Origin of the sequence: Streptomyces sp. WAC05374, from assembly GCF_004353505.1 — a bacterium.
In the GTDB taxonomy this organism is placed as follows: Bacteria; Actinomycetota; Actinomycetes; order Streptomycetales; family Streptomycetaceae; genus Streptomyces.
This window is the reverse complement of sequence record NZ_SMNQ01000014.1, coordinates 112,401-168,864: the sequence shown is the minus strand read 5'-3', so window position 1 is coordinate 168,864 and position 56,464 is coordinate 112,401. Positions and strand designations below refer to the sequence as shown.

Below are 56,464 nucleotides of genomic sequence, written 5' to 3'. Positions count from 1 at the left end.
CTCCGCCGCAGCCGAGCCGCGCGGGCGCCGTGCGGTGCGCGCGGCGGGGCTGCTGGCGTCCGTCGGTGTCCTGCTGCTCATCTGTGCCGCGAGCATCGTGGTCGGGGCCAAGCCGGTCCCGCTCGACGACGTGTGGCACGGTCTGTTCCACTACTCCGGGACGGGCAACGACGTGCTCATCCGGGACCTGCGGGTGCCCCGGACGGTACTGGGAGTGATCGTCGGCGCCGCACTGGGCCTCTCCGGTGCCGTGATGCAGGCGCTCACCCGCAACCCGCTCGCCGAACCCGGCCTGCTGGGCGTGAACGCGGGCGCCTCGGCCGCGGTCGTGACCGCCATCAGCTTCCTGGGCGTCACCTCGCTGACCGGCTACGTGTGGTTCGCCTTCCTGGGCGCCGCCGTGGTCTCGGTCGTCGTGTACGTGCTCGGCGGCAGCCGCAGCGCCACCCCGGTACGGCTCGCGCTCGCGGGGACGGCGGCGACCGCCGCGCTGTACGGGTACGTCAACGCCGTGCAGCTTCTGGACTCGGCCGCCCTGGACCGGCTGCGCTTCTGGACCGTCGGCTCGCTGGCCAACGCCGACATGACGACGGTGCGCAGCGTGGCGCCGTTCGTCGCCGTGGGCGTCGTCCTCGCGCTGCTGATCGCCCGGCCGCTCAACGCCATGGAGATGGGCGACGACACCGCCCGCGCGCTGGGCGCGCATCTGAACCGGACGCGCGCCGCCGGCATGGTAGCCGTGACCCTGCTGTGCGGCGCCGCGACCGCCGCGTGCGGCCCGATCGTGTTCGTCGGCCTGATGGTGCCGTACCTCGTGCGCGCCCTGACCGGCCCCGACATGCGGTGGATCCTGCCGTACGCGGCGGTGCTCGCGCCCGTGCTGCTGCTGGGCTCCGACGTGCTGGGGCGGGTGGTGGCCCGGCCCTCCGAGCTCCAGGTCGGCATCGTGACCGCGCTCGTCGGCGGCCCCGTCTTCATCCACCTCGTACGCCGCAAGAGGATGGCCCAGTTGTGACCACGCGTACCGCCAAGGCCCTGCGCACGCCCGGGGGCCTGTCCCTCCGCTACGAGCCCCGCGCGGCCGTCACGCTCCTGCTGCTGGCGGTGGTGACCGCGGCGGCCGGCGTCGTCCTGATCGGCAGCGGCGACTTCCCGATCGCGCCCGGGGACGTGGTCGCCACCCTGCTCGGCGACGGCACCATGGCGCAGGAGTTCGTCGTCCGGGACCTGCGGCTGCCGCGCGTCCTCGTGGCGGTCCTGGTCGGCGCGTCCCTGGGGCTGGGCGGCGCGGTGTTCCAGTCCGTCTCGCGCAACCCGCTCGGCAGCCCCGACATCATCGGCTTCGGCCAGGGTGCCACCGTGGGCGCGCTCACCGTGATCGTGCTCTTCGGCGGCGGCGCCACCGCCGTCGCGGGCGGCGCCGTCGTGGGCGGTGTGGTGACCGGTGTCCTGATCTACCTGCTCGCCTGGAAGCGGGGCGTGCACGGCTTCCGGCTGGTACTCGTCGGCATCGGCGCGGCCGCGATCCTGACCGCCGTCATCCACTACCTGATCACCAAGGCCAGCCTGATCGACGCCACCCGGGCCGTGCTGTGGATGACCGGCACCCTCGACGGGCGCGACTGGGCGCAGTTCTGGCCGCTGCTCGCCGTCTGCGCCGTGCTCGTGCCGCTGGTGCTGGGGCACGGGCGGCCGCTGCGGATGCTGGAGATGGGCGACGACGCCGCGTACGCGCTCGGGGTGAAGGTGGAGCGGACGCGCCTGGTGCTGATGGGCTCGGCCGTGCTGCTGGTGTCCGTCGCCACGGCAGCCGCCGGTCCGATCACCTTCGTCGCGCTCAGCGCGCCGCAGCTCGCCCGGCGGCTCACCCGCTCGCCCGGCCCCAACCTCGCCGCGTCCGCCCTCATGGGCGCCGCCCTGCTGCTGGTCGCCGACTGGACCGCCACCAACGCCTTCGGCGAGTCGGAACTGCCGGTGGGCGTCGTGACCGGTGTCGTCGGCGGCGTGTACCTGCTGTGGCTGCTGGTCACCGAGCGCCGGGCAGGCCGGATATGACCCCCGTGAACCACGAGAACACCAGAAGGGCCCCCATGCAGCAGCGCCTGAGCGCGGAGGCGGTCACCCTCGCCTACGAGCAGCGGATCATCGCCCGCGACCTCTCGGTCGAGATCCCCGACAACTCGTTCACCGTGATCGTCGGCCCCAACGCGTGCGGCAAGTCGACCCTGCTGCGGGCCCTGTCGCGGATGCTGAAGCCCACCGAGGGCCGCGTGCTGCTGGACGGGCAGGCGATCCACTCCCTGCCCGCCAAGAAGGTCGCCCGCACCCTGGGCCTGCTGCCCCAGTCGTCCATCGCGCCGGACGGCATCACCGTCGCGGACCTCGTCGCCCGCGGCCGCTACCCGCACCAGGGGCTGCTGCGCCAGTGGTCCACGCAGGACGAGCGCATCGTCCGGGAGTCGATGGACGCCACCGGTGTGGGCGAGCTGGGCGACCGGTACGTCGACGAGCTGTCCGGCGGGCAGCGCCAGCGCGTGTGGATCGCGATGGCGCTGGCCCAGCAGACGCCGCTGCTGCTGCTCGACGAGCCGACGACGTACCTAGACATCCAGCACCAGATCGACGTGCTGGACCTGTGCGCCGAACTGCACGAGACCCAGGGCCGCACCCTGGTCGCCGTGCTGCACGACCTGAACCACGCGGCCCGGTACGCCACGCACCTGATCGCGGTACGCGGCGGGGAGATCGTCGCGGAGGGCCCGCCGTCCGAGGTGGTCACCGCCGAGCTGGTGGAGCGCGTCTTCGGGCTGCGCTGCCAGGTCATCGACGACCCCGAGACCGGCACGCCGCTGGTCGTCCCGGCGGCGCGGCAGGCCCGTGCCCGGGCCTCGCGGACGGCGACGGCCGCGGCGGCGCGGTAGGGACCCGGCCGCCCGGGTACGCCGTTACAGCAGCGACCGCAGCCGCAGGAGGTCACGGAAGCCGGCCTCCAGCCTGACCCGGCCCGACGCCCACGCCCTGGCGAAGTTCAGCTCGCCGTCCACCATCGCCACCAGGTCGTCGCCGGCCATCGCCAGCCGGATCTCCGCCCTCTCCCGGGGCGGGCCGTCCAGGTGGCCGAGCACCTCGATCCGGCCGCCCACCAGGCGGCCGGTGAACGTGCTGTCCAGGTCGGTGATGTGGCAGCTCAGCGTGCGGTCGAGCGCCGCGGCGCTGCGCACCTCGCCATTGGCGTGCCGGAGGTTCGCGGAGAGTCTGTCGAGTGCGCTGCGGCACTCCTCGATCGTGGCCATCGTGACCGACCGTACCCCAGCCCTTCGCGGTAGCGTCTGGGCATGAGCGACGTGATGCCCGAGCCGCCGCAGGCCGTCGAGGACGCGCCCGCCGAGACGTACGACCCGGCCGCGCCCGCGCCCCTGGGCGTCGAGCGCGTGCCCACCGGGCACCCCCGGGTGGACGCCGGGCTGGAGCGGCTCGGTGACGCCGACCACCTCCCGGCCGACGGGCACCTGGAGGTGTACGAGGATGTACACCGGGGGCTGCGGGAGGCGCTGGCCGCGCTCGACGCGCGCCCCCAGCCATCGCCGTCGTACGAACACAGGAGCTGAACCGAACGTGGCAGGAGTCGCACGCCGCCGTCTCGACGCCGAGCTGGTACGCCGCAAGCTCGCCCGCTCGCGCGAGCACGCGAGCACGCTGATCGCGGCGGGGCGGGTGACCGTCGGCGGCAACACGGCCACCAAGCCCGCCACCCAGGTCGAGACGGCCGCGGCCATCGTGGTCGCGCAGGACGACGCCGACCCCGACTACGTCTCGCGCGGCGGTCACAAGCTGGCGGGCGCCCTCGAGGCGTTCGTACCGCGCGGGCTGCGGGTCGAGGGCCGGCGGGCGCTGGACGCGGGCGCGTCCACGGGTGGGTTCACCGACGTCCTGCTGCGCGCAGGGGCCGCGCACGTCGTCGCCGTCGACGTCGGGTACGGGCAGCTCGCCTGGTCGCTCCAGAGCGATGAACGCGTGACCGTCAAGGACCGTACGAATGTACGTGAGCTGACGCTGGACGCGATCGATGGAGAGCCGGTGGATCTGGTGGTGGGCGACCTGTCGTTCATCCCGCTGGGGCTGGTGCTGCCGGCCCTGGTGGGCGTCTGCGCGCCCGACGCCGACCTGGTGCTGATGGTGAAGCCGCAGTTCGAGGTGGGCAAGGAACGGCTCGGCAGCGGCGGCGTCGTCCGCAGCCCGGAGCTGCGCGCCGAGGCGGTGCGCAGCGTGGGGCGGCGGGCCGGCGAGCTGGGACTCGGGGTGCTGGGCGTCACCGCCAGCCCGCTGCCCGGCCCGTCCGGCAACGTCGAGTACTTTCTGTGGCTGCGGGCGGGCGCGCCCGCGCTCGATCCGGCGGATGTGGAACGCGCCGTGGCGGAGGGACCTCGTTGAGTTCATCGACAGCGTTTTCGACGACTGCTGCACCCCGCACCGTCTTCCTGCTCGCGCACACCGGCCGGCCGGCGGCGGTGCGCAGCGCCGAGCTGGTCGTGCTCGGGCTCCTGCGCAGCGGCATCGGCGTGCGCGTCCTGGCCGCCGAGGCCGCCGACCTGCCGCTGCCGCCGACCGTCGAGACGGTGCCCGAGGCGTCGCCCGACGTGCTGGACGGCTGCGAGCTGCTGATCGTGCTGGGCGGTGACGGGACCCTGCTGCGCGGCGCGGAGTTCGCCCGCGCCTCCGGGGTGCCCATGCTAGGCGTCAACCTGGGGCGGGTCGGCTTCCTCGCCGAGGCCGAGCGGGACGACCTCGACAAGGTCGTGGACCGGGTCGTCACCCGGGCGTACGAGGTCGAGGAGCGCATGACGCTCGACGTCGCCGTGTACGAGAACGGTGACGTGCTGCACACCGACTGGGCGCTGAACGAGGCCGCCGTGCAGAAGGTGTCGGCGGAGCGCATGCTGGAGGTCGTCCTGGCGATCGACGGCCGGCCCGTGACCGGCTTCGGCTGCGACGGGGTGATCTGCGCGACGCCCACCGGGTCGACGGCGTACGCGTTCTCGGCCGGCGGGCCGGTGATCTGGCCGGAGGTGGAGGCGCTGCTGATGGTGCCGATCGGGGCGCACGCGCTGTTCGCCAAGCCGCTGGTGACGACGCCCGACTCGGTGCTGGCGGTGGAGGTCGAGCCCCACACCCCGGACGGGGTGCTGTGGTGCGACGGGCGCCGCACCATCGAACTGCCCGCGGGCGCACGGGTGGAGGTGCGGCGCGGGGCGGTCCCCGTCCGGCTGGCGCGGCTCCACCACGCGTCGTTCACGGACCGGCTCGTCGCCAAGTTCGCCCTCCCCGTCTCGGGCTGGCGCGGGGCACCGCACTGACACGCCGGGCCCCACTCCGGCGGGTGACAGACGTGTGCCGCGACCGCGCCGCGACCTGCGGCTTCGGCGACGCGGGGCGGGGGCCGTCGCACAGCGGCCCTCCGACCTCGTAAGGTCTTCCCCGTGTTGGAGGAGATGCGGATACGGTCGCTCGGGGTCATCGACGACGCGGTGGTCGAGCTGTCACCCGGTTTCACCGCGGTGACCGGCGAGACCGGCGCGGGCAAGACCATGGTCGTCACCAGTCTCGGGCTGCTGCTCGGCGGGCGCGCCGACGCGGCCCTGGTGCGGATCGGTTCACCGTCCGCCGTCGTCGAGGGCCGGATCACCGTGCCGCCCGGTGGCGCGGCCGCCGTCCGGGCCGAGGAGGCGGGCGCCGAACTCGACGAGGGCGCGCTGCTGATCAGCCGCACCATCTCGGCCGAGGGCCGCTCCCGCGCGCATCTGGGCGGGCGTTCCGTGCCGGTCGGCGTGCTCGCCGAGCTGGCCGACGAACTCGTCGCCGTGCACGGCCAGACCGACCAGCAGGGCCTGCTCAAGCCCGCCCGGCAGCGCGGCGCCCTCGACCGGTACGCGGGCGACGCCGTCGCCGTGCCGCTCGCCAAGTACACCGAGGCCTACCGGCGGCTGCGGGCCGTCACCGGCCGGCTCGAGGAGCTGACCACGCGCGCCCGCGAGCGGGCGCAGGAGGCCGACCTGCTGCGCTTCGGCCTGGCCGAGATCGAGGCGGTCGAGCCGCGGGCCGGCGAGGACGTGGAGCTCGCCGCCGAGGCGGAGCGCCTCGGGCACGCCGAGGCGCTGGCGTCGGCCGCCGCGCTGGCCCACGGGGCGCTGGCGGGCGACCCCGAGGACCCCGAGGTCCTGGACGCGACGACCCTGGTCGCGGGCGCCCAGCGGGCGCTGGAGGCCGTGCGGTCCCACGACCCGGCGCTGGCCGCGCTCGCCGACCGGATGGGTGAGATCTCGATCCTCCTCGCCGATGTGGCCGGAGAGCTCGCCGGGTACGCCGACAACCTGGACGCCGACCCGCGGCGGCTGGCGGCCGTCGAGGAGCGGCGCGCCGCGCTGACGGCCCTCACCCGCAAGTACGGGTCCGACGTCGCCGCCGTCCTGTCCTGGGCGGAGGAGGGCGCCGCCCGGCTCACCGAACTGGACGGCGACGACGAGCGGATCGGCGAGCTGACGGCCGAACGGGACGCCCTGCGGGCGGAGCTGTCCGATCTGGCCCAGGCCCTGACCGACGCCCGGACGGAGGCGGCGGCGCGCTTCGCGGACGCCGTCACCGCCGAACTCGCCTCGCTCGCCATGCCCCACGCGCGCGTGTCGTTCGACATCCGGCAGACCGAGGACCCGGAAGGGGTGGAGGTCGGCGGGCGGACAGTGGCCTACGGGCCGGCCGGTGCCGACGAGGTCGAGCTGCTGCTCGCCCCGCACCCCGGCGCGCCGCCGCGGCCGATCGCCAAGGGCGCCTCGGGCGGTGAGCTGTCCCGGGTGATGCTCGCCGTCGAGGTGGTCTTCGCCGGTACGGACCCGGTGCCGACGTACCTCTTCGACGAGGTCGACGCGGGCGTCGGCGGCAAGGCGGCGGTGGAGATCGGCCGGCGGCTGGCCAAGCTCGCCCGGTCCGCCCAGGTCGTGGTCGTCACGCACCTGCCGCAGGTGGCGGCGTTCGCCGACCGCCAGCTCCTGGTCGAGAAGACCAACGACGGGTCGGTCACACGGTCCGGCGTCACGGTCCTGGAGGGTGAGGACCGCGTACGGGAGCTGTCGCGCATGCTGGCCGGCCAGGAGGACTCCGAGACGGCCAGGGCGCACGCCGAGGAACTGCTGGCGACAGCCAGGGCGGACGCCTGACGTCCCGCGCACCCCGCGCCCGGTGCCGGCCGCCGGGCGCGGCGTCCGTAGGGTGAGTCCATGATCGGTTTCAGCGAGGTGGCCGGACTCGGCGTCGCCGCCGTGGCCGCCCGGGGCGTGTACCGGGCGCTGCGGTCGCGGGACGACGCCGGGTGGCGGCGCACCAACTACGCGGGGCGGACCGTCGACCTGTACGCCGGGCCCGCCGTCGCCGTCGGTGCCGCGCTCGGCGCGCTCCCCGCGGGCGGCACCGGCCGGGCGCGCGGCGCCGCCGTACTGGCCGGGCTCACGGCGGCGGCCTGCGGGGCGTACGACGACCGGAACGGCGACCACCGGCGGGGCTTCCGGGCGCACCTGGGCGCCCTGCGGCACGGCGAGGTCACCAGCGGGACCGTCAAGCTCCTCGGGGTGGGCGCCGCCGGGCTCGCTGCCGGGGCGCTGCTCAAGGAACGGCCCGCCGACAAGGTCCTGGCCGGCGTCGTCGTCGCCGGTACCGCGCACCTCGTCAACCTGGTGGACGTCCGGCCGGGCCGGGCCGCCCTCACGGTGCTCGCCCTGGGCGCGCCCGGCCTGCTGGGACGCGGGCCGCTGGCCGCCGCGCCGATGGGCGCCGCGGCCGCGGTCGTCGCCGACGACCTCGGTGAGCGCACCATGCTCGGCGACGCGGGCGCCCACGCCCTGGGCGCGGTGCTCGGCACGGCGATCGCCGCCGCCAGTGGGCGGGCCGGGCTGCTGCTCCACGCCGCCGGGCTCGTCGCCGCCGCGGCGTACGGGGACACCGTCAGCCGCCTCGCGAGTTCACCCGTGTGAGTGATCGCGGGGTGCGGTTTGCGCCCCACGACACGGCCGCTTCGCCCGGACGGTGCCGGAACGTGCGTACGGGCTGGCATTCTTGGGCGCGTGACGGAGCTGCGTACGGTGCAAGTGCTGGGCGGCGGCAGCGCGGGCAGCAGCGCTCATGTCAGATCACTGGCCGCCGGGCTCGTGGCGAGGGGCGTACGGGTGACCGTGTGCGCGCCGGCCGAACTGGACCACCACTATGACTTCCTGGGCACCGGCGCCCACTTCATGCCCGTGCCCCGCCGCAGCGACCCGGTCGCCATCGGGGCCCTGCGGGTGGCGTTCGCGGGCGCGGACGTCGTCCACGCGCACGGGCTGCACGCCTCGATGCGTGCCGGTCTGGCCCTCGGCTCCCGGCGCGTACCGCTCGTCATGACCTGGCACACGCGCACGCACGCGGAGGGCGCCCGTGGCCAGTTGATCCGGCTCATGGAGCGAAAGACCGCGCGGGCGGCGGCCGTTGTGCTCGGCACGTCCTCCGAACTCGTCGACCGGGCACGGCGGCGGGGCGCCCGGGACGCGCGGCTCGGCCCCGTCTCGATTCCCGCCCCGCCCGGCGGCGTCCCCGAGGTGCAGGCGGGCAAGGCGCGGGCGGAACTCGGCGCCATGGACCGGCCGTTGGTGGTGGCCGTCGGCGCGCTGGAGCCGCACCGCGGGCACGGCACGCTGCTGGACGCCTCCCGGATGTGGCTGGCCCACGACCCCGTGCCGCTGGTCGCCGTCGCGGGGGAGGGGCCGCAACGGGCCGGGCTCCAGCGGCGGATCGACACGGAGGGGCTGCCGGTGCGGCTCCTCGGGCGGCGCGGCGACGTCACGGCGCTGCTCGCGGCGGCGGACGTGGCGGTGCTCGCGAGCCGGTGGGAGGCCCGCGCCCCCATCGCCCAGGAGGCGCTGCGGCTCGGTGTCCCCCTGGTCGCCACGGCGGTGGGCGGGGTGCCGGAACTGGTCGGCGACGCGGCGGTCCTCGTCCCGTACGGGGACGGGGGCGCGCTGGGCGCCGCGGTGTCCGCCCTGCTCGCCGACCCCGGGCGGCGGGCGGCGCTGGCGGCGGCGGGCCGGGCGCAGGCGGACACGTGGCCGACGGAGGACGAGACGATCGCGCAGGTGCTCAGCGTGTACGACGAGCTCTGCGCGCGCTGACGCCCGGGCGGGCGCCTGCCGGGCCCGGGGCCCGTGTGCGGTGCTCTCACACGGGCCGAAGCACCGCCCTTGTGCCTCCGGCCCCTGTGCGGTGCTCTCGGGCCCGCCCCCGTGCCTCCGGCCCGCTACGCGGTGTGGCGGCGGGCCCGGAGGGCGAGCGAGAGGGCCAGGACCGTCTGCGGGTCGTCCAGGTCGGTGCCCAGCAGGTCGCCGATGCGGGCCAGCCGGTTGTAGAGCGTCTGGCGGTTGAGGTGCAGTTCGCGCGCCGTCTCCGCCTTGCGGCCCGCGTGCGCCAGGTACGTCTCCAGCGTCGGCAGCAGGGGCGGGCGCGACGTCCGGTCGTGCTCGCGCAGCGGGCCGATCGCCCGGTCCACGAACGCCGCCAGGTCGGGGTGGTCCCGCAGCCGCCACAGCAGCAGGTCGATGTCCAGGCGCCGTGCGTCGTACCACGGCCGGTCCGGCAGCCCCTGTGCCGCGGCCGCCGTCTCCGCCGCGTGCCGCAGCCCCGCCGACGCCGCCGCCCAGCCGCCCGCGACGCCCACCACGACGACCGGAGGGTGCCCGCCCGAGGCTCTTCCCCGGCCACCGGCCGGAGGCACCCCCACGAGCCCCGCCCGCGCCACCCCCGCCCGCAGCGCCGCGGCCACCCGGTCGGCGACGGCCGTCCGCTCCGACAGGGTGCGCAGCCCCAGCAGGAGCGGCACCCGGCCCTCGACGGGGCGCACCCCCAGCAGGACGGGGACACCCACGGCGGAGAGCTCCTCCAGCACGGCGCGGGCCAGCAGCGACCAGTTGCCGGACGGGGAGAGCTCCGGGGCGAGGCGCATCACCACCGGCAGCAGGGGACCGTCACCCGGCTTGAACCCCAGCACCCGGGCCTGCGCGGGCGCGTCGTCCGCCGAGACGCGGCCCTCCGCGAGGTCGGTGAGGAAGTCGCCCCGGCCCCGCGCCGCCAGCTCCTCCTCCTGCCGCGCCTGCATCAGCACCACCGCGAGGATGCCGGCCGCCCGCTCCGCCGCCATCCGGTGGACCGGCAGCAGCCCCCCGGACACGGCCAGCAGCACGAGGCGGGCGCGTACGGCCGCCGCCCCCGGGCCGCCGCCCGGCACGTCCACCAGCACCGCCCCGGCCGGCGGGCCGGACTGCCGCGCCTCCCGCTGGCCGCGCAGCCCTTCCCACACCTGGAGCGGATCGGCCGGCTCCGCCCCGCCGCCGGCGGCGTACAGGAGCTGGCCGTCCGCGGTCTCCAGGAACACGGGGTTGCCGGCGAAGTCGGCGAGGATGCCCAGCACCTGGGGCACCCCGCCGCCGCCCAGCAGCGCCTCCGTGCACCGCCGGTGCACGTCCTCCGCCCGCCGCAGCAGCGCGTAGTGCCCGTTGACGATCTCGGTGTGGACCTCCTCCGTGACCGCGACGAAGGGCACCTCCCGGTGGAGCTGGACCAGCGGCAGGCCCGCCGCCCGTGCCGTCTCCACGATCGTCGCGGGCAGCCGGGAGAACCGCGGCCCCAGCTCCACGACCAGGGCCGCGATCCCGCGCTCCGCCAGCCGCCGCACGAACGCCCGCTGCTCGGCCGGCCGCGTGCCGAGCCCCAGCCCGGTCGTCAGCAGCAGTTCGCCGCCCTTCAGCAGCGACGCGATGTTCGGCACCTCGCCGGCGTGCACCCAGCGCACCGTCCGGTGCAGCCGGTCCGCCCCCGTCACCACCTCCGGGAGCCCGCCGCGCAGCCCGGGCAGCTCCAGCGCCCGCTGCACGGTGATCCCGCCCTGGTCGTTCGTCGAGGTCATGGACGTCATACGGCCGGACGGTACCCGCGACCGTGTTCCCAGGACATCACCGGGAGATGACGACCGCCGGCAGCGGGCGACAACTCGTCGCGCCGGCCCACCATTTGCGCGACCGCCTGTCGATTGTGGCGTACGTCACGCCGGAGGAAGGTGTCCCGCCATGGCAGACAATCCCATCCCCGCAGGCCGCGAGGTGCAGCGGCTCAAGGCGAACTCCGTCGGACTGGTCGGCGTCGTCTTCATGGCGGTCGCCACCGCCGCGCCGATCACCGCCATGACCGGCAACCTGCCCATCGCGGTCGGTTTCGGCAACGGCACCGGCGCCCCGGCCGGCTACCTCTTCGCGACGCTCGTCCTCACCGTCTTCTCCGTCGGCTACGTCGCCATGGCGAAACGGATCACCGCGGCCGGCGCCTTCTACGGCTACATCTCCCACGGCCTCGGCCGCATCGCCGGCATGGCGTCCGGCATGCTCGCGGTCCTCGCGTACGTCGTCTTCGAGGCGTCGATCGTCGGCGTCTTCGCCTACTTCACCAGGACCACCGTCGCCGACCAACTGGGCGTGGACCTGCCGTGGATCGTGTACGCGGCCGCGATGCTGGCCGTCACCGCCGTCCTCGCGTACTTCGACATCAACCTCACCGCCAAGGCCCTCGGCGTGATGCTCGTCGCCGAGATCGCCGTGCTGTTCGCCGTCGCGACGGCGGTGCTCCTGAACGGCGGCGGCCCGGACGGCATACCCGTCGAGCCGATCAACCCCGCCAACGCCTTCACGGGCGCCTCCGCCGGCCTCGGCCTGTTCTTCGCCTTCTGGTCGTGGGTCGGCTTCGAGTCGACCGCGATGTACGGCGAGGAGTCCCGCGACCCCAAGCGGGTCATCCCCCGCGCCACCCTCGTCTCCGTCATCGGCGTCGGCCTGTTCTACATCTACGTCTCCTGGATGACCATCGCCGGCAACGGCCTCGACGGCGCCGTGAAGGTGTCCGCGTCCACGAGCCCCCTCGACCTGTTCTTCGACCCGACCCGGTCGTACATCGGCGCCTGGGCCGTCGACGCGTTCCAGTGGCTGCTGCTCACCGGCTCGTTCGCCTGCGGCATGGCCTTCCACCAGTGCGCCTCGCGCTACCTGTACGCCATCGGCCGCGAGGGCTTCCTGCACCCGGCGCTCGGCCGTACGCACGCCCGGCACGGCTCGCCGTACATCGCCTCCTACGTCCAGAGCGCCATCGCCGTCGTCCTCGTGGGCGCCTTCTGGGCCACCGGCCAGGACCCGTACATCCACCTCTACACGCTGCTGGCGATCCTGGGCACGATGGCGATCCTCATCGTCCAGACCCTCTGCTCCTTCGCCGTCATCGGCTACTTCCGCAGGAACCACCCCGAGGACCGGCACTGGTTCCGGACGTTCACCGCGCCGCTGCTCGGCGGCATCGGCATGACCGCGGTCGTCGTCCTGCTGGTCCTCAACATGGAGACGGCCGCGGGCCTCGCCGCCGACTCCCTCTTCTTCACGCTGATCCCGTGGATCGTCGGCACCGTCTTCTTCGGCGGTCTGGCACTCGGCTGCTACCTGAAGGCCCGGCAGCCCGAACGGTACGAGATCATCGGCCGGATCGTCCTCGAGGACGCGGCCGAGCGCGAAGAGCGACACGACGACCAGCCCGCCGCGACCGTCTGAGGAGCCGACCCATGTCCCGTACCCCCCTGATGCGCGCCCTGCGCGACATCGCCGCCCACCGCGCCGCCGCCGAACGGCTCGGTGTGCCCGTCGACGCCGTACGCGGCTCCACCCGCCGCGAACTGCTCCGGCGCGCCGCGGCCCTCGGCCTCGCGGCGGGCGTCGGCACCGCCGTGGCGGCCACGCCCGGCCGGGCCCACGCCGCCACCGCCCCGCGCATCGCGGTCGTCGGCGCCGGAATCGCCGGCCTGACCGCCGCCCTCACCCTCAAGGACGCGGGCCTGAACTGCACGCTGTACGAGGCCCATCCGACCCGCGTCGGCGGCCGCATGTGGACGCAGCGCGACCACTGGGCCCACGGCCAGATCTCCGAGATCGGCGGCGAGCTGATCGACACCAGCCACAAGAAGATGCAGGAGCTGTGCCGCCGCTTCGGCCTGCCGCTGGAGGACTTCCTCGGCGGCGGACCGGCCGGCGCCGAGGAGGTCCTCTGGTTCGACGGCGCGTACTACCCGCGCCACCAGGCCGACGAGGACTTCAAGGCGGTGTACCAGCAGCTCCACCGGGACCTCCAGGAGGCCGGTGAGGTGAAGTGGAACCAGAGCACCCCGCACGGCACCGCCCTGGACAACATGTCGATACACGAATGGATCGAGAGCCGCGTCCCCGGCGGGCACGCCTCACCGCTCGGGCAGTTCATCGACGTGGCGTACAACGTCGAGTACGGCGCCGACACCACCGAGCAGTCGTCCCTCGCGCTCGTCCTGCTGATGGGCTACCAGACCAACCCCGGCCACTTCAACGTCTGGGGCCTGTCCAACGAGCGCTACCACATCACCGGCGGCAACGACCGGCTCCCGCGCGCCATCGCCGCCGCACTGCCGACGGGCACCCTGCGCATGGGCTGGTCCCTGACCGCCGTACGCGCCAATGCCGACGGCACCCAGACCCTCACCTTCACCGAGGGCGCCACCACCCGCACGGTCACCGCCGACCACACGGTGCTGTGCGTCCCCCTGCCGATCCTCAAGGGGCTCGACCTCAGCCGGGCGGGCTTCGACCCGCGCATGCGGGACCTGCTGCGCGACGCGCGCATGGGCCACTGCACCAAGCTCAACATGCAGTGCGCCACCCGCCCCTGGCGCGGCACCGGCCCCTGGCCGGGGGTCTGTGCCGGTGACTGCTTCACCGACACCGACGTCCAGCAGACCTGGGACACCACCAAGATCCAGCCGGGCACCGGCGGCATCCTCATCCAGTACAACGGCGGCACCCTCGCCCAGTCCCTGACCCCGGCCGGCCCGTTCTCCACCGAGTCCGACCCGTACGTCCGCGACCTCGCCGCCCGCCGGCTGCGCGGCATCGACGCGTTCTTCCCCGGCACGTCCACCGCCTGGACCGGCCGCGCCCAGCTCTCCGCCTGGCACCGCAACCCGTACACGCTCGGCGCCTACTCGATGTGGCCCGTCGGCTACCTCCACCGGTACGCCGGCTACGAGGGCACCGCCCAGGGCAACGTCCACATCGGCGGCGAGCACTGCTCCTACGACTTCCAGGGCTTCATGGAAGGCGGCGCCACCGAGGGCGAGCGCGCCGCCCGGGAGGTGATCGCCGCCTGTTAGCGACGGACGCGGCGTATCAGGCGCCGTACGCGCCCGAGGCGGTCAGCCGCAGTGCCGTGTCGATCAGCGGCACGTGGCTGAACGCCTGCGGGAAGTTGCCGACCTGGCGCTGGAGGCGCGGGTCCCACTCCTCCGCCAGCAGGCCCAGGTCGTTGCGCAGTCCCAGCAGCTTCTCGAACAGCCTGCGCGCCTCGTCGACCCGGCCGATCATCGCCAGGTCGTCCGCCATCCAGAACGAGCAGGCCAGGAACGCGCCCTCGTCGCCCGGCAGACCGTCCACACCCTCGTCGGCGCCCTCGGTCGGGTAGCGGAGGATGAAGCCGTCCTCCGTGGACAGCTCCCGCTGGATGGCCTCGATCGTGCCGATGACGCGCTTGTCGTCCGGCGGCAGGAAGCCCACCTGCGGGATCAGCAGCAGCGAGGCGTCCAGTTCCTTGGAGCCGTACGACTGCGTGAAGGTGTTGCGCTCCGGGTCGTAGCCCTTCTCGCACACGTCCCGGTGGATCGTGTCGCGCAGCTCGCGCCACTTGTCCAGCGGGCCGTCCGCGTCGCCCGACTCGATCAGCTTGATCGTCCGGTCGACGGCGACCCACGCCATGACCTTGGAGTGCGTGAAGTGGCGGCGCGGCCCGCGCACCTCCCAGATGCCCTCGTCGGGCTGGTCCCAGTGGTCCTCGAGGTACCGGATCAGCTTGAGCTGGAGGAGCGAGGCGTAGTCGTTGCGCGCCAGGCCGGTCATGTGCGCCAGGTGCAGGGCCTCGGTGACCTCGCCGTACACATCGAGCTGGAGCTGGTTGGCCGCGCCGTTGCCGACCCGGACCGGGGCGGAGTCCTCGTACCCCGGCAGCCAGTCCAGCTCCGCCTCGCCGAGCTCCCGCTCGCCGGCGATGCCGTACATGATCTGGAGGTTCTCGGGGTCGCCGGCGACCGCCCGCAGCAGCCACTCGCGCCAGGCACGGGCCTCCTCGCGGTAGCCGGTGCGCAGCAGCGAGGACAGGGTGATCGCCGCGTCCCGCAGCCAGGTGTAGCGGTAGTCCCAGTTGCGGACGCCGCCGATGTCCTCCGGCAGGGAGGTGGTGGGCGCCGCGACGATGCCGCCCGTCGGGGCGTACGTGAGCGCCTTCAGCGTGATCAGCGAGCGGATCACCGCCTCGCGGTAGGGCCCGCGGTAGGTGCAGTGCTCGACCCACTCGCGCCAGAACTCGGACGTGGCCTCCAGCGCGCCCAGCGGGTCCGCCAGCGGCGGCGGCGCGTGGTGCGAGGGCTGCCAGCTAATGGTGAAGGCGACCCGGTCGCCCTCCTTGACGGTGAAGTCCGAGTACGTGGTGAGGTCCTCGCCGTGCGTCTCCACGTCGGTGTCCAGCCAGATGGAGTCCGGACCGGCGACGGCCACCGTGCGCCCGTCGACCTGGTGGACCCACGGCACCACACGCCCGTAGGAGAACCGCATCCGCAGGGCGGACCGCATCCGCACCCGGCCGCTGACGCCCTCCACGATCCGCACGAGCTGCGGGGCGCCGTCACGCGGCGGCATGAAATCGGTCACCCGCACCGTGCCCCGGCCCGGCGTGTCCCACTCGGACTCCAGGATCAGCGAGTCACCGACGTACCGGCGCCGCTCGGCCACGGGCGGCTCGGCGTCATCGGCGTGCGCCGGCCCGATCCGCCAGAAACCGTGCTCCTCGGTACCGAGAAGTCCTGCGAAGACGGCATGCGAATCGAAGCGGGGCAGGCACAGCCAGTCGGCCGTGCCGTCCCTGCAGACCAGGGCGGCGGTCTGCATGTCTCCGATGAGTGCGTAGTCCTCGATGCGCCCGGCCACGTGCAATCTCCAGTCGAACGGCAACGTTCGCCCCCGTGGGGCGCTTTCGGATGGGGTCAAGGTCAAGGATCGCCGACGAGCACGATGTTCCCGGTGACGGGCGGGGGTGGTGCCGTTATGAGGGCCTGGCTCGGCAGCGGATGTCCGAGCAGGATACGACGCGCCCCGGCCCTCTGTGTGATCGTTCAGGTAGAGCTGTTGAGCAGAACGAGTGACCCTCGTCTCGCCCCGCGAAACCCCTCCAGGGGTCATGTGCCGCCCGTGTCCGGTCGCGTGCGCAGCGTGTCCCGGCCGCGCCGGACCCTCGCGCCGCCGGCCCGCCCGGCCCGGTCCCCGGCGGCCTCGGCGGGCGCCGTGCGGGCGCCCGGGCCACGTGCGGGGCGTCGGCGTGGCGGGTGCGGGCGGGAGCGGGGGGCCTGCGTCGCTGATACCCTGGTAGCCCGTGGACCGGTGGGCGCCGCACCTAGAAATCGGCGGCCCCCGAACCGCAGCGACGGCACCACCGGAACTCCGGACGCCGGTACGCACATCCAGACCGCGACCACGGGAGCCCCCTCTTGGCCATGCCGCCCAAATCCACGACGACCAAGCACATCTTCGTCACCGGGGGTGTCGCGTCCTCCCTCGGCAAGGGCCTGACCGCCTCCAGCCTGGGTGCGCTCCTCAAGGCGCGGGGCCTTCGGGTCACGATGCAGAAGCTCGACCCGTACCTGAACGTCGACCCGGGCACGATGAACCCGTTCCAGCACGGTGAGGTGTTCGTCACCAACGACGGCGCCGAGACCGACCTGGACATCGGCCACTACGAGCGGTTCCTCGACGTCGACCTCGACGGCTCGGCCAACGTCACCACCGGCCAGGTCTACAGCCAGGTCATCGCCAAGGAGCGGCGCGGCGAGTACCTCGGCGACACCGTCCAGGTCATCCCGCACATCACCAACGAGATCAAGTCCCGCATCCGCCGCATGGCGACGGACGACGTGGACGTCGTGATCACGGAGGTCGGCGGCACCGTCGGCGACATCGAGTCGCTGCCGTTCCTGGAGACCGTCCGCCAGGTCCGCCACGAGGTGGGCCGCGACAACGTCTTCGTGGTGCACATCTCGCTGCTGCCCTACATCGGCCCGTCCGGCGAGCTGAAGACCAAGCCGACCCAGCACTCCGTGGCGGCGCTGCGCAACATCGGTATCCAGCCGGACGCCATCGTGCTGCGCGCCGACCGCGACGTACCCACCGCGATCAAGCGCAAGATCTCGCTGATGTGCGACGTGGACGAGGCGGCCGTGGTCGCGGCCATCGACGCCAAGTCGATCTACGACATCCCCAAGGTGCTGCACACCGAGGGCCTGGACGCGTACGTCGTGCGCAAGCTGGACCTGCCGTTCCGCGACGTCGACTGGACGACGTGGGACGACCTGCTGGACCGCGTGCACAACCCCGACCACGAGGTCACCGTCGCGCTCGTCGGCAAGTACATCGACCTGCCCGACGCCTACCTGTCGGTGACCGAGGCCATGCGCGCCGGCGGCTTCGCCAACAAGGCCCGCGTCAAGGTCAAGTGGGTCACCTCCGACGACTGCAAGACGCAGGCCGGAGCGGCCAAGCAGCTCGGCGACGTCGACGCCATCGTCATCCCCGGCGGCTTCGGCGAGCGCGGCGTGAACGGCAAGGTCGGCGCCATCCAGTACGCCCGCGAGAACAGGATCCCGCTGCTGGGCCTGTGCCTGGGCCTCCAGTGCATCGTGGTCGAGGCCGCGCGGAACCTGGCGGGCATCACGGACGCCAACTCCACCGAGTTCGACCCGGCCACCTCGCACCCCGTCATCTCGACGATGGAGGAGCAGCTCGCCTACGTCGAGGGCGCGGGCGACCTGGGCGGAACGATGCGCCTGGGCCTGTACCCGGCCAAGCTCGCCGAGGGCTCCATCGTCCGCGAGGCCTACGGCGACCAGCCGTACGTGGACGAGCGGCACCGCCACCGCTACGAGGTGAACAACGCGTACCGCGCCGAGCTGGAGAAGAAGGCGGGCATCGTCTTCTCCGGGACCTCCCCCGACAACAAGCTCGTCGAGTACGTGGAGTACCCGCGCGAGGTGCACCCCTACCTGGTCGCCACCCAGGCGCACCCCGAGCTGCGCTCGCGCCCGACCCGGCCGCACCCGCTCTTCGCGGGCCTGGTGAAGGCGGCCGTCGAACGGCAGCAGGCCGCGCGCACGACGGGCGAGTGACGCGCTAGCGATACGGTTGACCGGGGTACGGGCCTGATCGGGGCACGTGCCCCGGTTTTCTGTGTACGCACGTGTACGAGGGAGGACGGTCTCCACATGACCATCAAGGACACGCCCGAGGAGTGGCGGGTCACCGCGACCGCCGAGCCGTTCAAGGGCAACAAGACGAGTGTCCGCACCGACGACGTGGTCATGCCGGACGGGACCGTCGTACGCCGGGACTACCAGGTCCACCCCGGCTCGGTCGCGGTCCTGGCCCTCGACGACGAGGACCAGGTCCTGGTGCTGCGCCAGTACCGGCACCCGGTGCGGCACAAGCTCTGGGAGATCCCGGCCGGCCTGCTCGACGTGCCCGGCGAGAACCCGCTGAGCGCGGCGGTGCGCGAGCTGTACGAGGAGGCGCACGTCAAGGCCGAGAAGTGGCACGTCCTCACCGACGTGTACACCACGCCCGGTGGCTGTGACGAAGCCGTGCGGATCTTCCTGGCGCGTGGCCTGTCGGCGGCGGAGGGCGCGCGGTTCGAGGTCGCCGAGGAGGAGGCCGACATGGAGATCGCCCGGGTGCCGCTGGCGGAGCTGGCGCGGGGCGTCCTGGCAGGCGAGCTGCACAACAACTGCCTGGTCGTGGGCGTCCTGTCGGTGCTGGCCGCCCGCGCGGGCGAGGGCCTGGACGCCCTCCGTCCCGCCGAAGCGCCCTGGCCGGCCCGCCCGTTCGAGGCGTAGGCCAACGGGTGCGGGCCTCTGGTGTGACGATCGGCTGATCCGATTGAGGGACCCGTCCGCCGTGCTCCGCCGGGCGGGGCACGGCGGCTGAACTACGCTCGGATCGCCCGTCCGGGGATCCGGCGGGATCAGCACAGGTGCAGGCGGACGGGAGCGTGGCCCGTGACGGATCAGGCGGTGGACTTCGGCGGCTCGGGCGGTGCGGACCGGTCCGGTGCGCGGCCCGGGCGCCGTCGGTTCTACGGGCGGGCGCGCGAGCTCAAGGAGCTGCGGGCCGACATCGCCCGCGCCGGGCTCGACACCCTCGCCGGGCGGCCCTCCCCGCGCGCCCGGGTCCTGCTGATCGCCGGCCGGCCCGGCAGCGGGCGCACCGCGCTCGCCGAGGAACTGGTCGGCGACCTCGCCCGGGGCTACCGCGACGGCGTCCTGCGCGCCCGGCTCACCGAGCCCGGCGGCGCGCCGGTTCCCACCGAGCGGATCGCCCGCGGGCTGCTGGACAAGCTGGGTATCCCCGCCCCCGCCGGGGCGGGCGAGGACGAGCTGACCCAGCTCCTGCGGGACACCTTCGCCGAGCGCCGCGCCCTGCTCCTGCTGGACGACGCCGCCGGCGCCGAGCAGGTCGACGCGCTGCTGCCCGACAACCCCGACTGCCTGGTCGTCGCGGTCGCCCAGGGGCCGCTGACCGGCATCCCCGACGTCAGGCCCTGCACGGTCGGGGGGCTGGACGCCAAGTCCGCCATCGAACTGCTCGACGCCTTCACCGGCTCCGTGCGCATCACCGTCGACCCGCAGGCCGCCGAGACGCTCACCGAGCTGTGCGGGGGCCAGCCCGCCGCCCTCGTGCTGGCCGGCGGCTGGCTCGCCGCCCGCCCCATGTCCTCCGTCGCCGACCTCACCAAGCGGCTGCGCGCCCTGTCCGACGAGCCCGAGCGGCCCGTCGCCTCCCGCCCGCTGGCCCGCGCCTTCCGCCTGGCGTACGAGGCGCTGCCGGCGTCCGCCGCCCGGCTGCTGCGCCTGCTCTCCCTCGCCCCCATCGGGCTCGCCGACGCCCACACCGCCTCCGCGCTGGCCGGCTGCTCGGTGTCGGCCGCCCGGTCCACGCTGGAGGGCTTCGCCGCCTTCGGGCTCGTCCACGAGGCGGACGCCGAACAGTACGAGGTGCCCGGCTGCCTCCTGCCGCTGCTGCGGGAGCGGCTCACCGCCGAGGACCGGCCCGCCGAGATCCAGCTCGCCCGCGCCCGGATGCTGGAGCGGACGGTACGGCTGCTCCAGTCCTGCCGGGCGGTCACCGAGCCGGAGGGCTCGCCCGCGCGGCGCAAGCTCGCCGGGCTGCCGAGGGCGCTGCGCTTCCCGACCCGGGAGGCGGCCGACGCGTGGCTGCGCACCCGGCAGCCCGCCCTCCTGGCCGCCGCCCGGGTCGCCGTCGCCGACGGGGACCTCGACACCCTGGCCCGCCGCCTGGTCGCCGCCCTCGTGCGGGCCCTCGCCGCGCACCGGGGCACCGAGGAGGCCGCGCCCGAGCTGTACGGGCTGCACCAGCTCGTCCTGGACGTCGCCGAGCGGCGCGGCCTGCACCGCGAGCGGGCCGCCGCCCTGCTGAACCTCGCCGACCTGGACGCCCGCACCGGGCGCACCACCGACGCGCTGGCCCGCTACCGGGCCGCCCTGGACGCCGGACGGCTCGCGAACGACCCGTACGCGATCAGCCGCGCGATGGAATCCGTAGGCGGCGCGTACCAGGAGCTGGGGGACTGGCAGCGGGCCGCCGACTGGTACGGGCGCGCCCTGTCCCAGCGCCTCGCCCGGGACGAGCGCGCCGACCAGGCCCGGCTGTACGGGCGGCTCGGTGCCGTCCACACCTACGAGGGCCGGTACGGCGAGGCCCTGCGGAACTGGCGGGCGGCCGCGGCCGGATATCGCCGCCTCGGTGATCTCGCGGGCCACGCGCGGGCGTTGAGCGAGGCGGCGCGGGTGCAGGAGTACGCCGGGCGGCCACAGGAGTGCCTGCGCACCTGCGAGGAGGCCGTCGAGTGGGCGCGCAGGGCCAAGGACGTGCGCCTTCTCGCGGCGCTCCAGCTCCGGCTCGCGGACACGCTGGACCGGCTCGGCGATCCGGCGGCGGCCCGGCTGCACCGCGCTGCGGCTGATCGGCTGCTGGGAAGCGGCGCACCCGCCTACGAAATCCGCAGTGCTTCAGCCAAAGATTAGTGCTTTGCAAGGCTAGACAACGACAGACCCTTCAATAGACTGGGTGAGCCGCGATTGACCGCGGTGTATCCCGGTGCGTCCTGTGCATCCGGGTATGTATTGCATTGCCCCCTTACCCCCAGAGCCAAGGACCGTGATCGACGTGAAGGTCGGCATCCCCCGCGAGGTCAAGAACAACGAGTTCCGGGTGGCCATCACCCCCGCCGGCGTGCACGAGCTCGTCCGCAACGGCCATCAGGTCTTCATCGAGCAGAACGCCGGAGTCGGCTCCTCGATCACGGACGACGAGTACGTCGCCGCCGGCGCGCAGATCCTCCCCACCGCCGACGAGGTGTGGGCCACCGCCGACCTGCTGCTCAAGGTCAAGGAGCCGATCGCGGAGGAGTACCACCGCCTCCGCAAGGACCAGACGCTCTTCACCTACCTCCACCTCGCCGCCTCCCGCGAGTGCACGGACGCCCTGATCGAGTCCGGCACCACCGCGATCGCGTACGAGACGGTCGAGACGGCCAACCGCGCCCTGCCGCTGCTCGCCCCGATGTCCGAGGTCGCGGGCCGGCTGGCCCCGCAGGTCGGCGCCTACCACCTGATGCGCGCGGCCGGCGGCCGCGGCGTCCTGCCGGGCGGCGTCCCGGGCGTGATCCCGGCCAAGGCCGTCGTCATCGGCGGCGGTGTCTCCGGCTGGAACGCCACGCAGATCGCCGTGGGCATGGGCTTCGAGGTCACCCTGCTCGACCGCGACATCAACAAGCTGCGCGAGGCCGACAGGATCTTCGGCACGAAGGTCAAGGCCGTCATGTCCAACTCCTTCGAGCTGGAGAAGGCCGTCCTCGACGCCGACCTCGTCATCGGTGCCGTCCTCATCCCGGGCGCCAAGGCCCCGAAGCTGGTCACCAACGAGCTCGTCTCCCGGATGAAGCCCGGAAGTGTCCTTGTCGACATCGCGATCGACCAGGGCGGCTGCTTCGAGGACTCCCGTCCGACCACGCACGCCGAGCCGACCTTCAACGTCCACGAGTCGGTCTTCTACTGCGTCGCCAACATGCCGGGCGCGGTGCCCAACACCTCCACGTACGCGCTGACCAACGCCACGCTGCCGTACATCGTCTCGCTGGCCAACAACGGCTGGGCCGAGGCGCTGCGCCGCGACCCCGCGCTGGCCAAGGGCCTCAACACCCATGACGGCAAGGTCGTCTACAAGGAGGTCGCCGAGGCCCACGGGCTGGAGCACGTCGAGCTGCACTCGCTCATCGGCTGACACCCGTCAACGGGAAAAGTCAACCTCACACATCCGGCCGGACCTTGCTCGACGAGGTCCGGCCGGACGTGTGTCCGGCGGCCCCTGACCGTCGATCAAGTCGTCTCGAACGTAACCCTTTAACCGTTTCGCACACCCGCGAAACGTGTCGATGGATGGCCGTGCACCCTTGACAGAGGAGTGTTTCTTTGCCGACACATCGGCCCGCGTCCGGGCGATTGTGTTGCTGCGGAGCGGTGACACGCCATAGAGTCGCCAACCGTCGGCATGGTGCCACGCTGACCTATCGATAAGTTTCCCGGCCACTTCCAAGGAGGTAAGACGACTTGTGAATGAGTCGACATTTACTCCCGGGGGTGGTCAGCCAGGAACGGTCGGCGATGCCGGCTCGGTCGCTGTCCGCACCTTCGCGGCCGGCCAGCAGCACATGACGACAGCCCACACGATGAAGATGATGGACGGCCAACACGTGAACGCCATGGCCGGCAACGAGAGTGGCCGAGAGTCCACCCACTTCGCCGCCTACGACGAAGTCCCCGAGGGGCACTTCTACGACCCTGACGCCGAGTACGAGCCCGACCCGGAGTACGCGGCCACCCTCGCCCCGGACGCTGCACGCCAGCGCCGCGAGCGGATCGGCCCCACCGGACGGCCCCTGCCGTACTTCCCGATCCCCGGACCGCTGACCGATCACGGTCCCGCGAAGATCATCGCGATGTGCAACCAGAAGGGCGGCGTCGGCAAGACGACGTCGACCATCAACCTGGGCGCCGCGCTCGCGGAGTACGGACGGCGTGTCCTGCTCGTCGACTTCGACCCACAGGGAGCCCTGTCGGTCGGCCTCGGCGTGAACCCGATGGAGCTCGACCTCACCGTCTACAACCTGCTCATGGAGCGGGGCATGTCGGCCGACGAGGTCCTGCTGAAGACCGCGGTCCCCAACATGGACCTGCTGCCCAGCAATATCGATTTGTCAGCCGCTGAAGTGCAGTTGGTCAGCGAGGTCGCACGCGAGTCCACGCTCCAGCGGGCGCTCAAGCCGCTGCTGAACGACTACGACTACATCGTGATCGACTGCCAGCCCTCGCTCGGTCTGCTGACCGTCAACGCGCTGACGGCCGCTCACAAGGTGATAGTGCCGCTGGAGTGCGAGTTCTTCGCGCTGCGTGGCGTCGCGCTGCTCACCGAGACCATCGAGAAGGTCCAGGAGCGGCTCAACCCCGAGCTGGAGCTCGACGGCATCCTCGCCACGATGTACGACTCCCGCACGGTGCACAGCCGCGAGGTGCTCGCCCGTGTCGTCGAGGCCTTCGACGACCACGTGTACCACACGGTGATCGGCCGGACCGTGCGCTTCCCGGAGACCACGGTCGCGGGCGAGCCGATCACCACGTACGCCTCGAACTCGGTCGGTGCCGCCGCCTACCGCCAGCTCGCCAGGGAGGTGCTCGCCCGGTGTCACGCCGAGTGAGTCTGCCCGGTGCCGACGAGTTGTTCCGTACGACAGGCGGGATGGCGCTTCAGTCGTCCACCCCGCGCAGGCAGAACGGCGAACCCCGGGTGCCGGCGCCCGCGGGGGAGAGCGACCCCGCGGCGGCGGCCCCCGCCGCGGCGCCCGAGGAGCACGCGGCCGCCGAGGCCGACGCGGCGGAGCCCCGCAGCCGGGCGGCGGAGGAGCCGGCACCCGCGCCGGCCACGCCGCCCGCCAAGGCGGCCCCGGCCCGCCGCCGTGGACGCGCGGCGAACCGGCGGCCCAGCGGGCGTGAACGGCACGACGAGAAGATCACCGTGTACGTCTCCGCCGAGGAGCTGATGGACCTCGAGCACGCCCGCCTGGTCCTGCGCGGCGAGCACGGCCTCGCCGTCGACCGCGGGCGCATCGTCCGCGAGGCGGTCGCCGTGGTGCTGGCGGACCTGGAGTCACGCGGCGACGCGAGCATCCTCGTGCGGCGCCTGCGCGGGCGCTGACGGTAGCCTGCGCGGGCCGCCGCCCCCCGCGCCCCCCCCGGCCCCCCCCGCGCCCGCGGCCCCGGGGGGGGGGCCCCCCCGGGCCCCGGCCCCCCCCCCGCCCCTCCCGCCGGCGCCCGAGCCCCCGCGGGAAGCCCCTGAGGCCGCGCCCACGCCGGACCCGGTCGACGCGCCGCCCCCCGCCGACGCCCGGGTCGCCCGCGAAGCCCCCGACGCCCCGGCGCAGGAGGCCCCCGACGGGCGTTTCACCGTGCGGCTGGCGAACTTCGAGGGGCCCTTCGACCTGCTGCTCCAGTTGATCTCCAAGCACAAGCTGGACGTCACCGAGGTCGCCCTGTCCAAGGTCACCGACGAGTTCATGGCGCACATCCGGGCCATGGGGCCGGACTGGGACCTCGACCAGACCACCGAGTTCCTGGTCGTCGCGGCGACCCTGCTGGACCTCAAGGCCGCCCGGCTGCTGCCCGCGGCCGAGGTGGAGGACGAGGCGGACCTCGCGCTGCTGGAGGCCCGTGACCTGCTGTTCGCGCGGCTGCTCCAGTACCGCGCGTACAAGCGGGTCGCCGAGATCTTCAGCGAGCGGCTGGACAGCGAGGGGCGGCGCCACCCCCGTACCGTCGGACTGGAGCCGCACCACGCCGAGCTGCTGCCGGACGTCGTCATCAGCATCGGCGCGGAGGGCTTCGCCAAGCTGGCCGTCAAGGCCATGCAGCCGAAGGCCAGGCCGCAGGTGTACGTCGACCACATCCACGCCCCGCTGGTCAGCGTCCGCGAACAGGCCGGGGTGGTGATCGCCCGGCTGCGGGAGCGCGGCGAGGTGAGCTTCCGGGAGCTGGCCGACGACGCCCCGGACACCCTCACCGTGGTCGCCCGGTTCCTGGCGCTGCTGGAGCTGTACCGGGAGAAGGCCGTCGCCCTGGACCAGGACGAGGCGCTGGGCGAGCTCGTGGTGAGGTGGACGGGCGCGGAGGAGGTCGCGGTGACGGACGAGTTCGACCGCGCGAGCGGGCAGGAGGAGACGTGATGGAGCTGAAGCCGGCCCTGGAGGCCGTTCTCATGGTCGTCGACGAGCCCGCCACCGAGGAGCACCTGGCCAAGGTGCTGGACCGGCCGCGCCGCGAGGTCGCCGACGCGCTGAGGGAGCTGGCCGACGAGTACGACGTCCAGCGCCGGGGCTTCGAGCTGCGGCTGGTCGCCGGGGGGTGGCGCTTCTACACGCGCCCCGAGTACGCGGAGGCCGTGGAGAGGTTCGTCCTGGACGGCCAGCAGGCACGGCTCACCCAGGCCGCGCTGGAGACCCTGGCGGTCGTGGCGTACCGCCAGCCGGTGAGCCGGTCGAGGGTCTCGGCGGTCCGCGGAGTGAACTGCGACGGCGTGATGCGCACCCTCCTCCAGCGGGGCCTGGTGGAGGAGGCGGGCGCGGAACGCGAAACAGGTGCGATCCTGTACAGGACGACGAACTACTTCCTGGAGCGGATGGGCCTGCGCGGCCTGGACGAGCTCCCCGAGCTCGCGCCCTTCCTCCCCGAGGCGGACGCGATCGAGGCCGAGACGCAGGAAGGGGTCCCGTCGTTCGATCCGGACGCTCCGGATTCCACGCACGCAGACGACAAGACGGAATTTTGATGCGAAGCAGCAGCGGCAGGAACAGCAGCGGAAACAACGGCGGGAGCCGTGGTGGCAACAGCGGCGGCCGCGGCAGCAGCGGCGGCCGTGGCAACTACCGGGGTGCCGGTAACAGCCGCGACGACCGGCAGCAGCGCGGGAGCAACCCGCGCCGCCCCCGCCCCGAGGAGCGCAGCTACGACGTGGGCGGCCCCTCCGAGGGCCCGAAGCGCGGACGCGGCGCGGCGGCCCGCGGCGGCGCCAAGGGCGGCCCCCGGCAGTCGCCCCAGCGCGGCGGCGGCCGCACGACCCCGGCGCGTCCGCGTGAGCTCGACGCCCGGATCGAGGAGCGCAACCGCGAGCGGTACGCGAACAGGCCCGAGATCAAGACGCCGAAGACGTTCGGCGAGCAGGAGGGCGAGCGCCTCCAGAAGGTGCTGGCCAGGGCCGGCATGGGATCGCGGCGGGCCTGCGAGGAGCTGATCGACGCCGGTCGCGTCGAGGTCAACGGCGAGATCGTCATGGAGCAGGGCACGCGCGTCGACCCGGAGAAGGACGAGATCAAGGTCGACGGCCTGACCGTGGCGACCCAGTCGTACCTGTTCTTCGCGCTCAACAAGCCCGCCGGCGTCGTGTCGACGATGGAGGACCCGGACGGCCGCCAGTGCCTCGGCGACTACGTCACCAACCGCGAGACGCGGCTCTTCCACGTCGGCCGGCTCGACACCGAGACCGAGGGCATCATCCTGCTCACCAACCACGGTGAGCTGGCTCACCGCCTGACGCACCCGAAGTACGGCGTCAAGAAGACCTACCTGGCGGCCATCACCGGCCCGCTCCCGCGCGAGGTGGGCAAGCGCCTCAAGGAGGGCATCCAGCTCGAGGACGGCTACGCCCGCGCCGACCACTTCCGGGTCGTCGAGCAGACCGGCAAGAACTACCTGGTCGAGGTGCAGCTCCACGAGGGCCGCAAGCACATCGTGCGCCGCATGCTCGCCGAGGCGGGCTTCCCGGTCGACAAGCTCGTACGGACCGCGTTCGGTCCGATCCAGCTCGGCGACCAGAAGTCGGGCTGGCTGCGCCGCCTGACCAACACCGAGGTCGGCATGCTGATGAAGGAAGTCGGTCTGTAGTCACTCATACCGGTACGAAAGCCCGTGGCCTGCGGAAAGGCCGCGGGCTTTCGCGCTTGTGGCGCACCCTCGCCCGCCTTTATAGTCAAGGTGACTCTTAAGGAGGCGGCGTTGAGACTCCCCATCACCCCTGCCGCGCACGGCGGGCGGACCTGGACCCACGGGGGTGGCCCGGGCCCCCGCGCCCGCGCGGCCGGGGTGGTGCGGGTATGAACGAGCCGCGCGAGCCGCGCCCGGACGGCTACGACCCGTACGCCTTCGAGCCGTTCGCCGTCACCGTCGACCTGGCCGTCTTCACCGTCCGCGACGAGAAACTCCAGGTCCTGCTCGTCGAGCGCGGCCAGGAGCCCTACAAGGGCCGCTGGGCCCTGCCCGGCGGATTCGTCCTGCCCCGGGAGTCCGCCGGACAGGCCGCCCGCCGGGAGCTCGCCGAGGAGACCGGCCTGTCCGACGCCACGGCCGCCCGCCTCCACCTGGAACAGCTCGGCACCTACAGCGAGCCCGACCGCGACCCGAGGATGCGGGTCGTCTCCGTGGCGTACACCGCCCTCGTACCGGACCTGCCGGAGCCGAAGGGCGGCGGGGACGCGGCGCACGCCCAGTGGCTGCCGTACGGCTCGTACGGGCCGCTCGCCTTCGACCACGACACGATCCTCGCCGACGCCCACCGGCGCGTGGGCGACAAGCTCGAGTACACCTGCCTCGCCACCGCCTTCTGCCCGCCCGAGTTCACCCTCGGCGAGCTGCGGCAGGTGTACGAGACGGTCTGGGGCGTCGAGCTCGACCGCCCCAACTTCCGGCGCAAGGTCCTCGCCACACCCGGCTTCGTCCAGGCCGTGGAGGGACCGCCGCGCCTCACCGGCGGACGGGGGAAACCGGCCGCTCTCTACCGGGCGGGCCAGGCGACGGCCCTGCACCCGCCACTGCTGCGACCGGAAGGACGGCAGGAATGATCACGACCAGGACGACGACCAAGCAGGCGGCCACCGGCTCGCTCATCGGGCTCGCGCTCGGCGACGCGCTGGGCTTCCCGACCGAGTTCCACGACGTCCCCTCCATCCTCGCGAAGTGCGGCCCCTGGCGGGAGATGGCCCTGCCGAGGCCCGCGATCGTCACTGACGACACCCAGATGACCCTCGCGGTCGCCCGTGCCGTCCGCACGGCGCTCGCCCGCGGCTCCCTCGCCCCGCTCCGGCTCACCCGCCCGCTGCGCGACGAGTTCGTCGACTGGTACCACTCGCCCGAGAACAACCGGGCGCCCGGCCGCACCTGTCTGGTCGCCTGCCAGAAGCTCGACACCGGTGGCGACCGCCCCTGGCAGGCGGCCAGCCAGATCGGCTCCAAGGGCTGCGGCGCCAACATGCGGGTCGCCCCCATCGGCCTCGTCCCCGGACTCAGCCAGGAACAGCGGGCGGGCGCCGCCCAGCTCCAGGCCGCCCTCACGCACGGCCACCCCACCGCGCTGGCCGCCTCCGACCTCACCGCCCGGGCGGTGCACCTGCTGTCGCAGGGCGCCGAGCCGCTGGGCCTGGTCGGGCAACTGCGCTCCTACGCGTACGAGAACCGCTCCCGCTACCACCGGCAGTGGCTCGGCGACCTGTGGACGTACTCCCACGACGCGACGCCCGAGTCGTTCATCGAGCGCGGCTGGGACGAGTGCGCCCAGGCCCTGAGCACCCTGGACACGGCGCTGCGCACGGCCGACCCGGAGACCGACCCGTGCCTGCTGACCGGCGAGGGCTGGATCGCCGAGGAGGCGCTGACCAGTGCGCTGCTCTGCTTCCTGCTCTTCCCCGAGGAACCGGTCACGGCCATCCGCCGGGCCGCCTGCACCAAGGGCGACTCCGACTCCATCGCCTGCCTGGCCGGTGCCTTCGCCGGCGCCCACCTCGGCGCCGGCGCCTGGCCGAAGGACTGGGCGGACCGGATCGAGTACGGCAGCGAACTGCTGACGCTCGGAGCGCTCTGGGACGCCTAGGCCAGCGCCGCGAGCGCCGATGCCCGGCGCGTGCGGAACAGGAAGTCCTCGACCGCCCTGCGGTCCGGCTCCGGCGGGAGCGGGGAGCCCTCGAGCGCGTCGTCGGCCTCGGTGGCCAGGCGGGTCATCCACGCCTCGACCTCGTGCCAGGGCACCTCGCCCCGCTTGACCGCCAGGAGCCGCTCGCGCCCCTCGCCCACGTCGATCACCAGCTCGCCCGTCCGCAGCAGGTCACGGCAGGCCGCCAGCAGCCGCAGCAGGTGCATGGCGTGCTTCCAGCGGGGCGCGCCGTGCACGCGGACGTCCGCGTCGAGCTTCCTGCGCTGCGCGTGCGCGTAGCGGACGAAGACACGGTGCGCCTCGCGGGAGAGGAACGCGGGCCGCAGCGCCAGCAGTTCACGGCCGGTGTCGTCGACGCGCTCGACCAGCGGCGAGTGCAGGCACTCCAGGACGTTGGGGTTGCCGCGCAGGGCCAGCTCGCAGAACCGCTCCAGCTCCCAACTGAACTGCTCGTCCGCCGGCCCCTCTATGTGGGTCGGCGGCTTGTCGAAACGCCACTGGAGCGGGGTGGGGGCCAGGAACACACCCCGCCGGTCGGTGTCGCTGCCGTCGGTGGCGAGCCCGAAGGCGCGCGAGCCCATGACGCAGGAGTAGATCGTGTGGTCGCGCACCAGGACGTCCGGGGTCAGCATGCGCCAGACCCTACGCCAGGCGGATGCTGTCCCCCTCCACGGTGATCCGCTCGGCGGGCAGCGGCCGGGTGGCGGGGCCGCGCGCGACCGAGCCGTCCGCGATGCGGAACCGGCTGCCGTGGCAGACGCAGTTGATGGTGCCGTTCTCCACCGTGGCCACGATGCACGCCTGATGGGTGCAGACCGCGGAGAACGCCTTGAACTCGCCGTCCCGCGGCTGGGTCACCACCACCTTGCGCTCCTTGAAGATCGTGCCGCCACCGGACGGGATGTCGGCCGTCCTGGCGAGCTCGCCGTCCTGGGGCGCCGGCGACCCCGTCGTGGCGGTGGCCGTGGCCGTGGTGGCAGCGGTGCCGGGCGGCGACGCGTCGGGGGCCGTGGCGGTGCCGTCCGTCACCGCGGGGGCGGCACCGTCGTCGCCGCCGCAGCCGGTGACCAGGGCGGCGGTGGCCGACGCGGCGGCCACCAGGACGGTACGGCGGGGCGTGGGGGCTGAAGTCATGGGCAGCATCCTGACGCCGTACGCCCCCGGCACGAAGCAACCGCGCTGACGCTTACACCCGCGGGGCGAGCCCCGTGACACGGCCGGACCCGTCACGGCGGATCTCCCGCACGCCCACGACGGCGGCGCGGTCGACCGGACCGTACACGTGCGGGAAGCGCCCCCCGTCCGCACCGCCCTCCCAGCGGACCTCGGCGGTCAGCAGCGCCTCGTCGAGCGCCAGCAGCAGCAGCGGCCCCGGCACGTCCCGGTAGTAGGCCTCGACGACGGCCAGCGCCGTCCCCTCGTCGGGCGAGCAGTGCACGAATCCCTCCGAGGCGAGGGAAGCGGGCCGGTACGGGTCACCGGAACCGGCCTGCCACTCGGCCTCCGGTACGACGTGAAGCAGCATGCGGACAGTCTGCATGCCGGACACGTCCGGCGCTCCCGCCCGGTCTGACTAGGCTGAACGACAGCACCCGTGCGCGCGGCACGCGTGCGGCACAGGCGAAGGAGCGGGGACGTGGCGGTACGAGCGGTCCGAGGGGCCGTCCAGCTCGAGCGGGACGACGCCGGGCACATGCGGGACCAGGTCGGCGAGCTGCTCACCGCCGTACTGGACCGCAACGGCCTCACGCCCGACGACCTGATCAGCGTCTGGTTCACCGCCACCCCCGACCTGCACAGCGACTTCCCCGCAGTGGCGGCGCGCGGCCTCGGCATCGTGGACGTCCCGCTGCTGTGCGCCCAGGAGCTGGACGTCGCCGGCGCGATGCCGCGCGTCGTGCGCGTCCTCGCCCACGTCGAGACCGACCTGCCCAAGTCCGCCGTCGCGCACGTCTACCTCGGCGCCGCGGCCGCCCTCCGCAAGGACATCGCCCAGTGAGAACCGCCGTCGTCATCGGAACCGGTCTGATCGGCACCTCCGCCGCCCTCGCCCTGACCGGGCGCGGTGTCACCGTCCACCTCGTCGACCACGACCCCGTCCGGGCCCGCACCGCCGCCGCACGCGGCGCCGGCACCGAGGAACCGCCCGGGGGCCCCGTCGACCTGGCGATCGTCGCCGTACCGCCGGCGTACGTCGCCGCCACCCTCGCCGACGCGATGCGCGGCGGAGTCGCCCGCGGCTACCTGGACGTCGCCAGCGTCAAGGGCGGGCCCAAGCGGGAGCTGGAGGAGCTGGGCCTCGACCTCTCCGCGTACATCGGTACGCACCCCATGTCCGGCAAGGAACGCTCGGGCCCGCTGGCCGCGACGGCCGACCTGTTCGAGGGCCGCCCCTGGGTGCTGACACCGACCCGGGACACCGACACCGAGGTGCTGAACCTCGCCCTGGAGCTGGTCGCGCTGTGCCGGGCGGTACCGGTCGTCATGGACGCCGACGCCCACGACCGGGCGGTGGCGCTGGTCTCCCACACCCCGCAGCTCGTGTCGTCCATGGTCGCCGCCCGGCTCGCGGACGCCGACGAGACGGCCGTACGGCTGTGCGGGCAGGGCATCCGGGACGTGACGCGCATCGCGGCCTCCGACCCGCGCATGTGGGTCGAGATCCTGTCGGCCAACCCGGGCCCCGTCGCCGACGTCCTCGCCGGGGTGGCCGCGGACCTCGACGAGACGGTCCGGGCCCTGCGCTCCCTCCAGTCCGCCGACGACGACAAGCGGCGCGACGGCGCCACGGGCGTCGAGGACGTGCTGCGCCGCGGCAACGCCGGCCGCGCCCGCGTCCCCGGCAAGCACGGCGGCGGCCCGGTCGCCTACGAGACGGTCGCCGTCCTCCTCAGCGACCAGCCCGGCGAGCTCGCCCGCATCTTCGCGGACGCGGGCCGGGCGGGCGTCAACATCGAGGACGTCCGCATCGAGCACGCCACCGGCCAGCAGGCGGGTCTCATCCAGCTCATGGTCGAGCCCGCCTCCGCCCCCGTCCTCTCGGCCGCCCTCCGCGAAAGGGGCTGGCCGCTGCGGCAGTGACCCCCCGGCGGCGGGCGTCCCCCGAATGGGTGCAAGGGGTGCGGGCAGCAGTCGGTAACCTTGTGCCGGGCCCCTAGGCAACCGGCCGGCCCTCTCCCGCGTACCAGGAAGGTGTCCGACACCGTGGAATCCGTGATCGTCGCCATCGACGGGCCCTCCGGCACGGGCAAGTCGAGCACCTCCAAGGCGGTCGCCGCCAAGCTGGGGCTCAGCTACCTGGACACCGGCGCGCAGTACCGGGCGATCACCTGGTGGATGATCACCAACGGAGTGGACGCCGACGACGCCGGGGCCGTGGCCTCCGCCGCCGGCAAGCCCACCATCGTCTCGGGCACCGACCCGTCCCACCCGACGATCACCGTCGACGGCGTGGACGCCTCCGGCCCCATCCGGACCCAGGAGGTCACCTCCAAGGTCAGCGCCGTCAGCGCCGTCCCCGAGGTGCGGGAGCGCATCACCGAGCTCCAGCGGTCCATCGCCGCGAGCGCCGCGGCGGGCATCGTCGTCGAGGGCCGGGACATCGGCACCACCGTCCTGCCCGACGCCGACCTGAAGATCTTCCTCACCGCGTCCCCCGAGGCCCGCGCCGCACGCCGCTCCGGCGAGCTCAAGGGCGCCGACGTCCACACCACCCGCGAGGCCCTGATCAAGCGGGACGCTGCCGACTCCAGCCGCAAGACGTCGCCGCTCGCCAAGGCGGACGACGCCGTCGAGGTCGACACCACCGACCTCACCCTCCAGCAGGTCATCGAGTGCGTCGTCACCCTGATCGAGGAGAAGCGAGCCGCCAAGTGACCCCTTCCGAGAAGGGCGCCGCGGTCGGGCGGGGAATCGGCATCGGCCTGATGTACGGGCTGTGGAGGCCCCGCGTCCTCGGCGCCTGGCGGGTCCCGGCCTCCGGGCCCGTGATCCTGGCCGTCAACCACGCGCACAACCTCGACGGCCCCATGCTGATGGGCACCGCGCCCCGGCCCGTGCACTTCCTGATCAAGAAAGAGGCGTTCAAGGGGCCCCTCGGCCCCTTCCTGGAAGGCATCGGCCAGCTCAAGGTGGACCGCGGCGCACCCGACCGCACCGCCATCACCGGCGCCCTCGACGTCCTCGCGGGCGGCGGCGTGCTGGGCATCTTCCCGGAGGGCACCCGGGGCGAGGGCGACTTCGCCTCGCTCCGCGCCGGCCTCGCGTACTTCGCCCTCCGCAGCGGCGCCCCCATCGTCCCGGTGGCCGTCCTGGGAAGCACCGACCGCCGCGGACGGTTGACCAAGGCGCTGCCCCCGCTGCGCAGCCGCGTCGACGTGGTCTTCGGCGACGCCTTCCGGGCCGGGGACGGCTCCGGACGCCGCACCCGCACGGCGCTGGACGAGGCCACCGTACGCATCCAGGAGCGGCTGACCGCCCACCTGGAAAACGCCAGGCGCCTCACCGGGCGCTGAGCGAGACTTGAGACCTGAGTAGCGGATCACTCGACCCGCCGATGACGATGATGAACGAGGAACGGACTTCATGAACGACCAGCACGACCACGGGGCACTCGGCGACACCGAGTACGCGGAGTTCATGGAGCTCGCCGCCGAAGAGGGCTTCGACATCGAAGAGGTCGAGGGCGCGATCGAGGAGGCCGGGCACGGCCCGCTCCCCGTCCTCGCCGTCGTCGGCCGGCCGAATGTCGGCAAGTCGACCCTGGTGAACCGCATCATCGGCCGCCGCGAGGCCGTCGTCGAGGACAAGCCCGGCGTCACCCGCGACCGCGTCACCTACGAGGCCGAGTGGGCCGGCCGCCGCTTCAAGGTCGTCGACACCGGCGGCTGGGAGCAGGACGTCCTCGGCATCGACGCCTCCGTCGCCGCCCAGGCCGAGTACGCCATCGAGGCCGCCGACGCGGTCGTCTTCGTCGTGGACGCCACCGTCGGCGCCACCGACACCGACGAGGCCGTCGTCAAGCTGCTCCGCCGGGCCGGCAAGCCCGTCGTCCTCGCCGCCAACAAGGTCGACGGCCCCTCCGGCGAGGCCGACGCCGCCATGCTGTGGTCGCTGGGCCTCGGCGAGCCGTTCCCCGTCTCCGCCCTCCACGGCCGCGGCACCGGCGACCTGCTGGACGAGGTCCTCAAGGCACTGCCCGAGGCCCCGGAGCAGAGCTTCGGCGCCGCCGTCGGCGGCCCGCGCCGCATCGCGCTCATCGGCCGCCCGAACGTCGGCAAGTCCTCCCTGCTCAACAAGGTCGCGGGCGAGGAGCGCGTCGTCGTCAACGAGATGGCCGGCACCACCCGCGACCCGGTCGACGAGCTCATCGAACTCGGCGGCACCACCTGGAAGTTCGTCGACACCGCCGGCATCCGCAAGAAGGTCCACCTCCAGGAGGGCGCGGACTACTACGCCTCGCTGCGCACCGCCGCCGCCGTGGAGAAGGCCGAGGTGGCCGTCGTCCTGATCGACACCACCGACTCCATCTCCGTCCAGGACCAGCGGATCATCACCATGGCCGTCGAGGCGGGCCGCGCGCTCGTCATCGCGTACAACAAGTGGGACGAGCTCGACGAGGAGCGCCGCTACTACCTGGAGCGCGAGATCGAGACGGAGATGCAGCAGGTGGCCTGGGCCCCGCGCGTCAACGTCTCCGCCCGCACCGGCCGCCACATGGACAAGCTCGTCCCGGCGATCGAGACGGCGCTGGCCGGCTGGGAGACCCGCGTCCCGACCGGGCGGCTGAACGCCTTCCTCGGCGAGCTGGTCGCGGCCCACCCGCACCCGATCCGGGGCGGCAAGCAGCCCCGCATCCTGTTCGGTACGCAGGCCGGCACCAAGCCGCCGCGCTTCGTACTGTTCGCGTCGGGCTTCCTGGAGCACGGCTACCGGCGGTTCGTCGAGCGCCGGCTGCGCGAGGAGTTCGGCTTCGAGGGCACCCCGATCCACATCTCCGTGCGGGTGCGCGAGAAGCGCGGCCGCAAGAAGTGACCCACGCCCCCCGGGCATGACGGCGGGGCCGGAGCGAATCGTCCGCTCCGGCCCCGCCGTCGTCGTTCACAGCCCCCTGCGGGGCGCCGGTGGCAGCGCCGCCGGGACGTGGGGGTGCCCGGTGTGCCGCCGCATGCCGACCTGCTGCCACCCGGTCGTGTAGCCGCTGCTGTGCTGCGTCTGGTACGAACCGGTGCCGCCCGACCCGAAGGTCCCGAAGGCCTTGAACCCCAGGTCCTCCTCGCCGCTGCGGTCGCCCGGCAGCGTCCGGAACGACCTGAGGTACTCCGAGTACAGCGCGTCGTAGATCGGCGTGGCCGACGGGGCGGACAGTCCGTCGTGCGCGGAGCGCATGGCGGGAATCTGCTGGTACGACTGGCGGGATGGCTCGTATGCGTGCACGTATGTGCCAACGACCTCACCGCCCTTCGGATGCGGCCCCGGGACGGAAAACGCCGGGGTGACCGCCGGCCCGTGCACGGACCGTGTGCCGGGGCGCGCGGCCGGGTCCTCCGCGCCCCGGCCGTCCACGGCCCTGGCGTGCATCAGGTGCCGGCCAGCGGCATCGCCGCCGCCACCAGCCGGCCGTTGGCCGCCGCCTTCTCCAGGGCGTCACGCAGCAGGTCCTCGCGCGGCTGCTGGCCGATGGAGCCGACCGGGGCCGCGAAGACCAGGACCGTGTGCGACTTGTTCGCCGCGGCGCGCCAGCCCTCCGTCACCTGGAGCGGCTGGTGGGCCTGCCACCAGGCGACCGGGTTGCCGCCCCCGGTGCCCGGCTGGAGGATGGCGTGGAGCTGGCCCATGGCGAGCAGCACCGACCAGCCGCCGATGGGGGCGGGCTTCTGGTTCACGTCGGCGACCGGCACGAAGCCCTGCTCCAGCAGCAGCGGCAGGAACTCGTCGCCGCCGCCGGCCGACCCGGGCCGGGCGATCGGCGCCGTCGGCTCCACCACCAGGGCCGGGTGCAGCTCGTTGTCGATCAGCACGAGGCCGCTGGTGACGCCCAGGACGGCCTGGTCGCCGACGGCCACGGGCGCCGAAGGGGCCGGGACGCCCGCGGTGGCCTGGCCCTCCGCGCCGGTGATGGACCGGACGGCGCCCTGGAGCTGCTCCTCGGCGACCTTGACGACCTGGGAGGGGATGCAGGTGGCGTGGGCGAAGGCGAGGACCGCGGTCTCCTCGCCGACGAACAGCACGGTGCTGGTGCGCTCCTGCTCGGAGTCGCCCGGGGTGCGGCAGGAGGTGCAGTCGTAGCTGCCCGGGGCGTTCTCGCCGGCGAGCAGCCGGTCGGCTTCCTCGTCGCCGATCTCGGCGCGTACGTCCTCGCTGACGTCGAGCATGCGGGGCACGGGTGGCTCCTCGGACTCAATGCGTGCGATGCCGGGCGGTTCCCGGCTCGTCTCATGAAGAGTTCAACGGACGATCCTCGGCCGGAGTCACGGGTTGGTCCGCGCCTCGGCGCGTCGGCCGACCGGGTGGCCCTCGCCGCCGGGCCCGCGCGGCGGCGCCGTGCGGCGGAGGGAGGGTGCCTAGCGTGGGCCGATGCCGAAGATCCGCTTGTGGCCGGCCCTGGCGCCGGCCGTGCTGCTGCTCGTGTCGGGGACGACAACCGCGGGCGCCGCACCCACCGCGCCCGGCTCCCACCCCCCGCCGCCCGCTCCCGGCCCCCGCGGCCACGTCGTGCGCGCCGCCGCCTGCGCCGCCGACCAGTGGCCGTGGGGGTGCCTGGCCGAGTGCGAGAGCAGCGGCCGCTGGAACCTCAACACCGGCAACGGCTTCTACGGCGGACTCCAGTTCAAACAGTCCACCTGGGAGACGTACGGCGGCCTCACCCACGCCCCGCGCGCCGACCTCGCCACCCGGCGCCAGCAGATCACGGTCGCCGAGGAGGTGCTCCGCTGGCACGGCTGGTCCGCCTGGCCCACCTGCTCCAAGAGGTACGGGCTCTCCGGCCGCGCCCACACCGTGCAGCCGCACGACACGCTGACCGCCGTGGCACGGCGCTTCAAGGTGCCGGGCGGCTGGAAGGCGCTGTACCAGGGCAACAGGAAGACCGTCGGGACCGACCCGAACACCATCCGGCCGGGGATGCTGCTGTCCCTGCCCGGCCTCAGGCCCGCCCCGAAGGCGGCCGCCCTTCCCCCGAAGCGCGGGAAGTGAACTCGGTCAGCTCCCCGCTGAACGACAGCGCGCCGCGCCGCAGCTCATGGGCCAGGGTGCCGCGCGGGAGGCCGTCCGGCGGGCGCTGCTCGGCCAGCACGACCGCCGCGCCCCGCGCGCACAGGGCGCCGAGCAGGGCGTAGGTGCGTGCCGCGACGCCGGGCGACATGCCGAGGGCGGGCTCGTCGGCGAGGACGACACGCGCGGGCGTGAGCAGGACCCGGGACAGGGCCAGCATCCGCTGCTCGCCGCCGGAGAGGGTGCCGGCGCGGCGGGGGAGGAGCGGGCGGAGCTCGGGGTACGCGCCGAGGGCGGGCGCGACGTCCCCGGCCGGTGCGCCCAGCGCGAGGTTCTCGGCGACCGTGAGCGTGGCGTACACGGCGCGCCGGTCCGGTACGAAGCACAGACCGCGGCGCGCCCGGCGGTGGGCGCGCAGCCGGGTGACGTCCTCGCCCCGCCACAGGACCCTTCCGGCGCTCAGCGGGACCGTGCCGGCGAGGGCGCGCAGCACGGTCGTGCGCCCCGAGCCGTTGCGGCCGAGCAGCACGGTGACGGTGCCGGGCGGGACGGGCAGGTCGACGCCGTGCAGGGCCTCCAGGGGGCCGTAACGGACGCGGGCGGCGCGCAGCGCGATCTCGACGCTCATGACACGATCCGCCCCGCCTCCATGACGTGCACGGTGTGCGCGACGCCGGCGACCAGATCGAGGTCGTGCTCGACGACCAGGACGGCCGTCCCGTCGGCCGCGAGGGCCCTGAGCACCCGGGCGAGGGCGGCCGTCTCGCCGGCGTCCAGCCCGGCGGCGGGCTCGTCGAGCAGCAGGGTGTGCGGCTGCCCCGCGAGGGCGCGGGCCACCTCGACGCGGCGGAGGGCGCCCGTGGACAGTCCGGCGGCGGGCAGGTCGCGGGCGGCGGTGAGACCGAGGAGGCGCAGCGCCTGCTCGACGGCGCCCGGGTCGTCGCGCACCCGGCCCTGCTCGCCGCCCACGCGTACGTTCTCCTCGACCGTCAGGGACGGGAAGACGGCCAGCTCCTGGAACGTCCGGGCGATCCCGAGCCGGGTGCGGGCGTGCGCGGGGAGCGCCGTGATGTCGGCGGTGCCGAGGCGGACGCGCCCGGAGGTGGGGCGGGTGGTGCCGGCCAGGCAGTGGAACAGGCTGCTCTTGCCGGCCCCGTTGGGCCCCACGAGGGCGGTGACCCGGCCCGGCTCCACGAGGAGGTCCACGCCGTCGAGGGCGGTGAAGCCGTCGTAGCGCAGGGTGAGGTGGCGGGCCTCGAGGCCGGGGCCGTGGGGGTGGGAGGGCGCGGTGGCGGTGACGGTCGGGACGGCCCGGGTGGGCCGTACGGGGGCGGGGGCGGGTGCCGGGGTGGGCTCCGGCCGGTGGGGGCGCGCCGGTGCGGGCCCGGTGGTGGGGCCGGTGTCGGCCGGTGCGGGCGGGCGGGCCGCACGCGCGCGTGCCGGGCGGTGCGCGGAGAGGCGGGCCGCGCCCGGCAGCAGCGACGTCAGGGGCGGGACGCGGGCGGTGAAGGCGGCCAGCAGCCCGATCACCGCGGCCGCCGCGCCGCCCCGGGCGCCCGCGTCGAGGCCGACCAGCAGCACGGCGGCGACCAGGGGCGTCAGCAGGCTGTCGGCGCCCAGTACCAGCACCGCGGCGAACCACAGCAAGCCGCGCACCGGGTCGTACGCCGCCGGGTCGAAGGCGTGCACGCCCATGCCCAGCAGGCCGCCGCCCAGCGCCGCCAGGGCCGCGCCCGCAACGAAGGCGAGCACCTTCAGGGCGGGGACCGGGACGCCCGCCGCCTCGGCGCCCGCCTCGTGGTCGCGCAGCGCGGCCAGCGCCCGGCCCGTACGCCCCCGGCGCAGCGCGGCGACCATGAGCAGGGCCACGGCCAGCACCGCGAGCTCCACGGCGTAGTACGCGCGGTCCGACACCAGGCCCGGCGGGCGCGACAGGGACAGCCCCGCCGTGGCGTACGGCTGGGCGAACACGAACCGGCTCACCGCCACGCCCACCGCCAGGGTCGCCAGCGCCAGGGCCAGGCCGTGGCGGCGGATCGCCGGCCAGCCCGTGAGCAGGCCCAGCGGGGCGACCAGCACGGCGGCCACCAGCAGCGCGGTGAGTTCCGGCAGGCGGGGCAGGCCCGGGAAGCGGCCCGCCGCCAGCAGCGCCGTGAACAGGGCGCCCAGACCCGCGTACGCCGCCTGGCCCAGCGAGATCTGGCCGCCCCGGCCGGTGACGACGACGAGGGACAGCAGGACGACGGCGAGCGCCGGGACCTGGACCGCCGTCTGGAGGTCGCTCCCGGCCAGCCCCAGCGGCAGCAGGAACAGCACGCCCGCCGCGACCCACACCCCCGGCGCCACCCGCGCCCCCGCCGTGGACGCCCGGGGCAGGGCGTCGCGCGCCCCCACACCGGGCAGCACCAGCGCGGCGACCAGCAGGGCGACGACGAACAGGTTGGTGGCGACCGCCTGCACCAGCGGGCCCGCCCAGCCCTCCGGGTGGAACCGGGTGAGCTGCGCCTGGGCCACCCCGAGGGCCAGCGCCGTCACCACCGCCACCGGCAGGCTCCGCATCCGGGCGACCACCGCGACCGCGATCACCTCGACGACCAGCAGCGGCAGCCCGTACGGATCGAGCCGTACGTACGGCGCCAGCAGCACGCCCGTCAGCCCGGCCGTGAACGAACCGAACGCCCACCCCGACGCCGACACCCGGTCCGCGTCGATCCCGCCCAGCACCGCCAGCCCCCGGTTGTCCACCACCGCCCGCAGCTCGCGCCCCAGCTTCGTCCAGCGCGTCACCGCCCCGACCGCGCCGCCCACCAGCAGCACCGCGGCCAGTTGCGCCCACGGGTCGTCACCCAGCAGCACCGGCGCGTCCGCCCGTGCCCCGCCGCCCCACACCAGCGCCGCGCCCCCGACGAGCAGCACGAAGACGCCGATGGACGCCACCAGCGTCCGCGCCGGGTCCAGGTCGAGCACCGCCGCCGGCCGGAACACCGCCCGGTCCAGCACCAGCCCGATGCCGGGCGCCACCACCAGCAGCGTCAGGCACGCGGCGAGCGGCAGGGGCCAGCCCCACTCCACCACGAGATGCCGCAGCACGTACGCGCAGACCATCGCGACGGCGCCGTGCGCGAGGTTCAGCACGCCCGTGGCGCGGTAGGTGACGATCAGTCCGATGCCGGTCAGGGCGGCCGCGCTGCCCACGGCGAGCCCGGCGAGGACCAGTTCGTACGTGAGGGACGGCACGTCAGCCCTCGGGCTCGCACACCGGGCACGGCTCCAGCGCCGCGTCGCCGGCGGGCGCCACGTCCGCCTTGCCGGCCACCAGGGGGCAGTCCGGGCGGTGCGCCAGCGTCCCGCCCGGCACCCGCACCGGCGGGGCGTCGGAAGAGGGACGCTCCGGCACGGCCGGGGGCTCCCGCGGCCCGTCCTCGGCGGCGCGCCGGGGCGGCGGCGCCCCGCCCAGCAGCACCGCACCCGCCACGATCAGCGCCGCGCCGGGCACCGTGCAGGACGCCAGGTAGGGGACCTGCCGTTCCGCGAAGCGCTCGCCGGACACCCCGTACCAGCCGAGCACGCACAGCACCGCACCGGTGGCGGCGGCGGCGACCCCGCCCCACCACAGCAGTCGCGATGTCGGCATCCCGGGCCTCCGCTGGCTCCGCTGGCGATGTAGGGCGATTCCTTGCACTATGCCCAAGAAGGCCCAAAAAGGCACAGACCCCGGAACCCGGTGGTGAGCCAGATGGTCCACAAGAGTCTCCCCAAGCGTCCCCGCGCCGCGGCACTGGCGGCCGCAGCGGTCCTGGTCCTCGTACCGACCGCCGCCGCCTGCGGCGACGGCAACGGCAACGGCGCGGCGGACACCTCCCCGACCGCGACCGCGGCGCAGAACCAGCCCGCCGACCCGGCCGCGGCACGGCAGGAGATCGAGAAGAACTGGGTGGCCTTCTTCGACCCGAAGACACCGGTCGACGAGAAGACCAGGCTGCTGGAGAACGGCGACCGGATGCGGCCCGTGCTCGAGGCGTTCGCCGCCAACCCGCAGGCCGCGCAGACCTCCGTGCAGGTCAAGAACGTCACCTTCACGTCGGCCACCCAGGCCGACGTCACCTACGACCTGCTGGTCGGCGGCACCCCGGCCCTGCCCGGCTCCAAGGGCAGCTCCGTGCACCAGGACGACACCTGGAAGGTGTCCGTGAAGACGCTGTGCGCGCTGGTCAAGCTCAGCCCCGATGCGACCGCCGTGCCGGGCTGCTGAATCCGTGCTGCTGGCGGCGCTCCTGCTGCTGAGCGCCGCCTGCGGCAGCCGCCTGCCGGAGAGCGCCTTCGAGCGCCGGCCCACCGCGCCCGCGACCGGGGGCGGTGAGCCCCTGCGGATCGGCATCATCGCCGGGGCCACCAGCCCCGTCGGCGGCGGCGCCCTCACCGGCCCGCGCGACGGGGCCCAGGCGTACTTCGCCGCCCTCAACGCCCGCGGCGGCATCGACGGCCGCCGGGTGGAGGTCCTCACCTGCGACGACGGCGGCAGCGGCGTCGGCAACAACCAGTGCGTGCACGACCTCGTCGACGACAAGCGCGTCTTGGCCCTGGTCGCCACCACCGCCCTGGACTACGCGGGCGCCGCACGCGTCTCCCGGGCCGGCGTCCCGGACATCGGCGGCCAGCCGCTCGGCACCGCCTACGACACGTACCCCCACCTGTACGGGATCTACGGCAGCTCCGCCCCCCGCACCGGTGGCGAGCCCGGCTGGAACGGCGTCCTGACCGGCGGCACGGAGGTCTACCGCTGGTTCCGGAACGTCCACGGCGCCCGCACCGCGGCCGTCGTCGCCTACAACCAGGCGGCCTCCGCGGCCTACGCCCGGCTCGTGCGGCGCGGCCTGGAGGCGGAGGGGTACCGGGTCGTCAGCGAGCAGGTCGACTTCGCCCTGCCCAACTACCGCGCCGTCGCGGCCGACCTGCGCGAGCAGGGCGTGGACGTCGTCTTCGACGCCCTCGACACGCACGGCAACGCCCAGCTCTGCGAGGCGATGGACGCCGTCGGCGTGCACGTCACCGCCAAGGTGACCAATGTGCAGAACTGGAACCAGGCCGTCCCGGCAGACTTCAAGGACGCCCCCCGCTGCCGCAACGCCCTGTGGGTCACCGGCGCCAGCCGCAACCACGACGAGACGGCCCACCCGGCCGTCGCCGAATTCCGGGACGCCATGAAGGGCAGGGCGCTGTCCCAGTGGGCGCTGGAGGGCTGGGCGGCCGCCATGTGGTTCACGGACGCCGCACGCTCCTGCGCGAAGACCGGCCTCACGCGCCGTTGCGTCGAACGGTTCGTCAACCGCCCCCAGCCCTACACCGCCCGGGGCCTGCTCCTGCCGGTCGTCTTCGAGCGGCTCCCCGAACCGCCGAAGACCCGTCACACCTGTCTGTCCGTGGCCCGCTGGCGGGACGGCGAGGGCTGGGTCACCGAGGGCGGCGACATGTACCGCAACTGCGCCACCGTGCCCCAGCTCGAGTACCGGCCCTGACCGGCCGGGCTGGTAAAGCCAAGTACAGTCCACTCCTGACGACCATTCCGACGGCCATCGGACCAGCTCCACACCAGGGGGACGCGGCGACGCGATGCATATCTCTTTCCTGCTGCACAACGCCTACGGCATCGGCGGCACCATCCGTACGACGTTCAACCTCGCCCGGACCCTGGCCGAGCGGCACGACGTGGAGATCGTGTCCGTCTTCCGCCACCGCGAGGAGCCGACCCTGGGGGCCCCGGCCGGCGTCACCATGAAGCACCTGGTCGACCTGCGCAAGAACAGCCCCACGTACGACGGCGCGCACCCCGACTACACGAAGCCCGCCAAGGTCTTCCCCCGCGGCGACGGACGCTGGAAGCAGTACAGCCGCCTCACCGACGCCCGCATCGCCGCCCATCTCAAGGGCCTTCAGGCCGACGTCGTCGTGGGCACCCGCCCCGGGCTCAACGTGCACATCGCCCGCCAGGCCCGCCGCGGCCCGGTCCGCGTCGGCCAGGAACACCTGACGCTGGACAGCCACGGCTACCGGCTGCGCCGCGAGATCGGCCACCGCTACGCCCTGCTCGACGCGATCACCACCGTCACCGAGGCCGACGCCCGCTCGTACCGCAGCAGGCTCAAGCTGCCCGGCGTACGCATCGACGCCGTGCCCAACAGCGTGCCCGCCCCCACCGTCGAACCCGCCGACTCCACCGCCAAGTGGGTCGTCGCGGCCGGCCGGCTGACCCGGGTCAAGCGGTACGACCTGCTCGTCGAGGCGTTCGCGAAGGTCGTCGCCGCCCGCCCCGACTGGCGGCTGCGCATCTACGGCTCCGGCGACGCGACCGGCAACGAGAAGAACGCCCTGCGCGCCCTGATCGAGGCGCGCGGACTGCACAACCACGTCTACCTGATGGGCACCGCCAACCCGCTGGAGCCCGAGTGGGTCAAGGGCTCCGTCGCCGCCGTCACCTCCCGCCTCGAATCCTTCGGCATGACCATCGTCGAGGCGATGCGCTGCGGCCTGCCGGTCGTCTCCACCGACTGCCCGCACGGCCCCGGCGAGATCATCGAGGACGGCGTCGACGGGCGGCTGGTGCCGGTCGGCGACGTGGACGCCATCGCCGACGCGCTGCTCGCCCTCATCCAGGACGACGACCTCCGTCGCCGCACCGGACAGGCCGCGCTGGCCGCCTCCCGGCGCTTCGACCCGGCCCGGATCGCCGAACGCCACGAGGCCCTCTTCACCGAACTGGTCGCCCAGGGCGCCAATGGCCGCTCGCGCGGACGGGTCCGGGACACGCTGCACCGCACCCGGGGCGCCGTCCTCGACGGCGCGTACGCGGTGCGCTACAAGGCCGCCGATGTGCTCCGGAAGGGAAAGTCCGCATGAGCGACGCCACCGCCCCGGCCCCCGCGCCCGGCGCGCCGCCCCGCGCCGACTGCGTGGCGGACTCCGCCGGCGGCATCACCTTCGACGTGGTCGCCGTCCAGGCCGCCCAGCCGGTACTGGTGCTGCGCCCGCGCGGCGGGTCCGGCGCCCCGGCGGACGAGGCACGGCTGCCGCTCACCCCGGCCGGCGGCGGCCACCTGCGCGCGGTGCTGCCGAGCTCCATGGAGCTCGCCGAGGGCCGCTGGGACGTGTACCTCGACGGGCGGGCCGTCGAGCCGGGCATCCGGGACCTGCGGGCGCTCGTCGACCGCGTGCCGGACGAGGAGGGCGGGGTCGCCGCCCGCGTCCCGTACCCCACGGCGGACGGCCGGCTCGCCGTGCGGAGCTGGCTGCGCGCCCCGCACGCCGAGGCGGGCGACATCCTCACCGGCGAGGGCGCGTGCACCGTCGAGGGCACGCTGTACGGGGCGCGGCTCGGCGCGGGCGCGGTGGCCGAGGCGCGGCTGGGCGGGACGGTCCGCGAGGTCCCCGCCGACGGCGAGAAGGGCGCCTTCTCCTTCACCCTCGCCTACGACGTGCTCGCCGGGCCGCCGGTGGCGGCGGAGCAGCTCTGGGAGCTGTGGCTGCGGCCCGCGGCGGACGCGGAACCGGTGCGGATCTCCCGCGTCCTGGACGACGTCTGGGACCGGAAGAACCTGTTCGTGTACCCGGCCCACCAGGGCGAGGGGTACAGGGCCGCGCCCTGCTACACGGCCGACAACGACCTCTGCGTACGCCTGGCACCCTGATCGCGGACCGTCCCTGTCCGCGAGCGGTGGCAGACTCGCGCCCATGTTGGAGACCTCGGCACGACTGCTGCGCCTGCTGTCCCTGCTCCAGGCCCACCGCGACTGGTCCGGTGCCGAGCTCGCGCGGCGGCTGGGCGTCACCCCGCGCACGGTACGGCGGGACGTCGACCGGCTGCGCGAGCTCGGCTACCCCGTCCACGCCAGCCCCGGCACGGGCGGCGGCTACCAGCTCGGCGCGGGCGCCGCGCTGCCGCCGCTGCTCCTCGACGACGACGAGGCCGTCGCGGTCGCCGTCGGGCTGCGCACCGCCGCGGGCAGCGGCATCGACGGCGTCGGCGAGACGTCGGTGGGCGCCCTGGCCAAGCTGGAGCAGGTGCTGCCGGACCGGCTGCGGCGCCGCGTCGGCGCGCTGACCGCGTTCACGGTGCCGATGCTGAGGACGCCCGAGTCCCCGGTCGACCCCTCGGTGCTCACCGAGCTCGCGGCCGCCTGCCGGGACAGCGAGCGGCTGCGCTTCGCGTACCGCGACCACAACGGGTCGGCCACGCGCCGCACGGTCGAGCCGCACCGCCTGGTGTGCACCGAGCGCCGCTGGTACCTGGTCGCCTGGGACGTGGACCGCTCCGGCTGGCGGACGTTCCGGGCGGACCGGATCGTCCCCACGCCGCCCCACGGGCCGCGTTTCCCGCCCCGTGACCCGCCCGCCGAGGACCTGGCGGCCTACGTCTCCGCGGGGGTGTCCACGACGGCGTACACGGCGCAAGCCGTCATCAGGCTGCACGTCCCGGCCGCCGAGGCCGCACGGGCGGTGGGGCCGATGGACGGCGTCCTGGAGGCGGAGGGGGAGTCGACGTGCCTGCTGCGCACCGGCGCCGCGGGCCTGGACGTCCTGGTGATCCACGTCGTGCTCCTGGGGCTGGAGTTCGAGGTGGTCGAACCCCGGGAGCTGGACGACCACATCCGGGTGGTCCGTGACCGCCTCTCCCGGGCGCTGGACCGGTCGTCGTAGCCCGGCCGACGGCGGTACCCGAGTTGTCGGCGAGCTGGGGGAATTCTGCGGGGAATCCGTGAACAGTCCGTTGTCGCGACGATTTTCCCGACGATATGCAGAGGTGTTTTCCCGAGCCGTGGAATTCGTCCGGGCGCCGGGGGAGGAAGGCATCTCCGGCCCTGCGGAATTCCGCCGGCAACACCCTTCCGGGGCGCGCGGGAGTGTCCTCGGAGGGAAGGGTGCCTTAGGGAACACATGTCGTGATCCTGTGACACAAGCGTGACCGGTGAGGGACGTGAGGATGGTGGGGCGATGTGGGCCGCCCTGTTTCCGTCACCCTGCGCGGCCGCCTACGGTGAAGGACATGGCACCGATTCCGAACTCCCCCCAGCAGCCCGACGACAGCCCCGAGTCGTACGTCGGCCTCGACGCGCACGACGCCGAGCGGCGCGCCCGCTCCCACGGCTGGACCACGGTGCGGTCGCTGCCGCCCGGCACGATCATCACCCTGGAGTTCCTGGCGGGCCGGATCAACTTCGAGGTCGACGACGCCACCGTCACCCGCTGCTGGGTCGGTTGACCCCCCGGACGCGAGGAGGGCCCCGGCTCGCTGAAGCCGGGGCCCTCCCTTCCGTACCGTGGCGCGCTCAGCCGCCGGTCGCGGGCCGTGAGCGCGGCGGGCGGCGGCTGCCGGCCGGGGTGACCGGGGTCCGCTCCGAGCGCACCACCGCGTGCGGCCTCGGCTGCGTGAGCGTGGTCCTGACCGTGGCGGGACGGCCGACGCCGCCCGCTGCCGGGACCGGCTCGCGCACCGGCTCGTCGTCCGCGCCGACCGGCCGCTGCTGGTATATCGCCGGCCGGGGACCGCCCGCCGCGACGGGCAGCGACGGCGCCTGACGGCGGCGCGCCCGGAGCTGCTCGCGCACCGAGAAGATCAGGCCCTCCGCACGGGCGATCAACGGCTCGCACCAGGGCAGTCCGAGCAGGATCAGCAGTCCGGCGGCCCAGCCGAGCAGCACATCGCTCAGCCAGTGCGTACCGAGGTAGACGGTGGTCAGCCCGACGCCCAGGGCCACCACGGCGGACAGCGCCGACAGGTAGCGCCTGGCCCGGGGAGTGGTGGCGAGATAGGCAAGAATGCCCCAGGTCACCACGGCATTGGCGGTATGTCCGGAAGGGAATATATCGCCGCCCGCGAACATCTCGGCCGAGCCGATCTGCGTCGCGTAGTGGGGGCCGAGCCGGCCCAGACCCAGTTTGACCGCGCCCACCGTGACGTTCAGCAGCAGCAGGGCGGCGCCAAGCGCCAGCAGCGGGCGGAGCGTGTGCTGCCGCCAGGAGCGCCAGCCGAGCCAGGCCGCCACCATCACGGCCGTGGGGCCGCGCTGACCCAGCACCACGAAGTAGTCCAGCGTCGCGTGCAGCTCCGGCCACTGCTGATAGGGCCGGAAGAGCATGACCTTCCAGTCGAGGGTCACCAGCCACGACGAGACGAGCACGGCCACCACGATGGCGAGGTAGAACGCCGACGTCCCGCCGAAGAGGGCGAGACGGGTGCGGCTCATCCGCGGGATCTCAATCTTCGGCGGTTCCGGCTCCCGGTCCAGACGGGCAAAGATGTCGGTACGCACCCAATCGACGTTACAGGGAGTGAGTGTCGGCCCACGCCCATCCGCTCTCTTCGTGATGACGATGTGATGTGGAGTGTGTCTCAGTCCGCTGTTTATTCCGTGCTTATCCATAAACCTCGGGGGACGGGGCCCGGATAACCCGGGGCCGGTGGCCGGACGTGTGTTTGTGTGCCGCGGGAAAAGCCCCACGGGCGCCCGGTGGCCGGAATTGCCTCCCTCCCGCCGCCGGTCGCCACCTCCTGGTACGGGGCCCGGACCGCTTCCCGGCGGGCCGCCCCGAGTGGCGTACGCCACACGTCCGCGTCTGCCCCCGTGAGAGGTGGACCACGCGCCACCGGCGTGGACTCGCGTACGCTGGCGGCTCACTCGCCCGTCGATGCCGGGCCCCCGGAAGTCGTCCCCCTCCGGCCGGTGCCCACCGAGTGCGAGCGATTCATCTGTGGTCTGTGGGAGGTACGTACATGTCCGTGACGACCACGGCCGGAGCACGGCTGCGTGCCACCGGCGGCGGTGCCAACCGCTGGGTCGTCCTCGTCGTCCTCTGCGTGAGCCTGCTGCTGGTCGCGCTCGACGCCACCGTTCTCCACGTCGCCGTCCCCGCCGTCACCGAGGACCTGCGCCCAAGCTCCACCGCGCTGCTGTGGATCGTCGACGCCTACCCCCTGGTCTGCGCCTCGCTGCTGATCCTCTTCGGCACGCTCGGCGACCGGATCGGGCGGCGCCGCGTCCTGCTGGCCGGTTACGGACTGTTCGGCGCGGCCTCGGCGGTCGCGGCCTTCGCCGACACCCCGGCCGTGCTGATCGCCGCCCGCGCGCTGCTCGGCGTCGGCGGCGCGATGATCATGCCCGCCACCCTGTCCATCCTCCGCGCGGTCTTCCCCGACCGCCGCGAACGCGCCACGGCCATCGGCATCTGGACGGCCGTCGCCGCCGTCGGCGCCGCCACCGGGCCCGTCCTCGGCGGCTTCCTGGTCGAGCACTTCTGGTGGGGCTCGGTCTTCCTCATAAACATCCCCCTGATGGCGCTGATCCTGCCGCTCGGCCGCTGGCTGCTGCCGGAATCCAAAGGCAGCGGGGACGGCCCCTGGGACGTGCTCGGCGCCCTGATGGCGGCGGCCGGCGTGCTCGGCGTGGTCCTCGGCGTCAAGCGGGCCGGCGCCGGCGGCTCCGTGCTGAGCCCCGAGACGGCCGGACCGCTGCTGCTCGGCGCGGTCCTGCTGGTGCTGTTCGTACGGCGGCAGAAGCGGCGGGAGCACCCGCTGATCGACATGCGGATGTTCGCCCGGGCCGCCTTCACCACCTCCGTGGGCTGCATCGTCCTCGCCATGCTCGCGCTGGTCGGCCTGGAGCTGATCGCCGTCCAGTACCTCCAGCTCGTGCTGGGGCTGACGCCGGTCGAGACCGGCCTGCGCCTGCTGCCGCTCACCTTCGCCGCCATGGCCGCCGGTGCCACCGGCTCGTACACGCTGCGGCGCGTCGGGCCGCGCCGGATGGTCGGCTGGGGCTTCGTCCTCACCGCCGGGGCCGTCCTGCTGCTGGTGCTGATGGGCCAGCACGACCGGCCGCTGCTGCTGACGGCCGGCTTCGTCCTGCTCGGCTTCGGGCTCCAGACCACGCTGTTCGGGGCGTACGAGTCGATGCTGAGCGAGGCCCCGGCGCACAGCGCGGGCGGGGCCGCCGCCATCGGCGAGACCTCCTACCAGCTCGGTGCCGGAATGGGCATCGCGCTGCTCGGCAGCGTCATGAACGCCGCCTACGCGCCCGGCCTCTCACAGGTGCCGGGGGTGCCCGCGCCCGCCGGTGCGGCCGCCGCCAACTCGCTGGGCGAGGCGTACCAGGTCGCGGCACAGTTGGGCGGCCCGGCGGGCGAGGCGCTGCGCACGGCCGCGCGGCACGCCTTCGTGCACGGCCTGCACGTGACGCTGGTCGTCAGCGCCGCGCTGCTGCTGCTCGGCGCGCTGATGGCGGTGCGGCTGCCGCGGGTGATGGAGTGCCAGCCGGACCCGGACGCCCGCCTGGGAGCCGCGGAAACCTGGCCCGAGGCGGACGGCGGCGCCGGCCCGGACGCCGTGCCGGCGGCGCGCCGCGAGCGGTTCACCGGCCCCGAGCCCCAGGTGCCCGCGCGCCGCGAACCGGCCGAGCCGGCCAGGGCGGGGCGTACGCCACACTGAGCGCGGCGGCCGGGTCTGGACGTGCGCTCAGCCGCGTCGTAACGTCGGCGCCGCAGTAACTAACACCGCTAGTTTTACTGGTCGCCCGGAGGTCCCGCATGTCCGCACCCGCGAAGCTCCCGCCGTTCGACGCCGGTGACCCCCTCGGCATCGACGACCTGCTCGGCCCCGAGGACCTCGCCGTCCGCGACACCGTCCGCTCCTGGGCCGCCGACCGGGTGCTGCCCCACATCGCGGGCTGGTACGAGCAGGGCGAGCTGCCCGGCATCCGGGAGCTGGCGCGCGAACTCGGCTCGATCGGCGCGCTCGGCATGTCGCTGGAGGGCTACGGCTGCGCGGGCGCGACCGCCGTCCAGTACGGACTCGCCTGCCTGGAACTGGAGGCCGCCGACTCCGGCATCCGCTCCCTGGTCTCCGTGCAGGGCTCGCTCGCCATGTACGCGATCCACCGCTTCGGCTCCGAGGAGCAGAAGCAGCGCTGGCTGCCGTCCATGGCGGCGGGCGAGACCATCGGCTGCTTCGGCCTGACCGAGCCGGACATCGGCTCCGACCCGGCCGCGATGCGCACGTACGCCAAGAAGGACGGCACCGACTGGGTGCTCAACGGCCGCAAGATGTGGATCACCAATGGCTCGGTCGCCGGGGTCGCCGTCGTGTGGGCGCAGACCGACGACGGCATCCGGGGCTTCGCCGTGCCGACGGACACCCCCGGCTTCTCGGCGCCCGAGATCAAGCACAAGTGGTCGCTGCGGGCCAGCGTCACCAGCGAGCTCGTCATGGACGACGTACGGCTGCCGGCCGACGCCGTACTGCCCGGCGTCACCGGCCTGAAGGGGCCGCTCGCCTGCCTGAGCCACGCCCGTTACGGGATCGTCTGGGGCGCCATGGGCGCCGCGCGCGCGTCGTTCGAGGCGGCGCTTACGTACGCGAAGACGCGCGAACAGTTCGGCAGGCCCATCGGCGGCTTCCAGCTCACCCAGGCCAAGCTCGCCGACATGGCGCTGGAGCTGCACAAGGGCATCCTGCTCGCCCACCACCTCGGGCGGCGGCTCGACGCCGGAAGGCTCCGCCCCGAGCAGGTCAGCTTCGGCAAGCTCAACAACGTACGGGAGGCGATCGAGATCTGCCGCACCTCGCGCACGATCCTCGGCGCCAACGGGATTTCGCTGGAGTACCCCGTCATGCGGCACGCCACCAACCTGGAGTCGGTGCTCACCTACGAGGGCACCGTCGAGATGCACCAGCTCGTGCTGGGCAAGGCGCTCACCGGCCTCGACGCCTTCCGGTAAGCGGCCTCGCCCGCTAGCTCTGGTTGAAGAAACCGTCCTGGGTGTGAGTCCCGGGCTCCCCGTTGACGATCTGCGTGTCCGCCGGCGTCAGCAGGAAGACCCGGGTCGCCACCCGCTCGATCGAGCCGCGCAGCCCGAAGGTCAGGCCCGCCGCGAAGTCGACCACGCGCTTGGCGTCGGCGGGCTCCATGGCCGTGAGGTTCATGATGACCGGGACGCCGTCCCGGAAGAGCTCGCCGATGCTCCGGGCGTCCCGGAACCCGTCCGGGGACACCGTGGCGATCCGGCGGCCCTCCTCCTGGGCGGCCTCGGAGGCGACGCGCACCCGCGGGTCGGTCACCCAGGAGTCGCTGCTGCGGTCACCCTCGGCGTACTCGTCGTCGTAGTAGCGCTCGTCGTTGTCCTCGACGAGGCCGAGCCATGCACTCGCCTTGCGCACCGATCCCATGGACGCCTCCTTTCGCGCGGTCACTTGTGGTTCCGCTATCCCTATGGTCGTCCATCATGCGGATCGCGCGCCAAGTGGACAGTCACCGCGCGAGCGATTCGTGACGGTACTGGTGCAGAAGATGTGGCGATTCGTCAAGGTTCCACGGGTGTAAGGCCCCTGAGAAGGGCCCCGTACAACTCAAATATGACATTCGGGCCGTACGGGTGAGCGTGCGGACGTACGGGTGAACGGGCCGACTCGGTACGATGCCCGCCGCGCACTTCGCACCACACACGGGGGAGCACCATGTTCGGAATCGTCCGACCCTGCACGCACCGGCTCACCGACGGGCTGAAGACCGAGTGGATGGCCCATCTCTGCGGGCTCTGCCTGGCACTTCGGGCCGATCACGGGCAGTTCGCCCGCGTCGCCACCAACTATGACGGCCTCATCGTCTCGGTCCTGACGGAGGCTCAGACCGAGCGCACCGCCGGGGCGCGGCGCACGGCGGGGCCCTGCCCGCTGCGCGCCATGCGGACCGCACCCGTCGCCCGCGGCGAGGGCGCGCGGCTCGCCGCGGCCGTCTCCCTGGTGCTGGCCTCGGCGAAGGTGCGGGACCACGTCGCCGACCGGGACGGGCTGCTGGCGCGCAAGCCGGTGGCCGCCGCCGCGCGCCGGGTGGCCCTCGGCTGGGACCGGGCGGGCGCCAGGGCCGGGCGCGAGCTGGGCTTCGACACGGCCGTGCTGGTCGACGCCGTGGACCGGCAGACCGGCATCGAGGCGCTGGCCGGCCCGGGCACCTCCCTGCTCACGGTCACCGAGCCCACCGAGACGGCCACCGCGGCCGCCTTCGCGCACACCGCCGTCCTGGCGGGCCGGCCGGAGAACGTGCCCCCGCTCACCGAGGCAGGCCGGCTCTTCGGGCGCCTCGCCCACCTGCTGGACGCCGTGGAGGACCTGGAGGCCGACACCGTGTCGGGCGCCTGGAACCCGCTGACCGCGACCGGCACCCCGCTCGCGGAGGCGCGGCGGCTCGCGGACGACGCGCTGCACGGGATACGGCTCGCCCTGCGCGACGCGCGATTCGTCGACGACACGCTCCTGCACATGCTGCTCGCGCACGAGCTGCGGCGGTCGGTGGACCGGGCGTTCGGCACCACGACCTGCTCGCACCAGGGTTACGGCGCCCAGGACCCGTACGGGGCCCAGAACCCGTACGGCGGTCAGAACCCGTACGGGGCCCAGAACCCCTATGGCGGGCAGAACCCCTACGGCGGGCAGCCCGGCGCGCCCGGCGGGGGTCACGGCGGTCACGGGGGACACGGCGGCCACGGTCATGGGGGCCACGGCGGCTCCGGCGGCTTCGGTGGCGGGATGCCGCCCGGCTTCGGCGGCCCCGGCGGAGAGCCGTCCCGGCCGAAGCCCCGTGGCTTCCTGGCCGGCTGCGCCGCCTTCACCTGGCTCTTCTGCACCTGCCAGATCTGCTGCGCCAAGGAGTACGAGGGCCCCTGGTCCCGCAAGAAGCGCGAAGGCTGCTGCCGCGACTGCGACTGCAACTGCAACCCCGGAGGCTGCGACTGCTGCTGCCCCTGCGACGGGTGCTGACGGACCGTAAGGTCGCCGCATGAGCAGCGACCCCCGAGCGGAGTGGCGGGACTGGCACGAACGGCGCGTCGCCGCCGTGTCGGCCCCCCACGGCCCGCTCTCCCTCACCGGCACGTACTGGCTCGCCGACCATCCGGAAGGGCGAATCCCGGCCGTCCCCGGAACCTGGCGGGAATACGGCGACCACGTGCTCCTGCGCGCCACCGCGGCGGACGGCGTCACCGTCGACGGCGAGCCCCTGACCGGCGACGTCCGCCTGACCGCCGACCACGTTCCGATCGACCGCTCCCGCGTCGCGGCCGGGGAGCGCCGGCTCGTCGTGCTGCGCCGGGAAGGGCTCTGGGCGGTCCGCGACTTCGACCCGGCGGCCCCGGCGCGGCGCGCCTTCCGGGGCATCGAGGCCACCCCGTACGACGCCCGCTGGGTGGTGCCGGGGACGTACCGGCCGTACGCCGCCGAGCGCACCGTACGGGTGGAGAACGCCGACGGGCGCGAGCGCGGCCTGGGGCTCGCGGGGGAGCTGACGTTCACGCTCCGGGGCGCCGAGCACACGCTGCACGTCGCGGTCGAGGGCGACGGTTCCCTCTGGGCCGTCCTCGCCGACGCGACCAGCGGAAAGGGCAGCTACCGCTTCCGCTTCCTGCGGCCCGGCGCCCCGGACGCCGACGGCCGGGTGACCGTCGACCTCAACCGGGTCCTGCTGCCGCCGTGCGCCTTCGCCGAGCACTTCATCTGCCCGTTCCCGCCGCCCGGCAACACCCTGCCGGTCCCCGTCGCCGCGGGGGAGCGGAACGTGCTGAGCGGCTGATACGTCACAGTGGCGGACCCCGCGCGCCCGGCGGACGGGGCAGGACCCCGCCGGGCGCCTCCGCCTGCTCGTGCGCGGCTGGCCGAAACCCTCCCTTGTGCCGGTAGTTGACCACGCCAATACTCCCGGAACAGCGCTTGTCAGGGGCACGGCTTGTCCGGAATTCGGACGTCCGCCGCGCCGGGGGCGAACCCGGCCCCGTACACCCGACTGCGCCTCACGGGCCCGACACCCCACGGCGGGCCCCCGATTCCCCTCAGGAGGAACGAGAAGTGAGGAACAAGCGCACCACCCCCCGCAGTGGCACAGCCAGACGGCCCCGTCTGCTGGCCGTCGCCACGGGTCTCGCCGCCGCCGCCACCCTCGCGGTCCCCGCCGCCGGCGCCGACGCACCGCGCACCTTCAGCGCCGCCGAGCTGTCCGCCGCCGGCTCGGCCGTGCTCGCCGCCGACGTACCGGGCACCGCCTGGCACACCGACCCGGCGACCGGCAAGCTCGTCGTCACCGCCGACTCGACCGTCTCCGCCGCCGAGATCGCCGAGATCAAGCGCCGGGCCGGAGCCAACGCCGGAGCGCTCAAGATCGAGCGCACCCCCGGGAAGTTCACCAAGCTCATCTCGGGCGGCGACGCCGTCTACGCCACGAGCTGGCGCTGCTCGCTCGGGTTCAACGTCCGCGACAGCGCGGGCACCACGTACTTCCTCACCGCCGGCCACTGCACCGACGGCGCGGGCACCTGGTACGCCAACTCGGGCCGCACCACCGTCCTCGGCCCGACCACCGGCTCCAGCTTCCCCAACAACGACTACGGCATCGTGCGCTACTCCAACAGCTCCATCTCCAAGCCCGGCACCGTCGGCAACGTCGACATCACCAGCGCCGCCAACGCCACCGTCGGCATGTCCGTCACCCGCCGCGGCTCCACCACCGGTACCCACAGCGGTTCGGTCACCGGTCTGAACGCCACCGTCAACTACGGCGGCGGCGACATCGTCTACGGCATGATCCGGACCAACGTGTGCGCCGAACCCGGCGACAGCGGCGGCCCGCTGTACTCCGGCAGCCGCGCCATCGGTCTCACCTCCGGCGGCAGCGGCAACTGCTCCTCCGGCGGGACGACCTTCTTCCAGCCGGTCACCGAGGCGCTGAACGCGTACCGCGTCAGCGTCTACTGACCCGGCAGCACCGCCCGGCACGGCGAGCCCCCGGCGGGATTCCCCCGCCGGGGGCTCGACGCCCTGCCCCCAAGCGCCCGCATTTGAGAGCATGTGACGGTGCTCGGCGCAGGGCGACTTCGGGAAGCGGGGGCGGATGAGGCGCATCGGAGTGACCGGCCACAGGGACATCCCCGACGAGCTCCACGCCCACGTGCGCGCTGCGATCCACGCCGTGGTCCGGGCCGCCACCCGTGACCACGGGGAGGGCCTGGAGGCGCTGTCCAGCCTGGCGGTCGGGGCCGACCAGCTCTTCGCGGACATCGCCCTCGCCTGCGGGGCCGAGCTGACCGTCGTCATCCCCGCCGGGGACTACGAGGACGGCTTCGCCGACCCCGACGAGCTGGCCCGGTACCAGGCCTACCGCAAGCGCGCCACGCGCGAGGTCCGGATGGACTACGCGCACGCGACCGACGAGGCCTACTACGCGGCCGGCACCTACATCGCCGACCACTGCGACCGGCTGCTCGCCGTCTGGGACGGCCGCCCCGCCCGCGGCCTCGGCGGCACCGGGGACATCGTCCACTACGCCCGCGGGCTCGGGAAGCCGGTGACGGTCATCTGGCGCACCGGCGTGGAGCGCCCCTGACGTCTCCGGCGCCCCGGCATGGAGCGCCCGTGACGGTCTCCGGCGCCCCGGCGTGGAGCGCCCTCGGCGGCCATCGGGCGCACCGGCGTCGAGCGCCCCCGCCGCCGGTCAGCGCCGGTGCTGGACCAGCCAGTCGGTGTGCTGGGGCGAGACGACGCGCTCGGTCTCGTACACCGCCGCCGCCCACCGGTCCTCGCCGATCACCGTCTCCATCGCGGTGTGCATCGCCGCCAGGTCCTCCTCCACCAGGGAGTGCGCCGCTATCAGCGGCTGGTGGCGGCGGATCTCGCTCCAGGCGACGCCGGCGGCCGCCGCGGCCGACAGCAGCCCGGCCAGGACGGCCGTGTCGCCGACCGAGAAGGTCCGCAACACGCCCAGGAACAGGGCCAGGACGGTGAGCACCGAGGTGGTCACGGACCACAGCGTGGTGGCCCGCCGCGACACCTCCGTCTTCCTGTGGTACCAGTTCCGCTGCTCGATCAGCCGGTCCCGGACGTACGTCTCCTTGCGTACCCGGAAGGGCTTCTCGCGCAGCATCCGCATGGCCGGGGTGATGAGCTCGGTGCGGCCGCCGTCGCCCCCGGG

54 protein-coding genes (2 of these 54 only partly in view) are annotated in these 56,464 nt (G+C 73.9%); 40 read left to right on the top strand and 14 right to left on the bottom strand.

Annotated features, from left to right (window positions below; all coding sequences use genetic code 11):
* The 3 genes in view from E2B92_RS24340 to E2B92_RS24330 are tightly spaced (each overlapping or abutting the next) and all read left to right on the top strand, a layout consistent with a single transcriptional unit that may run on beyond the window.
* A protein-coding gene (locus tag E2B92_RS24340) for a FecCD family ABC transporter permease (protein ID WP_185923708.1) crosses the window boundary here: on the top strand, positions 1–1,015 show its 3' portion. 38 nt of this gene lie to the left of the window's left edge; 1,015 of the gene's 1,053 nt are visible here — the last part of the coding sequence; its start codon lies off the left edge, out of view; its stop codon occupies positions 1,013–1,015.
* Positions 1,012–2,055 (top strand): FecCD family ABC transporter permease, encoded by a 1,044-nt coding sequence (locus E2B92_RS24335; protein ID WP_126888018.1) that lies wholly within the window; start codon positions 1,012–1,014, stop codon positions 2,053–2,055. Before E2B92_RS24340 ends, E2B92_RS24335 begins: the two co-directional genes overlap by 4 nt.
* On the top strand, positions 2,052–2,921 hold the full coding sequence (locus E2B92_RS24330) for an ABC transporter ATP-binding protein (protein WP_126888019.1): 870 nt from the start codon (positions 2,052–2,054) through the stop codon (positions 2,919–2,921). The genes E2B92_RS24335 and E2B92_RS24330 overlap by 4 nt, the downstream gene beginning before the upstream one ends.
* 24 nt (positions 2,922–2,945) lie before the next feature.
* Here E2B92_RS24330 and E2B92_RS24325 read toward each other — a convergent pair whose 3' ends face one another.
* Positions 2,946–3,293 (bottom strand): SCP2 sterol-binding domain-containing protein, encoded by a 348-nt coding sequence (locus tag E2B92_RS24325; RefSeq protein ID WP_126888020.1) that lies wholly within the window; start codon positions 3,291–3,293, stop codon positions 2,946–2,948.
* A 42-nt stretch (positions 3,294–3,335) separates the two neighbouring features.
* Here E2B92_RS24325 and E2B92_RS24320 point away from each other — a divergent pair, with 42 nt between their 5' ends.
* The 6 genes from E2B92_RS24320 (at position 3,336) to E2B92_RS24295 (ending at position 9,188) form a co-directional block, all read left to right on the top strand.
* Positions 3,336–3,608, top strand: coding sequence for a hypothetical protein (locus E2B92_RS24320; RefSeq protein WP_126888021.1), 273 nt, complete (start codon positions 3,336–3,338; stop codon positions 3,606–3,608).
* A 7-nt stretch (positions 3,609–3,615) separates the two neighbouring features.
* Positions 3,616–4,431, top strand: coding sequence for a TlyA family RNA methyltransferase (locus E2B92_RS24315; RefSeq protein ID WP_126888022.1), 816 nt, complete (start codon positions 3,616–3,618; stop codon positions 4,429–4,431).
* Positions 4,428–5,354, top strand: coding sequence for an NAD kinase (locus E2B92_RS24310; RefSeq protein WP_126888023.1), 927 nt, complete (start codon positions 4,428–4,430; stop codon positions 5,352–5,354). The genes E2B92_RS24315 and E2B92_RS24310 overlap by 4 nt, the downstream gene beginning before the upstream one ends.
* Before the next feature lie 135 nt (positions 5,355–5,489).
* Positions 5,490–7,208: a DNA repair protein RecN gene (gene recN, locus E2B92_RS24305; RefSeq protein ID WP_126888027.1), complete on the top strand. Its 1,719-nt coding sequence runs from the start codon at positions 5,490–5,492 to the stop codon at positions 7,206–7,208.
* 60 nt (positions 7,209–7,268) lie between these two features.
* Complete coding sequence (locus E2B92_RS24300; RefSeq protein ID WP_126888024.1) at positions 7,269–8,018, top strand: hypothetical protein; 750 nt, start codon at positions 7,269–7,271, stop codon at positions 8,016–8,018.
* A gap of 90 nt (positions 8,019–8,108) precedes the next feature.
* Positions 8,109–9,188: a glycosyltransferase family 4 protein gene (locus E2B92_RS24295; RefSeq protein ID WP_126888025.1), complete on the top strand. Its 1,080-nt coding sequence runs from the start codon at positions 8,109–8,111 to the stop codon at positions 9,186–9,188.
* A gap of 125 nt (positions 9,189–9,313) precedes the next feature.
* Here the strand turns inward: E2B92_RS24295 and E2B92_RS24290 are convergent, their stop codons facing one another.
* On the bottom strand, positions 9,314–10,975 hold the full coding sequence (locus E2B92_RS24290; protein ID WP_133087685.1) for a PucR family transcriptional regulator: 1,662 nt from the start codon (positions 10,973–10,975) through the stop codon (positions 9,314–9,316).
* Between the two features lie 160 nt (positions 10,976–11,135).
* On the opposite strand from E2B92_RS24290, the gene E2B92_RS24285 reads away from it, so the two are divergent.
* A complete protein-coding gene (locus tag E2B92_RS24285) occupies positions 11,136–12,653 on the top strand; it encodes an APC family permease (RefSeq protein WP_126886457.1) in 1,518 nt (505 codons plus the stop codon).
* Between the two features lie 11 nt (positions 12,654–12,664).
* Entirely contained in the window at positions 12,665–14,275 is a 1,611-nt protein-coding gene (locus E2B92_RS24280; RefSeq protein WP_126886459.1) for a flavin monoamine oxidase family protein, read from the top strand.
* 16 nt (positions 14,276–14,291) lie between these two features.
* On the opposite strand, the gene E2B92_RS24275 is transcribed toward E2B92_RS24280, so the two are convergent.
* Positions 14,292–16,097 carry a glycoside hydrolase family 15 protein gene (locus E2B92_RS24275; protein WP_126886461.1) on the bottom strand — a complete coding sequence of 602 codons (1,806 nt, stop codon included), beginning with the start codon at positions 16,095–16,097 and terminating at the stop codon, positions 14,292–14,294.
* A 563-nt stretch (positions 16,098–16,660) separates the two neighbouring features.
* On the opposite strand from E2B92_RS24275, the gene E2B92_RS24270 reads away from it, so the two are divergent.
* From E2B92_RS24270 to E2B92_RS24220, 11 genes are all read left to right on the top strand, one after another.
* On the top strand, positions 16,661–18,325 hold the full coding sequence (locus E2B92_RS24270) for a CTP synthase (protein WP_126886463.1): 1,665 nt from the start codon (positions 16,661–16,663) through the stop codon (positions 18,323–18,325).
* Positions 18,326–18,421: 96 nt separating this feature from the next.
* A complete protein-coding gene (locus tag E2B92_RS24265) occupies positions 18,422–19,048 on the top strand; it encodes an NUDIX domain-containing protein (protein ID WP_126886465.1) in 627 nt (208 codons plus the stop codon).
* A 162-nt stretch (positions 19,049–19,210) separates the two neighbouring features.
* Entirely contained in the window at positions 19,211–21,256 is a 2,046-nt protein-coding gene (locus E2B92_RS24260) for a tetratricopeptide repeat protein (protein WP_126886467.1), read from the top strand.
* A 142-nt stretch (positions 21,257–21,398) separates the two neighbouring features.
* A complete protein-coding gene (gene ald, locus E2B92_RS24255) occupies positions 21,399–22,514 on the top strand; it encodes an alanine dehydrogenase (protein ID WP_126886507.1) in 1,116 nt (371 codons plus the stop codon).
* 445 nt (positions 22,515–22,959) lie between these two features.
* A complete protein-coding gene (locus tag E2B92_RS24250; RefSeq protein WP_064072041.1) occupies positions 22,960–23,985 on the top strand; it encodes a ParA family protein in 1,026 nt (341 codons plus the stop codon).
* The gene (locus E2B92_RS24245; protein ID WP_126886509.1) at positions 23,982–24,482 is read left to right on the top strand and encodes a hypothetical protein; all 501 of its coding nucleotides are present in this window, start codon (positions 23,982–23,984) and stop codon (positions 24,480–24,482) included. Before E2B92_RS24250 ends, E2B92_RS24245 begins: the two co-directional genes overlap by 4 nt.
* Before the next feature lie 7 nt (positions 24,483–24,489).
* Complete coding sequence (locus E2B92_RS24240) at positions 24,490–25,506, top strand: segregation and condensation protein A (protein ID WP_443070299.1); 1,017 nt, start codon at positions 24,490–24,492, stop codon at positions 25,504–25,506.
* Positions 25,506–26,108 carry an SMC-Scp complex subunit ScpB gene (gene scpB / locus E2B92_RS24235; RefSeq protein WP_126886471.1) on the top strand — a complete coding sequence of 201 codons (603 nt, stop codon included), beginning with the start codon at positions 25,506–25,508 and terminating at the stop codon, positions 26,106–26,108. The genes E2B92_RS24240 and scpB overlap by 1 nt, the downstream gene beginning before the upstream one ends.
* Positions 26,108–27,220: a pseudouridine synthase gene (locus E2B92_RS24230; RefSeq protein ID WP_126886473.1), complete on the top strand. Its 1,113-nt coding sequence runs from the start codon at positions 26,108–26,110 to the stop codon at positions 27,218–27,220. Before scpB ends, E2B92_RS24230 begins: the two co-directional genes overlap by 1 nt.
* A 209-nt stretch (positions 27,221–27,429) precedes the next feature.
* On the top strand, positions 27,430–28,173 hold the full coding sequence (locus E2B92_RS24225) for an NUDIX hydrolase (protein ID WP_126886475.1): 744 nt from the start codon (positions 27,430–27,432) through the stop codon (positions 28,171–28,173).
* Positions 28,170–29,198, top strand: coding sequence for an ADP-ribosylglycohydrolase family protein (locus E2B92_RS24220; RefSeq protein ID WP_126886477.1), 1,029 nt, complete (start codon positions 28,170–28,172; stop codon positions 29,196–29,198). Before E2B92_RS24225 ends, E2B92_RS24220 begins: the two co-directional genes overlap by 4 nt.
* On the opposite strand, the gene E2B92_RS24215 is transcribed toward E2B92_RS24220, so the two are convergent.
* Genes E2B92_RS24215 through E2B92_RS24205 form a run of 3 tightly spaced genes read right to left on the bottom strand, consistent with a single transcriptional unit; the run spans position 29,195 to position 30,783 of the window.
* Positions 29,195–29,890, bottom strand: coding sequence for a nucleotidyltransferase domain-containing protein (locus tag E2B92_RS24215; protein ID WP_126886479.1), 696 nt, complete (start codon positions 29,888–29,890; stop codon positions 29,195–29,197). The genes E2B92_RS24220 and E2B92_RS24215 overlap by 4 nt on opposite strands.
* Before the next feature lie 10 nt (positions 29,891–29,900).
* Complete coding sequence (locus E2B92_RS24210; RefSeq protein ID WP_126886481.1) at positions 29,901–30,392, bottom strand: Rieske (2Fe-2S) protein; 492 nt, start codon at positions 30,390–30,392, stop codon at positions 29,901–29,903.
* Positions 30,393–30,444: 52 nt separating this feature from the next.
* On the bottom strand, positions 30,445–30,783 hold the full coding sequence (locus tag E2B92_RS24205) for a DUF952 domain-containing protein (RefSeq protein ID WP_126886492.1): 339 nt from the start codon (positions 30,781–30,783) through the stop codon (positions 30,445–30,447).
* A 111-nt stretch (positions 30,784–30,894) separates the two neighbouring features.
* Here E2B92_RS24205 and aroH point away from each other — a divergent pair, with 111 nt between their 5' ends.
* The 5 genes from aroH (at position 30,895) to der (ending at position 35,291) form a co-directional block, all read left to right on the top strand.
* Positions 30,895–31,257 (top strand): chorismate mutase, encoded by a 363-nt coding sequence (aroH, locus tag E2B92_RS24200; RefSeq protein WP_126886494.1) that lies wholly within the window; start codon positions 30,895–30,897, stop codon positions 31,255–31,257.
* Positions 31,254–32,339 carry a prephenate dehydrogenase gene (locus E2B92_RS24195; protein WP_126886496.1) on the top strand — a complete coding sequence of 362 codons (1,086 nt, stop codon included), beginning with the start codon at positions 31,254–31,256 and terminating at the stop codon, positions 32,337–32,339. The genes aroH and E2B92_RS24195 overlap by 4 nt, the downstream gene beginning before the upstream one ends.
* A 132-nt stretch (positions 32,340–32,471) precedes the next feature.
* A complete protein-coding gene (gene cmk / locus E2B92_RS24190; protein WP_235023955.1) occupies positions 32,472–33,134 on the top strand; it encodes a (d)CMP kinase in 663 nt (220 codons plus the stop codon).
* A complete protein-coding gene (locus E2B92_RS24185) occupies positions 33,092–33,772 on the top strand; it encodes a lysophospholipid acyltransferase family protein (RefSeq protein ID WP_399431803.1) in 681 nt (226 codons plus the stop codon). The genes cmk and E2B92_RS24185 overlap by 43 nt, the downstream gene beginning before the upstream one ends.
* Before the next feature lie 70 nt (positions 33,773–33,842).
* Positions 33,843–35,291: a ribosome biogenesis GTPase Der gene (der, locus tag E2B92_RS24180; RefSeq protein ID WP_126886500.1), complete on the top strand. Its 1,449-nt coding sequence runs from the start codon at positions 33,843–33,845 to the stop codon at positions 35,289–35,291.
* A gap of 66 nt (positions 35,292–35,357) precedes the next feature.
* Here the strand turns inward: der and E2B92_RS24175 are convergent, their stop codons facing one another.
* Together E2B92_RS24175 and E2B92_RS24170 are read right to left on the bottom strand one after the other, a co-directional pair.
* Entirely contained in the window at positions 35,358–35,645 is a 288-nt protein-coding gene (locus E2B92_RS24175) for a hypothetical protein (RefSeq protein ID WP_399431805.1), read from the bottom strand.
* A 191-nt stretch (positions 35,646–35,836) separates the two neighbouring features.
* On the bottom strand, positions 35,837–36,640 hold the full coding sequence (locus tag E2B92_RS24170; RefSeq protein ID WP_126886503.1) for a hypothetical protein: 804 nt from the start codon (positions 36,638–36,640) through the stop codon (positions 35,837–35,839).
* Between the two features lie 193 nt (positions 36,641–36,833).
* On the opposite strand from E2B92_RS24170, the gene E2B92_RS24165 reads away from it, so the two are divergent.
* Positions 36,834–37,451, top strand: coding sequence for a LysM peptidoglycan-binding domain-containing protein (locus E2B92_RS24165; protein WP_133087684.1), 618 nt, complete (start codon positions 36,834–36,836; stop codon positions 37,449–37,451).
* Here the strand turns inward: E2B92_RS24165 and E2B92_RS24160 are convergent.
* Genes E2B92_RS24160 through E2B92_RS24150 form a run of 3 tightly spaced genes read right to left on the bottom strand, consistent with a single transcriptional unit; the run spans position 37,402 to position 41,103 of the window.
* On the bottom strand, positions 37,402–38,097 hold the full coding sequence (locus tag E2B92_RS24160) for an ATP-binding cassette domain-containing protein (RefSeq protein ID WP_126889584.1): 696 nt from the start codon (positions 38,095–38,097) through the stop codon (positions 37,402–37,404). The genes E2B92_RS24165 and E2B92_RS24160 overlap by 50 nt on opposite strands.
* On the bottom strand, positions 38,094–40,706 hold the full coding sequence (locus E2B92_RS24155) for a branched-chain amino acid ABC transporter permease/ATP-binding protein (RefSeq protein WP_133087683.1): 2,613 nt from the start codon (positions 40,704–40,706) through the stop codon (positions 38,094–38,096). Before E2B92_RS24155 ends, E2B92_RS24160 begins: the two co-directional genes overlap by 4 nt.
* 1 nt (position 40,707) lies before the next feature.
* On the bottom strand, positions 40,708–41,103 hold the full coding sequence (locus E2B92_RS24150) for a hypothetical protein (protein WP_126883668.1): 396 nt from the start codon (positions 41,101–41,103) through the stop codon (positions 40,708–40,710).
* A 102-nt stretch (positions 41,104–41,205) separates the two neighbouring features.
* Between E2B92_RS24150 and E2B92_RS24145 the strand changes: the two genes are divergently transcribed.
* The 6 genes from E2B92_RS24145 (at position 41,206) to E2B92_RS24120 (ending at position 46,722) form a co-directional block, all read left to right on the top strand.
* Entirely contained in the window at positions 41,206–41,721 is a 516-nt protein-coding gene (locus E2B92_RS24145; RefSeq protein WP_126883667.1) for a hypothetical protein, read from the top strand.
* Entirely contained in the window at positions 41,696–42,985 is a 1,290-nt protein-coding gene (locus E2B92_RS24140) for an ABC transporter substrate-binding protein (protein ID WP_126883666.1), read from the top strand. The genes E2B92_RS24145 and E2B92_RS24140 overlap by 26 nt, the downstream gene beginning before the upstream one ends.
* A 94-nt stretch (positions 42,986–43,079) precedes the next feature.
* Positions 43,080–44,363: a glycosyltransferase family 4 protein gene (locus E2B92_RS24135; protein ID WP_126883665.1), complete on the top strand. Its 1,284-nt coding sequence runs from the start codon at positions 43,080–43,082 to the stop codon at positions 44,361–44,363.
* Complete coding sequence (locus tag E2B92_RS24130; RefSeq protein ID WP_126883664.1) at positions 44,360–45,151, top strand: hypothetical protein; 792 nt, start codon at positions 44,360–44,362, stop codon at positions 45,149–45,151. Before E2B92_RS24135 ends, E2B92_RS24130 begins: the two co-directional genes overlap by 4 nt.
* Positions 45,152–45,194: 43 nt before the next feature.
* The gene (locus tag E2B92_RS24125) at positions 45,195–46,160 is read left to right on the top strand and encodes a helix-turn-helix transcriptional regulator (protein WP_126883663.1); all 966 of its coding nucleotides are present in this window, start codon (positions 45,195–45,197) and stop codon (positions 46,158–46,160) included.
* 346 nt (positions 46,161–46,506) lie between these two features.
* Entirely contained in the window at positions 46,507–46,722 is a 216-nt protein-coding gene (locus tag E2B92_RS24120; protein ID WP_126883662.1) for an I78 family peptidase inhibitor, read from the top strand.
* Positions 46,723–46,789: 67 nt separating this feature from the next.
* On the opposite strand, the gene E2B92_RS24115 is transcribed toward E2B92_RS24120, so the two are convergent.
* Entirely contained in the window at positions 46,790–47,773 is a 984-nt protein-coding gene (locus E2B92_RS24115; RefSeq protein ID WP_126883661.1) for a phosphatase PAP2 family protein, read from the bottom strand.
* A gap of 461 nt (positions 47,774–48,234) precedes the next feature.
* Between E2B92_RS24115 and E2B92_RS24110 the strand changes: the two genes are divergently transcribed.
* Both E2B92_RS24110 and E2B92_RS24105 read left to right on the top strand, forming a co-directional pair.
* Positions 48,235–49,944, top strand: a complete 1,710-nt coding sequence (locus E2B92_RS24110) for an MFS transporter (protein ID WP_126883660.1) — start codon at positions 48,235–48,237, stop codon at positions 49,942–49,944.
* 98 nt (positions 49,945–50,042) lie between these two features.
* Positions 50,043–51,233 carry an acyl-CoA dehydrogenase family protein gene (locus E2B92_RS24105; RefSeq protein WP_126883659.1) on the top strand — a complete coding sequence of 397 codons (1,191 nt, stop codon included), beginning with the start codon at positions 50,043–50,045 and terminating at the stop codon, positions 51,231–51,233.
* A gap of 13 nt (positions 51,234–51,246) precedes the next feature.
* On the opposite strand, the gene E2B92_RS24100 is transcribed toward E2B92_RS24105, so the two are convergent.
* Positions 51,247–51,681, bottom strand: coding sequence for a cell division protein SepF (locus E2B92_RS24100; protein ID WP_126883658.1), 435 nt, complete (start codon positions 51,679–51,681; stop codon positions 51,247–51,249).
* Between the two features lie 288 nt (positions 51,682–51,969).
* Between E2B92_RS24100 and E2B92_RS24095 the strand changes: the two genes are divergently transcribed.
* The 4 genes from E2B92_RS24095 (at position 51,970) to E2B92_RS24080 (ending at position 55,879) form a co-directional block, all read left to right on the top strand.
* A complete protein-coding gene (locus E2B92_RS24095) occupies positions 51,970–53,268 on the top strand; it encodes a DUF5685 family protein (protein ID WP_126883657.1) in 1,299 nt (432 codons plus the stop codon).
* Positions 53,269–53,287: 19 nt separating this feature from the next.
* On the top strand, positions 53,288–54,076 hold the full coding sequence (locus tag E2B92_RS24090) for a DUF1684 domain-containing protein (RefSeq protein WP_126883656.1): 789 nt from the start codon (positions 53,288–53,290) through the stop codon (positions 54,074–54,076).
* A gap of 272 nt (positions 54,077–54,348) precedes the next feature.
* Complete coding sequence (locus E2B92_RS24085; RefSeq protein WP_126883655.1) at positions 54,349–55,251, top strand: S1 family peptidase; 903 nt, start codon at positions 54,349–54,351, stop codon at positions 55,249–55,251.
* Between the two features lie 136 nt (positions 55,252–55,387).
* A complete protein-coding gene (locus E2B92_RS24080) occupies positions 55,388–55,879 on the top strand; it encodes a hypothetical protein (RefSeq protein ID WP_126883654.1) in 492 nt (163 codons plus the stop codon).
* 108 nt (positions 55,880–55,987) lie between these two features.
* Here the strand turns inward: E2B92_RS24080 and E2B92_RS24075 are convergent, their stop codons facing one another.
* Positions 55,988–56,464, bottom strand: the 3' portion of a protein-coding gene (locus tag E2B92_RS24075; RefSeq protein ID WP_126883653.1) for a DUF4231 domain-containing protein. It continues 426 nt past the right edge of the window; only the last 477 of its 903 coding nucleotides appear in the window; its start codon lies beyond the right edge, outside the window; its stop codon occupies positions 55,988–55,990.

Excerpts from the sequence above, each read along its gene's own strand:
- E2B92_RS24330 (WP_126888019.1), top strand. The coding sequence starts at position 2,052 with ATGACCCCCGTGAACCACGAGAACACCAGAAGGGCCCCCATGCAGCAG.
- E2B92_RS24325 (WP_126888020.1), bottom strand. The coding sequence starts at position 3,293 with ATGGCCACGATCGAGGAGTGCCGCAGCGCACTCGACAGACTCTCCGCG.
- E2B92_RS24320 (WP_126888021.1), top strand. The coding sequence starts at position 3,336 with ATGAGCGACGTGATGCCCGAGCCGCCGCAGGCCGTCGAGGACGCGCCC.
- recN (WP_126888027.1), top strand. The coding sequence starts at position 5,490 with ATGCGGATACGGTCGCTCGGGGTCATCGACGACGCGGTGGTCGAGCTG.
- E2B92_RS24300 (WP_126888024.1), top strand. The coding sequence starts at position 7,269 with ATGATCGGTTTCAGCGAGGTGGCCGGACTCGGCGTCGCCGCCGTGGCC.
- E2B92_RS24290 (WP_133087685.1), bottom strand. The coding sequence starts at position 10,975 with ATGACCTCGACGAACGACCAGGGCGGGATCACCGTGCAGCGGGCGCTG.
- E2B92_RS24285 (WP_126886457.1), top strand. The coding sequence starts at position 11,136 with ATGGCAGACAATCCCATCCCCGCAGGCCGCGAGGTGCAGCGGCTCAAG.
- E2B92_RS24280 (WP_126886459.1), top strand. The coding sequence starts at position 12,665 with ATGTCCCGTACCCCCCTGATGCGCGCCCTGCGCGACATCGCCGCCCAC.
- E2B92_RS24270 (WP_126886463.1), top strand. The coding sequence starts at position 16,661 with ATGCCGCCCAAATCCACGACGACCAAGCACATCTTCGTCACCGGGGGT.
- E2B92_RS24265 (WP_126886465.1), top strand. The coding sequence starts at position 18,422 with ATGACCATCAAGGACACGCCCGAGGAGTGGCGGGTCACCGCGACCGCC.
- E2B92_RS24250 (WP_064072041.1), top strand. The coding sequence starts at position 22,960 with ATGAAGATGATGGACGGCCAACACGTGAACGCCATGGCCGGCAACGAG.
- scpB (WP_126886471.1), top strand. The coding sequence starts at position 25,506 with ATGGAGCTGAAGCCGGCCCTGGAGGCCGTTCTCATGGTCGTCGACGAG.
- E2B92_RS24230 (WP_126886473.1), top strand. The coding sequence starts at position 26,108 with ATGCGAAGCAGCAGCGGCAGGAACAGCAGCGGAAACAACGGCGGGAGC.
- E2B92_RS24225 (WP_126886475.1), top strand. The coding sequence starts at position 27,430 with ATGAACGAGCCGCGCGAGCCGCGCCCGGACGGCTACGACCCGTACGCC.
- E2B92_RS24220 (WP_126886477.1), top strand. The coding sequence starts at position 28,170 with ATGATCACGACCAGGACGACGACCAAGCAGGCGGCCACCGGCTCGCTC.
- E2B92_RS24215 (WP_126886479.1), bottom strand. The coding sequence starts at position 29,890 with ATGCTGACCCCGGACGTCCTGGTGCGCGACCACACGATCTACTCCTGC.
- E2B92_RS24210 (WP_126886481.1), bottom strand. The coding sequence starts at position 30,392 with ATGACTTCAGCCCCCACGCCCCGCCGTACCGTCCTGGTGGCCGCCGCG.
- E2B92_RS24205 (WP_126886492.1), bottom strand. The coding sequence starts at position 30,783 with ATGCTGCTTCACGTCGTACCGGAGGCCGAGTGGCAGGCCGGTTCCGGT.
- der (WP_126886500.1), top strand. The coding sequence starts at position 33,843 with ATGAACGACCAGCACGACCACGGGGCACTCGGCGACACCGAGTACGCG.
- E2B92_RS24175 (WP_399431805.1), bottom strand. The coding sequence starts at position 35,645 with ATGCGCTCCGCGCACGACGGACTGTCCGCCCCGTCGGCCACGCCGATC.
- E2B92_RS24165 (WP_133087684.1), top strand. The coding sequence starts at position 36,834 with ATGCCGAAGATCCGCTTGTGGCCGGCCCTGGCGCCGGCCGTGCTGCTG.
- E2B92_RS24160 (WP_126889584.1), bottom strand. The coding sequence starts at position 38,097 with ATGAGCGTCGAGATCGCGCTGCGCGCCGCCCGCGTCCGTTACGGCCCC.
- E2B92_RS24150 (WP_126883668.1), bottom strand. The coding sequence starts at position 41,103 with ATGCCGACATCGCGACTGCTGTGGTGGGGCGGGGTCGCCGCCGCCGCC.
- E2B92_RS24145 (WP_126883667.1), top strand. The coding sequence starts at position 41,206 with ATGGTCCACAAGAGTCTCCCCAAGCGTCCCCGCGCCGCGGCACTGGCG.
- E2B92_RS24140 (WP_126883666.1), top strand. The coding sequence starts at position 41,696 with ATGCGACCGCCGTGCCGGGCTGCTGAATCCGTGCTGCTGGCGGCGCTC.
- E2B92_RS24135 (WP_126883665.1), top strand. The coding sequence starts at position 43,080 with ATGCATATCTCTTTCCTGCTGCACAACGCCTACGGCATCGGCGGCACC.
- E2B92_RS24130 (WP_126883664.1), top strand. The coding sequence starts at position 44,360 with ATGAGCGACGCCACCGCCCCGGCCCCCGCGCCCGGCGCGCCGCCCCGC.
- E2B92_RS24125 (WP_126883663.1), top strand. The coding sequence starts at position 45,195 with ATGTTGGAGACCTCGGCACGACTGCTGCGCCTGCTGTCCCTGCTCCAG.
- E2B92_RS24120 (WP_126883662.1), top strand. The coding sequence starts at position 46,507 with ATGGCACCGATTCCGAACTCCCCCCAGCAGCCCGACGACAGCCCCGAG.
- E2B92_RS24110 (WP_126883660.1), top strand. The coding sequence starts at position 48,235 with ATGTCCGTGACGACCACGGCCGGAGCACGGCTGCGTGCCACCGGCGGC.
- E2B92_RS24105 (WP_126883659.1), top strand. The coding sequence starts at position 50,043 with ATGTCCGCACCCGCGAAGCTCCCGCCGTTCGACGCCGGTGACCCCCTC.
- E2B92_RS24100 (WP_126883658.1), bottom strand. The coding sequence starts at position 51,681 with ATGGGATCGGTGCGCAAGGCGAGTGCATGGCTCGGCCTCGTCGAGGAC.
- E2B92_RS24095 (WP_126883657.1), top strand. The coding sequence starts at position 51,970 with ATGTTCGGAATCGTCCGACCCTGCACGCACCGGCTCACCGACGGGCTG.
- E2B92_RS24090 (WP_126883656.1), top strand. The coding sequence starts at position 53,288 with ATGAGCAGCGACCCCCGAGCGGAGTGGCGGGACTGGCACGAACGGCGC.
- E2B92_RS24080 (WP_126883654.1), top strand. The coding sequence starts at position 55,388 with ATGAGGCGCATCGGAGTGACCGGCCACAGGGACATCCCCGACGAGCTC.